The following is a 55,923-nucleotide window of genomic DNA, read 5'->3' as shown; positions in this document are numbered from 1 at the left end:
TGCCCAGACCGCCGAGGGCCGGGAAACCTGGGCCGTCTATCACCTGATCGGCGACGTGCTGCGCTCTCCCGAGCTGGCCCGCCCTGGAAGCGCCGCCCTGGCCGATCGCGTGATGTCCCGGCTGGCGCAGGAGGAGCGGCCGTCCGCCCAGGTGGCTCTGCCAGACGCTGCGGTTCCTCTGGCTGCTGCCGCGGTCCAGGCCCAGGGCGAGGCGGCGAATGCCGCCGTGTTCCGCTGGAAGATGGTTGCCGGCCTGGCTTCGCTGGCCGCGGTCGGCGTGCTGGGCTGGAGCAGCCTGTCCGGGGGGGCGCCGGCCGGCGACGCAACCCGGCTGGCCGCGGTGCCCTCGCGCATGGAGGCGCCGGCCGCCACGACGCTGGTGTCCGCGACCGATCCTGCGGGCGAGCCGCAGGTGATGCTGCGCGATCCCCGCCTGGACGAACTGCTGGCAGCGCACCGCCAGTACGGGGGGGCTTCGGCGCTCCAGATGCCGGCAGGTTTCCTGCGCAATGCCACCTTCGAGACGCCCCAGCGCTGAGCGCTTGCAGTACCGGAGATCGGGATTGTCAGGCGCGCGCGACACCGAAGGCGGATGGAAGTGGGTCCGGCGAGGCAGCCGGGTGAAGGGAATGGCAGGGCTGGCGGTATGGCTGGCCTGCGCGCCGTGGCTCTGCGCCTGGGCCGGCACCGAAGGCGGCAACGGTAGCCCCGCGGTCCGGGCTGGGTCCGCGGCCGCCTCCGCACCGCTGGTCCGTAACGAGATCGACGATTGGGTGGAGCGCATCCATCGGGCATCGCGCGAGCAGAGCTACCGCGGCAGCTTCGTGGTGTGGTCTTCCGCGGGGGGCATGACCAGTTCGCGCATCTGGCACGCTACGGACGGCAAGGTGCAGATCGAGCGCATCGAGGCCCTGGATGGCCTGCCGCGCATCGTCTTCCGCAGGGACGATCTGGTTCGCACCTTCCTGCCGCGGGCCCAGGTGGTAAAGGAAGAGCGGCGGGACATGCCGGGCCTGTTCCCCCACCTGCCGCAGGCCGAAAGCAGCGCGGTGTTGCGCCATTACCAGGCCCGGTTCCTCGGCAGCGACCGGGTGGCCGGCCAGGACGCCAGCATCCTGTGGCTGGAGCCCCGGGACGGACTGCGCTTCGGCTACCGCATCTGGATGGCGCGGCCGAGCGGCCTGGTGGTCAAGCTGCAGACGCTGGGCCTGCGTGGCCAGGTGCTGGAGCAGGCGGCGTTCTCGCAGATCGATTTCGACACGCCTCCTTCCGTGCCGCAGCTGATGGCGCAGATGGACGATACCCGCGGGTTCCGGTTGCTGGCCCTGCCGCTGGTGAAGACGACGGCGCGGGAGGCTGGGTGGCAGCTGAACAGGCCGGTGGCCGGATTTGTTCCTGGAGATTGCTACAAGCGGGATCCGGCCATGCTGGCCAGGATGCCCATGCCGCCCCTGCAGTGCATTTTCTCGGACGGCCTGGCCACTGTGTCCCTGTTCTTCGAGCCCTACGACGCCGCGCGCCATGCCGGCGAGCCGCGTCGCATGGACATGGGCGCCACCCAGACCCTTGCCCAGCGGGTGGGCGGAGGCTCCACCTGGCTCACTGCCGTAGGCGAGGTGCCGCAGGAGACCTTGCTGCAACTGGTGGAGCAGATCGAGCCCGTGCGTTGAGCCGCACGTCGCCGGCTGAACGCCGGCCTCAACGCAGGGAACCAAACACGGCCTTGTCCTTCACACCTTCGCATGCGTTCCTGCACAACATCAGCGATTTGCCCAGAAAAGGAAGAAAGGTCTTTCATGTTCACCATGCCGTGTAACCCATCGCGTTTCCGGACACTCGTCCGCTCCCTCGCTGCCGCCGGAGCCGTCGCCCTGGTCCCCGCTGGTGCGCTGCACGCCCAGGCCGCCACCGCCAGCCCGCCGCCGGTGGTCCAGGGGTTGCCGGACTTCACCGACCTGGTGGACCAGGTCGGCCCGGCGGTGGTGAACATCCGGACCATCGAGAAGGCACCCGACCGTTCCTCCACCAATGGCATGGACGAGGAGATGCTGGAGTTCTTCAAGCGCTTCGGCCTGCCCATGCCGGGCGCTCCGCGCCAGCAGCGTCCCCAGCGCCCCGACGAAGAGCAGCCGCGCGGCGTGGGCTCCGGCTTCATCCTCACCTCCGACGGCTACGTGATGACCAACGCCCACGTGGTGGAGGGTGCGCAGGAAGTGCTGGTCACCCTGACCGACAAGCGTGAGTTCAAGGCCAAGATCGTGGGCTCGGACAAGCGCACGGACGTCGCCGTGGTCAAGATCGACGCCACCGGCCTGCCGGCGGTGAAGGTCGGCGACGTGAGCCGCCTGCGCGTCGGCGAGTGGGTGATGGCCATCGGCTCGCCGTTCGGCCTGGAAAACACGGTCACCGCAGGCATCGTGAGCGCCAAGCAGCGCGACACGGGCGACTACCTGCCGTTCATCCAGACGGACGTGGCCATCAATCCCGGCAATTCGGGCGGCCCGCTCATCAACATGCGCGGCGAGGTGGTGGGCATCAACAGCCAGATCTACTCGCGCTCCGGCGGATTCATGGGCATCTCCTTCGCCATCCCGATCGACGAGGCCATCCGCGTGAGCGACCAATTGCGGGCCACGGGGCGCGTGACCCGCGGGCGCATCGGCGTGCAGATCGGCCAGGTCACGAAGGACGTGGCGGAATCGATCGGCCTGGGCAAGACGCAGGGCGCGCTGGTGACGGGCGTGGAAACCGGCTCGCCGGCCGACAAGGCCGGCGTGGAGGCGGGCGACATCATTACCCGTTTCGATGGCAAGAGCATCGACAAGATTTCCGACCTGCCGCGCCTGGTGGGCAACACCAAGCCTGGTAACAAGAGCACCGTGACGGTGTTCCGGCGCGGTGCCACGAAGGACCTGCCCATCACCGTGGCGGAGGTGGAGCCCGACGACAAGCCGGCCGCCGCGGCCGGCGACCGGAGCGCGAAGCCCAAGGCATCGCCCGCCGCCCTGCAGCTCGGCCTCGCGGCCGCCGACCTGACCGATGCCCAGAAAAAGGAACTGAAGGTCAAGGGAGGGGTGCGCGTGACCGGGGTGACCGATGCGGCGGCAAGGGCAGGCCTGCGGGAGGGCGACGTGATCCTGGGAGTCGCCAACACCGAGGTCTCCAGCATGAAGGACTTCGATGCCGTCCTGGCCAAGGCGGACAAGTCCAAGCCCATCAATGTGCTTTTCCGCCGGGGTGACTGGACCCAGTACGCCGTCATCCGCCCGAGCCGGTAAGACACGGCAATGACAGGCAAAGGCCCCATCCTGGAGTGGGAATTGGGGCCTTTCCACTCCCCAGGGGCGCTCCCTGGGGCAGAGGGCGCAGGCATGCCGGCAGAGGAAAAAAGTTCTATCTATGCATTTGGATAGAATGCTGCACGTTTTCAGCCACCTGTCTGCATATGCAAAGCCGGTAACATCACCATATGGGATCGCCCCTTTCCATGCACAGGTGTTCCACAGATCGCCCACAAGTTGTTCGCATGATGTGCTGGCATATTGTGAATAAGCTGTGCATAAATACTGCGTTGCAGAGTGGCAACGCGCCCTGCGGGTCATGACGCGGGCTTTCCCTGTCGGCCTTTTTGCCTACAATGAAGCTCCAACCATCGCAGTTGCCAAAGATTGTTGGTTCAGGGCGCGTCACCACTTGACGCGCCCTTTTTTCTTGTGCGCGCCGTTCTAATTCAACTACTTGTCGCTTCTCGTTGATGAATCACATCAGAAATTTTTCGATCATTGCGCACATCGATCACGGCAAATCGACGCTCGCCGACCGCCTGATCCAGCGCTGCGGCGGCCTGGAAGAGCGCCAGATGGAAGCACAGGTGCTCGATTCGATGGACATCGAAAAAGAGCGTGGGATAACCATCAAGGCCCAGACGGCCGCGCTGCAATACAAGGCCAAGGATGGCCAGGTCTACAACCTCAACCTGATCGACACGCCCGGCCACGTGGACTTCTCGTACGAGGTTTCGCGCTCGCTGTCCGCCTGCGAGGGCGCGCTGCTCGTGGTCGATGCCTCGCAGGGCGTGGAAGCCCAGACGGTGGCCAATTGCTACACGGCCCTGGACCTCGGCGTGGAAGTGCTGCCCGTGCTCAACAAGATGGATCTGCCGCAGGCCGATCCCGACAACGCCAAGGCCGAGATCGAGGACGTGATCGGCATCGACGCGACCGATGCGATTCCCTGTTCCGCCAAGACCGGCATGGGCATCGACGAGATCCTCGAGCTCATCGTCGCCAAGGTGCCTGCGCCGCGCGGCAATCCCGATGCGCCGCTGCGCGCCATGATCATCGACAGCTGGTTCGATCCGTACGTGGGCGTGGTGATGCTGGTGCGCGTGGTCGATGGCCGGCTGCTCAAGGGCGAGCGCTTCAAGATGATGGCTTCCGGTGCGGCCTATAACGCCGACAACCTGGGCGTCTTCACACCCGCCAACGAGTCGCGCAACGCACTGAATGCGGGCGAGGTGGGCTACATCATCGCCGGCATCAAGGAGCTCAAGGCCGCGAAGGTGGGCGACACCATCACGCTGGAGAAGAAGCTGCCCAACAACCTGGGCCCGGCCGAGCAGGCACTGCCCGGCTTCAAGGAAATCCAGCCGCAGGTGTTCGCAGGGCTGTACCCAACCGAGGCCAGCGAGTACGACCAGCTGCGCGACGCGCTCGAGAAGCTGCAGCTCAACGATGCATCGCTGCACTTCGAGCCCGAGGTGTCGCAGGCGCTGGGCTTCGGCTTTCGCTGCGGTTTCCTGGGCCTGCTGCACATGGAGATCGTGCAGGAGCGCCTGGAGCGCGAGTTCGACCAGGACCTCATCACCACCGCGCCCAGCGTGGTGTATGAAGTGGTCAAGGGCGACGGCGAGGTCATCATGGTGGAGAACCCCTCCAAAATGCCGGACCAGGGCCGCATCCAGGAGGTCCGCGAGCCCATCGTGACCGTGCATCTCTACATGCCGCAGGAATACGTGGGGCCGGTGATGACGCTGGCCAACCAGAAGCGCGGCGTGCAGCTGAACATGGCCTACCACGGCCGCCAGGTGATGCTGACCTACGAGCTGCCGCTGGGCGAGATCGTGCTGGACTTCTTCGACAAGCTGAAATCGGTGTCGCGCGGCTATGCATCCATGGACTATGAGTTCAAGGAGTACCGGGCCTCCGACGTGGTGAAGGTGGATATCCTGCTCAACGGCGAGAAGGTCGATGCGCTGTCCATCATCGTCCACCGCAGCCAGTCGGCGTACCGCGGCCGCGCGGTAGCCGCCAAGATGCGCGAGATCATCAGCCGCCAGATGTTCGATGTGGCGATCCAGGCCGCCATCGGCGCCAACATCATCGCGCGCGAGACCATCAAGGCGCTGCGCAAGAACGTGCTGGCCAAGTGCTACGGCGGCGACATCACCCGCAAGCGCAAGCTGCTGGAGAAGCAGAAGGCGGGCAAGAAACGCATGAAGCAGATCGGTTCTGTCGAAGTGCCGCAGGAGGCGTTCCTCGCCATCCTGCAAGTGGAGGAGTGATACCGATGCAAGCCATGCAATACGTGACCGCCGCGATCCTGGCGGCCTTCGTCGGCTATGTGGGTGCCTGGTACGTGGGCGCCATCGAGGGCAATTTCGCGCTGCTGCTGCTGCTGGCGACGGTGGTGACCGGTGCCTACTGGCTGGCCGAGCGCTTCGTCTTCCTGCCGCGGCGCCGGCGCGCGGCCCAGGCCATCGAGGACGCAGCCGTGCAGCGGCGTGCCGAGCTGGACCGCATGGGCATTGCCAAGGTCGATGGCGACGTGCATGAGGCGAAGGACCGCATCCTGATGCAGCCGTGGTGGCTGGACTGGACGGCGGGGCTCTTCCCGGTGATCGCCATCGTCTTCGTGCTGCGCTCGTTCCTCTTCGAGCCGTTCAAGATCCCTTCCGGTTCGATGATCCCGACCCTGCTGGTGGGCGACCTGATCCTGGTGAACAAGTTCACCTACGGCATCCGGCTGCCGGTGATCAACAAGAAGATCACGCAGGGCACGCCGCCCCAGCGCGGCGACGTGATGGTGTTCCGCTATCCGCCGCAGCCCAGCATGGACTACATCAAGCGCGTGGTCGGCGTGCCGGGCGATGAGATCGCCTACCTGAACAAGCGGCTCATGGTGAACGGCAAGCCGGTCGAGACCACGGCGCTGCCCGATTTCCTCGACGAGGACACGATGCGCTACTTCAAGCAGTACGACGAGCATCTGGGCGCCAAGCCGCACCGCATGATCAACAATCCCGACGTGCCCGCATTCATCCAGGGGGCCAGCGACTACGCCTTCCGCGAGAATTGCCGATACAGCGTGGAGGGGGTGGTGTGCAAGGTGCCCGAAGGCCACTATTTCATGATGGGCGACAACCGTGATAATTCGCTCGATTCACGCTATTGGGGCTTCGTGCCCGACGCGAACATCGTCGGCAAGGCTTTTTTCGTGTGGATGAATTTCAGCAACCTGAAGCGCATCGGCGGCTTCCAGTGAGCGGCACGCCGCGGACCGCGGCGTGCCCCCAAGACATACCAAAGAAGAGGGTCCGGACCATGGGTCTGCATCAGCACCATCTGCCTCGTTCCGCATCGACCGCCCCGCGAACGGTCCGCCGATCCCGTCAGCGCGGCCTGTCCTTCATCGGCCTGGTGTTCCTCGCCTTGTTCGCGGTGGCCGTGTTCGCCATCGGCGGGCAGTCGGTGCCCATCTTCCTGGAGTACCAGGCCATCCGCAAGGCGGCCGCCAAGGCAGCGCGCGAGGCGTCCACGGTGCCGGAAGTGCGGGCCTCCTTCGATCGCGCAGCCGCGATCGACAACATCAGCTCCATCAGCGGCAAGGACCTCGAGGTGACGAAGCGCAACGACAAGATCGTGGTGTCCTTCGGCTACTCGCGCGAGATCGCGCTCGTCGGCCCCGCGTACCTGGTGTACCGCTTCCGTGACCAGACCAACTGACCCTTTTCTTCCTACCTTCTCCGTTTTGGTTTCACCCAGCCTTTCCGCGTTGCAGGACCGCCTGCAGCATGCCTTCTCCGATCCATCCCTGCTGCAGCGGGCCATCACGCACCGCAGCTTCTCGGCCGACCACAATGAACGCCTGGAGTTTCTCGGCGATTCGGTGCTGAACCTGGCCGTCTCGAGCCTGCTCTACCAGCGCCTGAGCGACCTGCCGGAAGGCGATCTCTCCCGGGTGCGGGCCAACCTGGTGCGCCAGGAGGCGCTGCACGGCCTGGCCCTGGGCCTGCAGTTGCCGCAGGTACTGCGGCTGGGCGAAGGCGAGACGAAATCCGGCGGCAAGCAGCGCCCGTCCATCCTGGCCGATGCCCTGGAAGCCCTGATCGGCGCCGTCTACCTGGATGCCGGCTACCAGTGTGCCGAAGCGCTGGTGCATCGGCTCTACCAGGACGTGGAGATCAATCCACGCATGCAGGCGGCCGAGAAGGATGCCAAGACCGCTTTGCAGGAGTGGCTGCAGGGCCGCAAAATGAAGCTGCCGCAGTACCGCGTGGTCGCCACGGTGGGGGCCGCCCACCGGCAGACCTTCGATGTGGAGTGCGACATCCCGGAACTGGGCCTGACCGAGCGCGGCATCGGCGGATCGCGGAGGGCGGGCGAACAGGCTGCTGCCGCCGCCATGCTGGCCACCCTGAAAGCGAAACACCCATGAATTCCTCCGTTCCCCCCGCTTCCGGCCAACCCGGCACCCCTGTCGCTCCCCAGGACGACCTGGAGGCCATGCTGGCCGCGGCACGACCGGGCGCTGCGCCCGCAAAGCCGGGCGGCACTGGCGCTGTCTCGGAGGCCGCCGCCGCACAGGGCCCGCAGCGCTGCGGCCTCATCGCCATCGTGGGCAAGCCGAACGTCGGCAAGTCCACGCTCATGAACGCGCTGGTCGGGCAGAAGATCAGCATCACCTCGCGCAAGGCGCAGACCACGCGCCACCGCATTACCGGCATCCGCACGCGCGAAGGCACGCAGTTCGTCTTCGTCGATACGCCGGGCTTCCAGACACGGCACAGCACGGCACTCAACAAGTCGCTCAACAAGACGGTGATGGGCGCGATCGGCGACGTGGACCTGATCCTTTTCGTGGTCGAGGCGGGCAGCTTTACCCTGGCTGACGCCAAGGTGCTGTCACTCTTCAAGCCCGGCATTCCGACGCTGCTGATCGCCAACAAGCTCGACGAGGTGCATCGCCGCGCCGAGATCGCGCCCTGGCTCAAGGGCATGCAGGAACGCCATCCGTTCGCCGAGTTCGTGCCCATGTCGGCCAAGAACAAGGGCGACATCGAGAGGCTGTTCGGCATCTGCGCCAAGTACCTGCCCGAGCAGCCCTGGTTCTACGGTGAAGACGAACTGACGGACCGCAGCGAAAAGTTTCTTGCGAGCGAGACCGTGCGCGAGAAGCTCTTCCGCTTCACCGGCGACGAATTGCCCTATACCTCCACCGTCGTGATCGACAAGATGGAGGAAGAGCCCAGCAAGACGCACAAGCGCTTCATCCGCGTGGCGGCCACCATCGTGGTGGAGCGCGACAGCCACAAGGCCATGGTGATCGGCGACAAGGGCGAACGCCTGAAGCGCATCAGTACCGAGGCGCGCCAGGAAATGGAGCGGCTGATGGACGCGAAGGTGTTCCTGGAAGTATGGGTGAAGGTGCGCTCGGGCTGGGCTGACGACGAGGCCCGGGTGCGTTCGTTCGGGTATGAGTAACTCCCCCCTGAGTCGCCTGCGGCGCCTTCCCCCCAGGGGGACGACGCCAGCGGCCGGGCGAAGCCCGTTCCGCGGCGTCTGCTGGCTTGGCCTGCTCCGCGGCCTTTCGTCCCGTGGCGCCACCCGGGTCGCTGGCGATTGCCAGCCCGCAGCGGGGATGCTGGCGCCTTGATTGCGGGTAAAACGGTTTCCCGCTTTTCTGTGTCCTTCGACGCAAAGCCGCCATTGATTGCATAGCCCTCCATGGCCGCACGCCGCATTTCCGACGAACCCGCCTATGTGCTGCACCGCTACGACTGGAGCGAGTCCAGCCTGATCCTGGACGTGTTCACACGCCACCATGGGCGGGTGGCGCTGGTGGCGAAGGGGGCGAAGAAGCCGACGTCCAATTTCCGGCCCGTGCTGCTGCCGCTGCAACCTCTGCGCGTCACCTATACGCTGAACGGCGAGGGACGGGAGGAGGTGCATGGGCTCAAGGGGGCCGAGTGGGTGGGCGGGCACGTCATGCCCACGGGCGACGCGCTGCTTTCGGGTCTGTACCTCAATGAATTGCTGATGCGGCTTCTGGCGCGCGAGGACACGCATGCCGCGCTGTTCGATGCCTACGCCGGCGTGGTGCGGGTGCTGGCCAGCGAGCATGGCGATGCCCTGGAGCCCGTGCTGCGCAGTTTCGAGTTGCTGCTGCTGCGCGAGATCGGGCTGCTGCCCGCGCTGGATGTGGAAACGTCCACGCTGGCACCGCTGGCGCCGGCAGCCCGCTATGCGCTGGTGCCGGAGGCCGGACTGCGGGCCGCCCTGGCCTCGGACCGTGCCACGCTCGGCGGTGCGCAGTGGCGCCAGCTGGAACGCTCGCTGGGAGAGGCCCAGCCCTATACGGCCACGCTGCGCGCGATCGTGGCGGGACTCGCCGCCAGTGCTTCTCCGGCCGCGGATCTCAAGCCGCAGCTCCGTGCCCTGCTGCAATACCATTGCGGCAGTCCCCTGCTGCGGACGCGGCAGCTCATGATCGATCTCCAATCCCTATGACCCAGCATTCCCTGCGCACCGCGCTGTCGGTGAACGTCAACAAGGTGGCCCTCGTGCGCAACACGCGCCACCTGGGCATTCCCAGCGTGGAGCGTGCCGCGCTGCTGTGCCTGGAGGCAGGCGCGCAGGGCATCACCATCCATCCGCGCCCGGACGGACGCCATATCCGCGCGGACGACGTACCGGCGCTGGCTTCGCTGCTGCGCCAGTGGCCCGACCGCGAGTTCAACATCGAGGGCAATCCGTCGCAGAACCTCATGGAATTCATCCGCGCCGTGCGTCCGCACCAGGCCACCTTCGTGCCGGACGGTGAGGATCAGTTCACCAGCGATCACGGCTGGAGCTTCCCGCAGGACGCCGAGCGCCTGGCGCCGCTCGTGGCCGAATGCCGCGGGCTGGGCGTGCGCGTGAGCCTGTTCATGGATGCGGAGCCGGCGCAGATGGCCGCCGCGCGCGCCGTGGGCGCGGACCGTGTGGAGCTCTACACCGAACCCTATGCCGCGGCCTGGGGCACGCCTGCCCAGGAGGCGCAGCTCCTGCGCTATGCGGTGGCGGCCGGGGCGGCGCTGGAGGCCGGGCTGGGCGTGAACGCAGGGCACGATCTCAACCGGGACAATCTCGCAGCCTTCGTCGCGCGCGTGCCGGGCCTTCTGGAAGTGTCCATCGGGCATGCCTTCGTCGCGGATGCGCTGGAGCTGGGCTACGCCGCCACCGTGCAGGCCTACCAGCGCTGCATCGATGCCGGCATGGCGCAGCGGCGGGCCGGCGCATGATCTACGGCATCGGCACCGATATCTGCGATGTCCGCCGCATCCGGGCGAGCCTGGAGCGCCATGGTGACCGTTTCGCCGAGAAGGTGCTCGCGTCCGGCGAACTGCGCACATGGCGCGAACGCAGCGCACGTTGGCCCGAGCGCGGCGTGCGCTATCTGGCCACGCGCTTCTCCGCCAAGGAAGCCTTCAGCAAGGCCATCGGCATGGGCATGCGCATGCCGATGACCTGGCGGGACTGCGAGGTGGCCAAGCTGCCGAGCGGCCAGCCCGTCATCGTGCTGCATGGGGCGCTCAAGGTCTGGTTCGAGGCCCGGGGGCTGCGCTGCCACCTGAGCGTCACCGACGAGAGCGACTATGCGGCGAGCTTCTGCGTGGTGGAGCGCGGGGAGCCAGGCGAGGGCACCCGCCCGGAGTCTGTGCAGCGCCCTCCGGCCTGAGCCGCACCGCCGCATTCCTCTTTCCCCTTTACGCACGTACGACGTTTCCTGCATGACTGCCGACATCGAACACGCACCCCTCATCCTCGACATCGCCGGCACGGCGCTCACTCCGGCCGACCGCAGGCGCCTGGCCCACCCGCTCACGGGGGGCATCATCCTGTTCGCCCGGAACTGGGAGAACCGCGCGCAGCTGCTGGAGCTCACGGCCTCGATCAAGGCCGTTCGGGACGATCTGCTCATCTGCGTGGACCACGAGGGGGGCCGGGTGCAGCGTTTCCGCACCGACGGCTTTACCCACCTGCCGCCGATGCGGGCCCTGGGCGCGCTGTGGATGGACGACGGCCGCCAGGGCCCTGGCACCGGCGCGATGCGAGCGATGGATGCGGCCAGCGCCGTCGGGTATGTGCTGGCCAGCGAGTTGCGCGCCTGCGGCGTGGATTTTTCGTTCGCACCGGTGCTGGATCTGGACTGGCCATCGGGCGGGGACGGGCCTGCAGGCAGCGCCTCGGCGAGCAGCGTGATTGGCGACCGGGCCTTCCACCGAGACCCGCGGGTGGTCACGATGCTGGCCAAAAGCGTGGCACATGGCCTGCTCAAGGCAGGCATGGCGCATTGCGGCAAGCATTTCCCGGGACATGGCTTCGTCGCGGCCGATTCGCATACCGACGTACCCGTGGACCGGCGCAGCCTGGGCGCGATCCTGGCGGATGACGCCGCGCCCTATGCCTGGCTGTCGAACACGCTCACCAGTGTGATGCCGGCCCATGTCATCTACCCGCGCGTGGACCGCCTGCCGGCGGGATTCTCGCGCCGGTGGCTGCAGGACATCCTGCGCCAGCGCCTGCGTTTCAGCGGCGCGGTGTTCAGCGACGACCTCAGCATGGAAGGTGCCCGTCGCATCGACGGAGCCGTGGTGGACTTTGCGACCGCCACGCTCGCTGCCCTCGATGCAGGCTGCGACCTCGTGCTGCTGTGCAACCAGAGCCTGGTGGGCGAGGGGCGCGAGCAGGGCAGGGCGCTCGACGATGTGCTGCAAGCCCTGGAGCGCGCACGCGGCGAAGGGCGCTGGCGCCCCAGTCCGGACAGCGAGGCCCGCCGGCTCGCCCTGCTTCCGCAGGCAATGCCCCATCCCTGGGATGAACTCATGCTGGAGCCGGATTACCTGCGGGCGCTGGATTGCCTGCCTTGACGGCCGGATTTTTTGTAACTGAATGATTCTCGTGCCGCGCATGGCCTGTTTTTCGCAACAAGCCGGGGCGCATGGGAAAACCGCGCCGGGGATGCGCATTGCGCTGCCGCGGCCGGACACATCGGGCTACACATGGCGTCAACGCCTGCCCAGGCATGGCGTTACGAACAGCAAACAGTGCCCGCGGCCATGAGGGCGGCGCGGCCCTTGCCGGAGGTCATCCCATGGTCCGTGATCCTGCTCTCCCAGCCGTCGCTTCCCCTGCCGCACCCCGCCGCGTTCTGCTGGGCACGGCCATCACCTGCATCGCCGCGGCATGCGCCCTTGCCGGTTGCGAGCGCGTCACGACGCCCGCTCCCCAGGCGGCTGCCAGCGTGCCCGCTCCGGAGCCCGCGGCGTCCGCTGCGGCATCCACGGCTGCCGCGGTACCGGTGGGCTACACGCCGCCTTCCGCGGACGTCCTCTACCAGATGGTGGCCCCGATCGCTCTCTACCCCGACAAGCTCGTGGCCCAGGTGCTTGCCGGCGCCACCTACCCGGACCAGGTGTCTGCCGCTGAAGCCTGGCTTGCCCAGAACCCCGGCCTGAAGGGCACGGCACTGACGGGCGCGGTGGACTCCCAACCCTGGGACCCGAGCGTGAAGTCGCTGACGGCGTTTCCCAACGTGCTGGAACAGATGGCCTCCAACCTGCCCTGGACGACGGCGCTGGGCAAGGCCTACTACCACGATCCTGCCGACGTGATGAATGCCATCCAGGCCATGCGCGCGCGCGCTGCCCATGCCGGTACGCTCAAGAGTTCGCCGCGCCTGCGCGTGGCGACGGTGGAGGCCCGCTCCCTGCCGCCGCCGCTGCCGCCCTCCCAGGCCCCCGTGGCGCTGTACCAGGGGCCGGCGGTGGTGGCGCCGCCGCCCACCGCCATCACCATCGAGCCCGCCGAGGTGCAGACGGTCTATGTACCGCGCTATGACCCGGCCGTGGTGTACGGCACACCGGTGCCCGTGTATCCCAGCTACCGCTGGGCCGTGCCGGTGGTGCAGCCTGCACCGGTGGCGGTCGTCGCGGGCCCGGACCCTGTTGCCGTGGGTGCGCTGGCCTTCGGCGCCGGCGTCCTGGTGGGAGCGCTGGCCAGCAGCCACCACCATGGCTGGGGATGGAACGACTGGAACCTTCACTGGGGCCCACCGCCTCCGCCGCCGATCGCCTGGGGCCCTGCGCCGCCGCCGCCCGCCTGGGGACCTGCGGTCGTGTACCGCGGCGCCACCTATGTGTCGAACTCGCCCACGGTGATCGAGAACATCCACAACCGCATCACGGTGAACAACCGCAATGTCTATGTGAACGCGCCGGGCCAGCCGCCGGGCCTGCCTGCGCCGGGTGCGCCCGCCATGGGATTCGCCGGCGGGCCCGCCGCACCCGTGCGCGCTGCCATGGTGCCGCCGAACGGGCCGCACGGCCAGTCGCTGGCCGCGGCGCTGCAGGACAGCCATGCTGCTGCGGGGCAGCGTCCCATGCCGTTCGAGCAGCGCCACGTGCAGGCCCTGCCACCGGCAGGCGATCGCAACGGTGCTCGCCAGCCGGAGGCCCTCATGCAGGGCCCGGGCAGGGCCCTGATGCCGGTCGCGCCGGGCCAGCCCGCCGCGGCGCAGGCTTTCGCCCAGCCGGGCGCCGCAGCCTCTCCGGGAGCGCCGCACTCCTTGTCCGCAGCCTTCCAGGACAGCCGTGCCGGCCATGGCAATCGCCCCATGGAACTGCAGCGCCCAGCCGGGCCGCAGCATTCCGCCGAAAACCGCAACAGCCCGGCGGCAACGCCGATGGCAGCCGCCATGGGGCCCAACATGGCGAGGCCTGCACTGGCTCCGGCAGAACTGCAGCCGCGACAGGAGCACGGACGCACCAGCCTGGCCATGCCCGAGAACCGGAATCCGCATGCCGCCTTTGCGGCTCCTGCTGTCCCCATGCCGGCTCCGTCGCAGCGTCCGCAGATGCCGATGGACACGTCGATGGCACGCGCCCTGCAGGCGCCTCACCAGACGCCGGCACCTTCTCCGCACATGCAGCAGCAGCCCGTCCGCATGCCGCAGCCGGTGCAGCAACAGCCCATGCATGCGGAGCCGCGCAGCATGCCGGTCGCCGCCATGCATGCACCGCAGCAGCCCGCGCCGCGCCCGGCCATGCACGAGGCCATGCGTGAATCCCGGCCCGCGCCACAGCAGCAGCACGGCGGTGGTCACAGGCCACGGGAAGGCGGCTGAGATCCTGGCGGGGGCGGCGGGTCGCGGCCCCGGCCCCTGTCAGGACGATGGCAGCGAGGAGGCCGGCTGTGCCAGCGGCTCGGTCGGTGCAGGCTGCTGCGGCTCCGCCGCGTCCACCGGCCGGGGCGGCGCGCTGGTCCAGCGCCGCACCACGCGCTGGAAGATGAGTGCGTTGGGGATCTGCAGCAGCACGGGCGCATCGGGCGTGCCGTGGAAATCCTCGAGCGTGGTGTAGAGCAGGTTGATGTCCACGACGCGGCCTTTGGCGCCCGGCTTTTCCGCGGTGTCCAGCACCTCGATGTAGTCGCCCAGCCGGAAGGGCCCGACGGTGAAGATCAGCAAAGCGCAGAACAGGTTGGAGAGCACGCTCCACGCCGCGAAGAAAGCGACCGCGCCCACTGCCGCGAAGCCCGTGAATGCCGTCCACAGCACGGTGGCTGAAACCCCCAGCCGTTCCAGCACCAGCAGCACGGCGCTGCCCATGATGATCCAGCGCACCAGGCCGTTGATGGGCACCATCAGTTCGATGGGCCACTGGTAGTGGCGGCCCGCGCGTTCGAGCAGACGGCGCAGCGTCCGCTGCAGCAGCACGGCCAGCATCAGGATGAGCAAGATCTGGACGCCCGGCACGATGATGTCGAGCCACTCCTGCATCCAGTCGGGAAGGTAGGTGCGAAGCCGGGTCATGGACAGGGGATGCAAGGCGGTCAGCGTCTGGGAGAAAGTACGGGAAATAACGGAAGGATTGCTCACCGACAGAGGGAGCATCCCTGCAGGCAAGGGTTCCGCGGAGCCGTCCCCGCCGCTTGGGCGGGAGCCGTGCGCAGCGTCGAGGTCAGCCGCGCAATTGCTCGATGGTATCCATCTGCATCTCGAAGCTGAAGAAGCGCGCGCGGCCCTGGGCCTTGGCGGCGTAGAGGGCTTCGTCGGCACGCATCAGCATGGCTTCGGCGCTGGTGCTGTCGTCCGGCACGCAGGTGGTGATGCCTCCCGAGACCGTGAGGCTCGCGCCCAGTGGCGAGTCGGGGTGCGCGATGGCGCGCTGGCTCACGAGCTTGCCGAGCGCACGCGCGAAGGTCATCGCCCCGGAGCGTGGCGTGTTGGGCAGGATGAGCGCGAACTCCTCTCCGCCGTACCGTGCCGCTACGTCGCGCGTACGCACGCACACCTCCTTGAGCAGACGACCCACTTCGCGCAGGCAGGTGTCGCCCTGGACATGCCCCACGGCATCGTTGAAGCGCTTGAAGTGGTCGAGGTCGCACAGCATCAGCGTGAGCGGCATGCCGTCGCGGCGCGCAGCGAGGATCTCGCTGTGCAGGATGCGGTCGAAGCCGCGCCGGTTGACGAGGCCGGTGAGGGGATCCACCTCCACCATCTCGTTCAGGCGCTGGTTCGCCAGGTGCAGTTCCTCGGACATGGTCACGAGCCTGCGGCGCATGTCCAGCAGGCGCCGCATGGCGCGCAGCTTGGCCACCAGCACGATGGGTTTCACGGGCTTGACGAGGTAGTCGTCCCCGCCGGCCTCGATACCGCGCCAGACGTCCAGGTCGCTGTCCAGCCCCGAGAGGAAGATGATCGGCGTCCAGCCGCCGGCCTCGGCCTCGCGCATCTGCTGGGCGACCCAGTAGCCATCGTTCCCGTCCGAGAGCCGGATATCCAGCAGCACCAGGTCGGGGCGGCGCAGCTTGAAGAGTTGCAGTGCCACCTCGCTGGAGGCGGCTTCCATCACGTCGGCAACCCCCGCATGCCTGAGCTCGGCCACGAGGGCGGCGCGCACGGAGGCCTGGTCTTCGACGACCATGACGGAGAAGGGGCCCGCCGAGGGGAGGGGGTCGCCATGCCGCCCTGGGGCGGCGGGAGAAATGGGGGGCATGGCGGTCATCGGCCTTCCTCTCTACGGACCGGGCGGTCGGTGCATGGCCGCGGTTTTCATCAGTGCTCCCGGCGCAGGGCGGGGAACAGGATCACGTCGCGGATGCTGGGGCTGTCGGTCAGCAGCATCATAAGCCGGTCGATGCCGATACCGCAGCCGCCGGTGGGCGGCATGCCGTATTCCAGCGCGCGGACGAAGTCGTGGTCGAAATACATGGCCTCGTCGTCTCCGCTGTCCTTGGCTTCCACCTGGGACTGGAACCGTGCGGCCTGGTCCTCCGCATCGTTGAGCTCGGAGAAACCGTTGCCGAATTCGCGGCCCGTGATGTAGAGCTCGAACCGCTCCGTCACCTCGGGGCGCGTGTCGTTGGCGCGCGCCAGGGGGCTGATCTCGGTGGGGTGCTCCATGATGAAGGTGGGCTGCCAGAGCTTGTCTTCCACCGTTTCCTCGAAGTAGAGCACCTGCAGGCCCGCGAGCGAACGGGTGGACAGGCGGTTCTTCTCCTCGGAGAGGCCGAGCTTGCGGAGGGCACCGACCAGCCATGCCGCATCGTCCACGCCGTCGCCGGCCTCGGTATGGCGCAGGATGGCCTCGCGGATGGTCAGGCGCTCGAAGGGCTGCGAGAGGTCCACTGCGCGGCCCTGGTAGGTGAGCTGCAGGCTGTCCGCGGCCTTCGTGGCCGCATCGCGCACGAGCTGTTCCGTGAAGTCCATGAGGTCGCGGTAGTTCCAGTAGGCCGCGTAGAACTCCATCATCGTGAACTCGGGGTTGTGGCGCACCGAGATGCCTTCGTTGCGGAAGTTGCGGTTGATCTCGAACACCCGCTCGAAGCCGCCCACCACCAGGCGCTTGAGGTAGAGCTCGGGCGCGATGCGCAGGTACATCTCCTGCTCCAGCGCGTTGTGGTGGGTCACGAACGGCTTGGCATTGGCGCCGCCGGGAATGGGGTGGAGCATGGGCGTCTCCACCTCCAGGAAGCCGTGCTGCACCATGAATTCGCGGATGCCGCTGACGGCCTTGCTGCGCGCGACGAAGCGCTTGCGGGCGGCCTCGTCGGTCATCAGGTCCACGTAGCGCTGGCGGTACTTGACCTCCTGGTCGGCCACGCCGTGGAACTTGTCGGGCATCGGCCGCAGGCTCTTGGTGAGCAGCCGCAGCGCGGTCACCTTGACCGACAGCTCGCCGGTCTTGGTCTTCATCAGCGTGCCCTCGGCACCCACGATGTCGCCCAGGTCCCAGTGCTTGAAGGCCGCGTAGGCCTCTTCGCCGATCGCATCGCGCGTGACGTAGAGCTGGATACGGCCATGGGTCGTGCCGAGCGAGCCGTCCTGCACGGTGGCGAAGCTGGCCTTGCCCATGACGCGCTTGAGCATCATGCGGCCGGCCACGCTCACCGGCACGGGATTGGCCTCGAGCGTCTCGGCGTCGGACTCGGCGTACTGCGCCTGCAGGTCGGCGGCATGGTACGCCGGCTTGAAATCGTTCGGGAAGGCCACGCCCTTGCCCTGTGCCTGGGCCTCCCGGAGGGACTTGAGCTTTTCGCGGCGCTCGGCGATGAGCTGGTTGTCGTCGGAGGGGGCGGCGGTGGGCGCGGAGGAATTCTGGGGGGGAAGCATAGAAACGAGCGTGTGCAGCCGTGGTAGCGGCTAGTGGACTGGCTGGAACGGGCTATTTTAGTTTTTTGCCCGTCAGCCAGCGCACCATGACCAGCAGAATGGCTGCAGATGTTCCCGCCAGGGTCCACATGTGCACCACGGGATCGATGCCGGGCCATGCGAGCGGAAGACACAGGATGGCAATTTGCAGTCCGTTGAACCCGATGGCGGCCCTTGAGAAGGGACGCGCCAGGCCGCGCTGGAACGGCAAATGGCCGTACGCGGCGAAAAGGCAGGCGCATCCCTGCCAGATCACGAGCGGTGCCAGATAGCCCTCCAGGCCTTGCCAGGCGGACGGAATCCACCGTGCATGGAGCGCCCAGGCAGCGGCCAGGCCCGCCAGCAGGGTGCAGGCCGCGCCCGACAGGCCGATCCGCCGCGACAGCGCGGAATGTTCGCGCCCCTGTGAAAGCAGCACCTGGGGCCAGGCGGCGTGCACCACGGCAGGCAGCAGCCCCAGCAGCCGCAGCAGCACGGCCAGATAGCTCGCCTCCGCGGCCCCATGGAACCGCTGCCACATGACGAGAACCGCCATGCCTGCCGCGGCATCGGCTGCGGTGTGTGCGATGCGCAGGAGCGGACCCCGGTCGTCCTGCTGCAACGGGCGCGCTTCTCCTGGCGTGTGATGGTCGTCCTCCGGCGGTGTGCGTGCATCGCGCGCGGGGCGCAGCAGCCAGAGCGCGCCGATCGCGTAGCTGCCCGCCGCCGCTGCGAAGAGCACCGTGGCACCGGTGCCCGGCAGGAGCATTCCTGCACTGCCGGCCGCCGCGAGCGCGGCGAGCGGCGGGACCGACCGGGCCAGCGCGGCCGACTGCGCGGATGCCGTGCGCAGGGCCCATGGCTGTGCCATGTACCAGCCGAGCTGCAGCAGTGCCAGGAGGGCGGCCCAGGCCAGGCATGCGCCGGGGCGGCCCAGGTCCGCAATCCACACGGCCGCTGCCGCTATCGGAAGCAGAAAGGTCCAGCGCAACAAGCTGGCGCGCATTGCTTGCCGCAGTGCCAGGCCAGGAGGGTGGTGGATGTTGGCCAGGAAGCGCAACTGGCTCTGGGCGAGCGCCAGCGTCATCCAGAAGAAGCCGATCTGGCTCACCACCGTGAAACGTCCTACCTCCTGGGGCTGGAAAAGCCGCAGCATGAGCAGGCCGAAGAGCCCCTGGGCTCCCAGCGAGACGGCGCTTGCGGCCGCGATATGCGTCGTGGTGCCGAGCAGTTTCATGCACGCTCCTGCCACCGGCGCCATATGTGCATGCGGGACAGCAGCGCATTCCAGGTATGCGCTTCCATCGGCGGAACGGTGCAGGGCTGCCCGTTGAGGCCGGGCCCCAGCAGGTCCGCGTAACGCGCCACCGTCGCGTGGGCGGGAAGGTAGATGAACCGTGCGCCCGCCGTGCGCTCGAACTCCCGCACCCAGCGGTAGTCGGTGGAGATGGCGGGCAGCCCGACTGCGCAGTATTCGAGCAGCTTGGTGGAGGTCTGCCGGTCGTAGGGGGGGCGTACCGGCACCAGGTTCAGGCCGTAGCGAGCCTGCGCGAGCAGGGCCGGGACGTCGCCCTGCGGCACGCGTCCCGCCATCGACACGTTGGGCAGGCGGCCCAGTGCGGCCCGCAGGTCATCGGGCGGCTCCCCTATGAGCAGCAGCGTGCGTCCGGCCGGTGCCAGGGCTTGCAGCAGCGGCGCGAAACCGCGCAGCCGGTGCATGTCTCCGAGGTAGGCGAAATCGAAACGTGCGCTGCGCTGTGTGCCCGAGCGCGGCAGGAAGGCTTCTGGAACGCCCATGTCGCGGTATTCGAACGGAATTCCGTCGCTGAACCCGAGCCGTCGGCGCACCCAGGCATTCTGGAAGATCCGGTAATCCGGAGTGGGCTGCCGCCAGGACTTGATCCTGTCCTTGAGCCAGGCGCAGGGCGGCACCGAGGCCGACGCGTACTCATGCACCTGGAACGCACCGGGGTGGCGCCGGGCACTTGCCGGGGGCACGAGTCCGCAGATCCACCACAGTACCTCGGCATCGCCGGGCACCGTGCCCGGATGGCTGTGCAGCACGGCCTGGTGACCGGATTGCCGCAGGAACGCGGAGTAGGCTGCCAGTTCCGGCAGGTAGGCTTGCCCGGAGTGTATGAAGTGGATCAGCATCGCCCCGCTGCCTCCCGAAGCACCGATTGCCAGCCTGCGAGGAAGTCCGCACGCCGGTACCGCTCCAGAACGCGGTGCAAATCCGCCTGCACGAGCCCGGCTGGCATGCGCAGCGTTGCGAGCACGGCATCGGCCATCGCCTGCGCAGAGTTTTCCTGCGCGAGCAGGTAAGGCGCAACATCGTGCAGCATCTCCTGCAGGGCCGGTATGGGCACGCCGACGCAGGGCACACCCACCGACAGCGATTCCAGGGCGGCCATGGGGCAGCCTTCATAGCGCGATGTGAGCAGGGTCAGATCCTGCCCGCGGCAGAACCCTGCGCTGTCTTGGATATGCCCCAGGAATCGCAGCCGTCCTGCCTGCTGGAGATCCTGCGATGCAGCTTCCAGCGTGCCGCGCAGCGGCCCGTCCCCTGCCAGGGAGAGATGGAATTCGGGCGGAAGCCTGCGCAGGGTCTCCACGAGCAGCAGCGGGTTTTTCTCGACGGACAGGCGTCCCATGTAACCCATGCGCACCGGGCCCGGCCTGTTCATCTCCATTGCCTGTCGTGCACGGGCGGACGACGGCGGGGCGGGATTGCGCACGACGCGCAATGCGGGCGACTTCCGGCCGCCGCCCCGCATGAACCGCAGGAACGCCGCTTGCGATGACCCGGAGACGAACACGCAATGCGAGACGCGCCCGTAGAGCCAGCGCAGCCACGCCTGTTTTCCGGCGCCGGCGCGGGCCTGTTCCAGCACCGTATCCACCGGTCCGTGCACCCACACCACGGAGCGCCTGCGCGTCGCGAGGCCCAGGGCCCAGGCTGCGTAGGCAGGCCGGAAATTGTGCGCGGCGAGCAGCACGTCGCTGCGCCGGGCCGCTGCGAGCAGGGCCGGCCCCCTCTGCGGCGCGGCATGCTGGATGTCCACCGGCCAGCCTGCTTCGCGCAGTCCGTCCACCAGCGTCCGTGTGACCGTTGCCACGCCTCCGGCTCCCGGTGCATCGTGCAGCAGGCAGATACGCGGAGGTGTGCCAGTGCCTGGGGATAATCGGGACATGGATGCAATCTCCAGATACTTATCGGGCGAGGACTTCGATGACGACTATCGCTACCAGCCCCGGATGGCCTTTGCTCCATTGGCGCGCGGCGACCTGCTCGAACAATGGTGCACGGGGCGATCGGTGCTGCACGTGGGGTTTGCCGACCACCAGCCGCTGATCGCCGCACGGGTGGCCGATGGCGGCTGGCTGCATGCGCGCCTGAGCCGCAGCGCGCGGCAATGCCATGGCATCGACATCAACCAGCAGGCGGTGGAGGCTGCCCGGCAGCTCGGATTCCAGCACGTGCATGCGCTGGATATCCACGCCGCGGATTCCGAAGTCTTCCTGCGGGGACTCGGTGTGGAAATCGTCATGGTTCCCGACGTACTGGAACATTTGGGAGATCCTGCGGCGTTCATGGCGCGGCTCGCGCAGATCTTTCCCGCCGCAGATTTCGTGGTGTCTGTGCCGAACGGACTCGCGCTGCGCAACGCGGTGAACATGCTGTGCGGCGTCGAGCGCGTCAATACCGATCACCGGGCCTGGTTCTCGCCCTACACCCTGTGCAAGGTGCTGGCCGATGCCGGCCTGCGTGTCGAGGAGTTGCGCGGCTGCATGGTCAGCCCGGCAGGCAGCCTCAAGGGGCGTCTGCTCCGGGGCCTCGTGCGCCGGCGGCCGCTGGGGGCGGACGTGCTGGTCGCGCGCGCGCGGGTGGGGATGTCCTGACGCCATGCTGCTACCGGGAACCGAATCCGCTGGCCACGATGCGCAGCGTCTTCCAGGCGATCAGCAGATCCAGTGCCACGGAATAGTGCGCGACGTAGTAGAGGTCGTAGCTGAGCTTGACGGCGGTCTGTTCCTCGCTGTCCGCGTAGCCCTGCTGTACCTGCGCCCAGCCGGTCAGGCCGGGGCGCACCAGGTGGCGGTAGGGATAGGCGGGAATGCGTTCCGCGAAGCTGCGCACGAATTCCGCCTGTTCGGGCCGTGGTCCGATCAGGCCCATGTCGCCCCGCAGGACATTCCACAACTGTGGAAGTTCGTCGAGGCGGGTGCGTCGTATGAAGCGGCCCACCGGCGTGATGCGGTCGTCGTTGGGCTGCGCGAAGCGTGCGCCTTGCTCTGAGGGCGCATGGCGCATGCTGCGCAGCTTCCAGATGCAGAACTCGCGCCCGTTGCGGCCCACGCGCAGTTGTGAGAAGAGCATGGGGCCGGGAGAGTCCAGTTTCACCGCCAGGCCGGCGACCAGGCACAGGGGAAGCCAAAGCGGCAGCGTCGCCAGGGTGGCGGCCAGGTCCACCATGCGCTTGACCGTGTCGTAGGCCGGATTGCCGTCCAGCGCCCACAGATCCTGCGCGTGGTTGTCGGGAAGCACCATGCGGCCACTCAGCAGTGCGGCCACTGCTTCGACGCTGTAGAGGCGCACGTGCTGCAGCCGCAATCCGCTGATCCTCCGGTCGCGCGCCGCATGGGAAGGGGCATGCCGGTCCAGCACCACGCCGGCCCAGCCCGAAGCGGCGGCATCATCCAGGCCATGCTCCGGCCAGGGCACGAGCGTGATGTCCTTTCTGCGTGCCTCGTCCGCGCCTGCACCCAGGAGCGCCTGCAGGCGCCGCGGGACGGTATCGTCCAGATAGGTCAGGCACAGTCCGTGCCGGTTCAGGTCGCGCCAGTGGCCGATCAGGAACCACGCCAGCGACAGCAGGTACGACAGCAACACGGCCCCCCGTGAATAGGGGCGCTGCAGCAGTGCGAAACCGAGCGGGGCCGTCAGGTACGGCACGGCGGTCGCCACGAAAAGAAAGCTTCTGCCTTCGAAGCGCGGCAGGTGCGCACCGCTGTACAGCCAGTAGGCCGCGATGGCGTAGGGGATGGCGCACCACAGGACGGTCGCGGGGAACTGGTAGGTCACCCAACCGCGGCGCTGCAGCTCCAGCCCGATGAGGTAGGCCGCGAGCAATGTCACCGTCCCCGCCAGCGACCAGCGCAGCACGGCGCCTTGCCGGTGCGCCGTGGAGGAGCCGAGTTCGCGTTGGGGAATGCTGTTCATGCAATTGAGGAGCGGGAATGCCGGAGGGCAGCGGCATAGATGCCGCGCACTGCAGAGCCCATGCGCTCGGCGGTGTAGTGCCTTTCGTAGCGTTGCCGGGCGGCAGCCCCGAGCCGGGCGCGCAACACGGGGGACTCTGCCAATTGTCGCAGTGCCGCAGCGAGCGCTTCCGGGTCCGCGGGCACGAGCAGTGCGTGCTCGGGGCCGGGCAGCAGTTCGCGCACGCCAGGCAGGTCGCTGGCCACGATCGCCATGCCTGCACGCATTGCCTCGATGAGCGAAATGGGCAGTCCTTCATGGTCCGACATGAGCACGAAGATGCCGTGGCGTGCGAGCCGGGCGGGTACGTCGGCCACGTCCCCCGTGAAATGGACCGACGACTGCAGGCCCAGCCGGGCTGCCAGCGCTTCGTGGGCCGGCCGCTCGGGGCCGTCTCCCAGGAGGCTGACGGAGCAGTCCCGTCCGGCCGTGTCCCTCAGTCTGGCCAGGGCCTGCAGCAGCAGGTCGTGCCGCTTCGGCGGGGCCATGCGGGCAACCATCGCGATCGCAGTGCTTTCACGCTTCCAGGCCATGGCATCGGAGGGCGCGGCGATGTCGTCCACGCCATTCACGACAGTGTGCAGGCGCCTGCGCGGCAAGGGCAGGCTGCCCGCCAGTGCGCGTTCGTGCTCCGAGACGCACACCATGCGACGGGTCAGCGGGGCCAGCAGTGCCTCGGTGGTCCAGGCCACCGTCCGGCGCGGCCAGGAGTTGCCGGCCTTGAATGCGAAACCATGCACGGTATAGACCACGGGAACACCCGACAACGCTCCCGCCAGACGGGCCGCCACGCCGGCCATGGCGCTGTGGGCGTGCAGCAGGTCCGGGGACTCCGTTCGTACGATGCGGAGCAGATCGCGCGTGGCCTGCAGGAAGCGTAACGGCCGCAAACCGTTGTCCAGCAAGGGAATGCCATGCACATGCAGGCCCAGGGCTTCCAGATCCCTGCCCAGCGGGGAGGTCGGGCCGGCTCCGCCAATGGCGGCCTGCACGGCCACACCCTGCCTGCCGAGAGCGGCGCACAACGTGCGCACGTGGCTCTGTGCTCCCCCTGTTTCGCCTTTGGTGATGACCTGCAGGACTTTCACGGCGCAAACACACCGGGCGCGGTCCGAATGGCGCGGAGGCTGCTCATGGCGCAATGCCGGTGCGGTCCAGCACGTCGTCCACGAGCTCCAGCCGCAGCAGCGGGCTGTCGAGCTGCATGAGCTGCTGTTTCAGGTCGATGGGCACCGGCAGCAGTTCGCACCAGCGGTTCGCCACCCAGCCGCAGTCGTCCAGCTGGGCGGCACTGGGCAGGGGCAGGCTGGCGTCGTCGGGACTGCGGTCGCGCAGGCGCGCCAGCACCTGTTCCAGGGCCGCCGCGGCCTTGCGCAGGTCCGGCGGCACGGGCACGGCCACGTCCGGCGGCAGTTGCTCGATGTCGGCGATCCAGAGGCCGTGCGGCAACAGCTGGCGTCGCACGATGCGGAAGCGATCCGCCCCCTGGGCCCGCAGGGCGATGAGACCGGGGTGGGAATCGTCGAGTTCCGAAATGGTCGCGAGCGTGCCCACGTCGTGGAATTTCTCGGGCGCCGCGCCGGCATGGCGCACCTCATGGCCGTCCGTGAGGGCCACCACGCCGAACGGTGCACCGGCCTGGCGGCACTTGCGCACCATGTCCAGGTAGCGCACTTCGAACACCCGCAGGGCCAGCAGGCCGCCCGGGAACAGCACCGTGCCCAGGGGGAACAGCGGCAGCGAACTGAGCGTGAGCGGCGCCGGGGGCGCAGGCTCGTGGGGAGGTGGGGCGAAGGTCATGGGCGGGGCCTGTACGGCCCGCTATCATCCCACGGCGAACGGGCCCGCGACGGGCCTGCCTACGACGAGGTCCCATGCTCTTCCAGATTGCTTCTTTCCTGCTGGACGTGATCGGCGGCCTGCTCACCGGCGCCTGCCTGCTGCGCCTGTACATGCAGGCGCAGCGCGTTCCCTTCTCCAACCCGGTCGGCAGACTGGTCTTCGCCCTCAGCGACTGGCTGGTGATGCCGCTGCGCCGCATCATTCCCCCCACGGGCCGCTGGGACTGGTCCAGCTTCGTGGCGGGGCTGCTGATCCAGCTGGCGCAGTACCTGCTGCTGTGGCTGCTGCTGGGCGGCCTGCTGGGCCTGGCCTGGCTGCCCTGGATGGCCCTGTTCGGACTGGCGCGGGCGGCGGTCTCCGGGATGATGGGGCTGCTCATCGTCGGCGCGATACTGTCGTGGGTGCAGACGCGTTCGCCGATCGCGGATGTCATCGGGCGCCTATGCGACCCCATCCTGCGTCCCCTGCGCCGCGTGATTCCCCTGCTGGGCGGAGTGGATCTTTCCCCCCTCGTGGCCATCGTGCTGCTGCAGGTGGTAATGATCGTGCTGGGTCACCTGCAGGGTGCCGTGATGCGGTAGGGCGTAAAAAAGCCGCCATACCCCCGTGAGGGGCGGCGGCTTTTTCTTGCTGGCAGTGGCTCAGGCGACCGAGTCGGCCGGCAGGCGCTGGAGCATGGCCAGGCTCTTGGCGACGGTGTTGCGCAGTTCGCGGCGATCGCAGATGAAATCCACTGCGCCCTTGGTCTGCAGGAACTCGGCCCGCTGGAAGCCCTCCGGCAGCGTCACGCGCACCGTGGATTCGATCACGCGGGGGCCTGCGAAACCGATGAGTGCCTTGGGCTCGGCGATCACGATGTCGCCCACGAAAGCGAAGCCCGCGGAAACGCCGCCCATGGTCGGGTCGGTGAGGACGCTGATGTACGGCAGGCCCTTCTTGGCAAGCCGTGTGAGCGCAGCGTTCGTCTTGGCCATCTGCATGAGCGACAGCAGGCCCTCCTGCATGCGGGCGCCGCCGGTGGCGGTGAAGCAGATGAACGGCACCTTCTGCTCGATGGCGGTTTCCACGCCACGCACGAAGCGCTCGCCCACCACGCTGCCCATGGAGCCGCCCATGAAGTCGAACTCGAAACAGGCAGCGACGACGTTGATGCTCTTGACCGAGCCGCCCATCACGATCAGCGCGTCGGTCTCGCCGGTGTTCTCCAGCGCTTCCTTCAGGCGCTCGGTGTACTTGCGGCTGTCCTTGAACTTGAGCGCGTCCACCGGCAGCACTTCCTGGCCGATCTCGTAGCGGCCTTCCGCGTCCAGGAAGGCGTCGAGGCGCGGGCGGGCATTGATGCGGTGGTGGTGGCTGCAATGCGGGCAGACGTTCTGGTTGTGCTCCAGGTCGGTCTTGTAGAGCACCGTCTCGCAGCTCGGGCACTTGATCCACAGCCCCTCGGGCACCTGGCGGCGCTCCGTCGGGTCGGACTGCTGGATCTTGGAGGGCAGAAGTTTTTCGAGCCAGGACATGGGTGTATTCCTCAAAATGAATGGCAGACCGCAGCGCCACAACCTTCAAAACCGGCGCGGCCCAGCCCAGCGGACGCCACGGAACCGGCTCCGCCGGGCCGTAGGCGTCGTCCCCCTTCCCGCGCGAAGCGCGAGAGAAGGGGGAAGCGGCAAAGCCGCTCAGGGGGATGGTCTCTAATTCTACGTGTCGAGCGCCTTGCGCACCCCTCGCAGGAAGTCGATGGCCAGGGGCACGACCCGCTCGTGGGGCTGGTCGTCCAGCAACTGGATGATGCGGCTGCCGATCACCACGGCATCCGCGACGCGGCCGATGGCCTGCGCGGTGGCCGCGTCGCGGATGCCGAAGCCCACGCCGACGGGGATGTGCACATGGCGGCGGATCACCGGCAGCATGGCTTCCACGGCCGAGGTATCGAGCGCCCCGGAACCGGTCACGCCCTTGAGCGAGACGTAGTACACATAGCCGCTCGCGACGCGGGCCACCTGCTGCATGCGATCTTCGGTGCTGGTGGGGGCCAGCAGGAAGATCAGGTCCATGCCATGCGCACGCAGCCGGGCCGCGAAGTCCTCGCATTCCTCGGGAGGGTAGTCCACGATCAGCACGCCGTCCACGCCGGCCTCGGCGGCGTCGCGCACGAAGGCGTCCTCGCCGTGGCGCTGGTCGTAGCGCTCCACCGGATTGGCGTAGCCCATGAGCACTACCGGGGTCTTCGCGTTGCGCTGGCGGAATTCGCGCACATATCCCAGCACCTGGGCCATGCCCACGCCCAGCGAAAGTGCCTTTTCCCCGGCCTTCTGGATCACCGGGCCGTCGGCCATGGGGTCGGAGAACGGCACGCCGAGTTCGATCACGTCGGCGCCGGCCTCCACCATGCCGTGCATCAGCGCAGGCGTGATGTCAGCGAACGGGAAGCCGGCGGTCACGTAGGGAATGAGTGCCTTGCGGCCGCGGGCCTGCAGGTCGGCAAACGTCGCCCCGATGCGTCCCTGGGCGGGCTCGGTGGCTGCCCTGGGCGCAGTGGGGGAAGTCGTCACGTCGGCGCTCATGCTGCCGGCCCTCCCTTGACGGCATGGCCCCGCATGGACGGGCGGTCGTAGAAATCCACGCCCGAGAGATCCGCCACGGTGCCGATGTCCTTGTCGCCCCGGCCCGAGAGGTTCACGAGGATGGACTGGTCAGTGCGCAGGGTGCTGGCGAGCTGCATGGCGTAGGCCACGGCATGGCTGGACTCCAGCGCCGGGATGATGCCCTCGGTGCGGCAGAGGTAGTGGAAGGCGTCGAGCGCTTCCTTGTCGGTGATGCCCACGTACTCGGCGCGGCCGATCTCCTGCAGCCAGGCATGCTCGGGCCCGACGCCGGGGTAGTCCAGGCCGGCGCTGATGCTGTGGGTCTCGGTGATCTGGCCGTTCTCGTCCTGCAGGATGAACGTACGGTTGCCGTGCAGCACGCCCGCGCTGCCGCGCTGCAGCGATGCCGAATGCTTGCCGCTGTCCAGCCCCTCGCCGGCAGCTTCCACGCCGATGAGGCGCGTCCTCTCGTGCGGGATGTAGGGATGGAAGATGCCCATGGCATTGCTGCCGCCGCCCACGCAGGCGATCACCGCGTCCGGGTGCTCGGCGCCGATGCGCTGCTCTGCCAGCATTTCAGGCATCTGCGCGAGGCATTCGGTGCCAATCACGCTCTGGAAGTCGCGCACCATCATCGGGTAGGGGTGCGGGCCCGCCACCGTGCCGATGATGTAGAAGGTATTGTCCACGTTCGCCACCCAGTCGCGCATGGCCTCGTTGAGCGCGTCCTTGAGCGTGCGGCTGCCCGACTCCACGGGCACCACGGTGGCGCCCAGCAGCTTCATGCGGTACACGTTCGGGCTCTGGCGCTTCACGTCCTCGGCACCCATGTACACCACGCACTCCAGGCCGTAGCGGGCGCAGATGGTGGCCGTGGCCACGCCGTGCTGGCCTGCGCCGGTCTCGGCGATCACGCGCGGCTTGCCCATGCGGCGGGCCAGCATGGCCTGGCCGATCACATTGTTGATCTTGTGCGCGCCCGTGTGGTTGAGGTCTTCCCGTTTCAGGAAGATCTGCGCGCCACCCATTTCGCGGCTCATGCGCGCTGCATGGTAGACGGGCGACGGCCGGCCCACGAAGTGCGCGAGTTCGCCGTGGAATTCCTTCAGGAACTCCGGGTCGTTCTGGTAGCGCGCATAGGCCTCGCGCAATTCGGTGAGGGCATGCGTGAGCGTCTCGCTCGCGAAACTGCCGCCATAGCGGCCGAAGTGGCCCGAAGCATCGGGCTGTTGGTAGGAAAGCATCAATCGTTCTTCGCAAAATGCCCATCGGCCGCGCGCACGGCGGCGATGAAGCGTTGGATCTTGCCGGCGTCCTTGATGCCCCGCAGCGGACGGCCGTCGGGGCCTTCGGCTTCCACGCCGGAACTGACGTCAACCGCGAGCGAAAGGCCGCGCGGCCGCACCTGCAAGATGCCATCGGTCACGTTTGCAGGCGTGAGTCCACCAGACAAAACGAGGTGAGAGCCGACGCTTGGTGGAAGGAGTGACCAATTGAATGCCTTGCCGCCGCCGCCATAGCCGTCGACGTGGGCGTCGAGCAGGATGGCCTGGGCGCGTGAGTATTGCTCGGCGAATTGTACGAGGTCGAACGCCGGGGCGTGAGCGTCCAGGGGAATGCGGGCCGCGCGCACGAAGGGCCGACCCCCGCCAGCCGCTGCCTGGCAGGCCTCGGGGCTTTCGTCACCGTGGAACTGCAGGGTGGCGCCCGGGATCTCGTCGCAGGCGGCCGCCACCTCCGCGGCTTCGGCATTCACGAACAGGAGCACGGGCGTGACAAAGGGGGGCAGGCGGCGCGCGAGCGCGGCGGCCCGCTGCACGGTGACCGCGCGGGGGCTCTTCGGGTACAGCACGAACCCCACCGCATCGGTGCCGGCCTGGACGGCCGCGTCCAGGTCCTGCTCGCGGGTGATGCCGCAGATCTTGATGCGCGTGCGGGGGGCCGGGGCATCGCCGCGCCGGCTGTCCGGCAGGGGCGTGTCAGGGGCGGATGAAGGCATGGGCGAAGACATGAAGGTATGCGGATGGGCTGCCGCAGGCGCGTACAGGGTCCGCCGGGCACCGGGCAATGCAACGGCTCAGCCGCGGGGCCTGCCGTCAGGCCAGCCAATCATACGCAGCGGTGCGATCGGGCAGTCCCCAGACCGGATCGTAGAGCGGACCGAGAAAGTACAGGCCGTCCGGGGAGAAGGTGGGCGCCGCCGCGTCCCGCGAGCGCGCCTGCAGCACGGCGTGCATCCAGTCCGCCGGGTGCTGCCCCTGGCCGACCGCCACGAGGCACCCCATGATGTTGCGCACCATATGGTGCAGGAAGGCATTGCCCTCGAACTCGAACCGCCAGTAGCAGGTGGGTACGTCGCTGCGGTCGCCCGAGGGCTGGCCCGCCGGCATCCCACCCGTGCCGCGTTGCGTGATCTCGATGCGGCGCAGTGTCTTGACGGGTGACCTCGCCTGGCATGCGGAGGCACGGAAGGAGGTGAAGTCGTGCTCGCCGAGCAGATGCCGTGCCGCCGCGCGCATGGCGTTCACGTCCAGGGCGTGGAAGACCCAGCCCACCCGTCCCGACTCCACGCTCGGGCGCACTGGCGATTGCAGCAGCACGTAGGCATACCGGCGGGCCATGGCGCTGGCGCGCGAATGGAATGCCTCCGGCACGGGGCGGGCCCACTGCACGGCGATGTCCGGAGGCAGGAACGTGTTGGTGCCGCGCACCCAGGAGAACGGCGTGCGCTCCAGCGGCGTATCGAAATGCACCACCTGCATGAGGCCGTGCACTCCCGCATCCGTGCGCCCGGCGCAGATCGTGGAGACCTCGTGCGTGGCGAAGCGCGCGAGGGCCGCCTCCAGCCGGTCCTGCACGGTCACTCCCCCGGGCTGGCTCTGCCAGCCGCGGTAGGCCGAGCCGTTGTAGCTGACGCCCAGCGCCACCCTCATGGCCGTCCGCCCGTACGCCGGGCCCGCCCGGTCGCGGACTGTCCGGCCATCAGCCCAGTTCGGCCAGCAGGCGCTGTGCCCGGGCCTTGAGTGCGCCCGAGGATTCCGCGATGACTTCCTCCACCAGCGTGCGCGCGCCTTCCGCGTCCCCGATGGCGTTGAACTCTTCGGCCAGCGCCAGCTTGGTGGCCAGCGGATCGTCCGGCAGCCCGGCTGCGTCGCCGGTTGCCTCGCCAGGCTCCGTGGCGGCGGGGGTGGGTTCCGCTCCAGCGGTGGACGGCTCGGCACGGCCGGCGGTGGGCGCATCCAGGTCCAGCGACAGGTCGCCCAGATCGAACTCGAGGGGAACGGGGGCCGAAGCGGGTGCGGCTCCCGGCTCCAGCGAAGCGTGGGCCGAGTCCGCCAGCGACAGGTCATCGGGAAAGTCCAGCTCCGGGGCGGGGGTGGCCTGTGGGGCAGCGCTGCCGGCCATCGGAAGCGGCGTGGTGGGCGACGGGTCGAACTCGAGTACGGGCTCCACGGCCTCTGCGGGTGCCGGTGCGGCGCTGGCCGGAGATGCCGTCGCGGCCGCAGCCGTCGCCGCTGCGAAGGCGCCGGGCGCCGCGGGAGGCAGGGCAGGTGCCTCGGTCAGCGCATCGTCCGGTAGGTCGAGATCCAGGTCCAGGTCGAGGTCGGGCGGCATCGCTGCTGCGGTGGCTGCCGCTGCCCCGGCTGCCGCTCCGACGGCCGCGATGCCGGCGGCCGTGCGGCCGTCGGTCAGGGTGCTCTGGAATCCTTCGGCGGGCAGGTGGCGCGCGGCGTCGTCGCCCAGCACCGGGGGGTGGCCTCCCGGCTGGTACAGCGGATTTTCCGGATCGATGCTGCGGCCGAGGTCCGCGACGCGGTTCCAGTCCACGCCGTGCCCGTCGGTCAGACGGAACACGTCCTGGGCCACGGCGTCGAGCGCCTTGCGGTCCTGCCGCTTGGCGTAGATCTCGGCCAGTTTCACATGCACCGCGGTACGGTCGGGGCTGTGGCGCAGGGCCTCCTTGAGGATCTCTTCCGCCTGCAGGTCACGGCCGTAGGCCAGATAGACGTCGGCCTCGGCCACGGGATCCACGTCGCCGCCCGCGTCGAGCTGGCTGGGCGAGTACGCCATGGACGACGCGCCCGTCGTGAGCTGGCTGCTGGCGGTATCCACCCGCTGCCCGCCGCTCGCGCCGAAGAAGGAGTCTGGCTGCAGCTTGCTTTCGAGGAAGGAACTGTCCACCGCGTGGCGGTTGCGCCGGTTCTGCACCGTCCGATACACGCCGTAGCCCAGCAGCAGTGCCAGCAGGCCGCCTCCGGCCAGCGGCAGCATCGGGTTCTCCAGCAGGGAGTCCAGGAATCCAGGCTCTTCCGGCGGCGCGGCCGGGGGAGGCGTTTGCGGGCGCACGGCCGGAGCCGGCGCTGCCGCGGCAGAGGCTCCGGACGCAGGGGCGCTGGCCGCCGCTGGTGCAGAGGCTGCCGTTTCCTGTGTCGGAGACGGCGCTGGCGCAGATGCCGTTGCCGAGGCCGCAGCCGGCGCAGCGGAGGGAGCGCTGGCCGCCGGCGCTGGCGCAGGGACCGGCGAGGGAGCGGGCGTGGATGCCGCAGGTGCGGGAGCCGAGGCCGGGGGAGCACCGACCGGAACGGCGATGCGGCCGGGTTGTGCGGCTGAGGCGGCCGGCGCGGGTGCGCCCGCCGGGGCGGACGCGGCCCCCAGCTTGTTCAGCTCCGAGATGTTCTTGGACAGCTCGGCCATGCGGGCGGAGTCTGCCCCGGCCTGCTTGTCGCGCGCCAGCTGCTCTTCCGCAGCGCGCTGGCCGCGCATGGCGCCCTTGGAGAGCGTGAGCTTGTCAGGCGCTGCGGTGGCGGCCTTGCGGTCCTCGACCTGCGTCTGCACGCGGCCGCTGGCCGAGCGCTCGGCCGCAGCCACCTCGGCGGAAGGGGCTGCGCCCGCGAGCCGGCGGCGGAATTCGTTGAAGTCGCGGCTCTGCGCGGCGATGATCTGCCGCGCCTCCGCGGGCGGGGTGGCGCGGGCCTGCGCCTCGCTCGGGATATCCAGCACGGCGCCGGACTTCATGCGGTTCACGTTGCCGCGGATGAAGGCGTCCGGGTTGGCGCGCATCATGGCCACCAGCATCTGGTCCAGGGAAACGCCGGCAGGCCGGTAGGTGCCGGCCAGCCGGCCGGCCGTGTCGCCGGGGCGCACCACCACGCTTTCGGGGGTTCCCGAGGGTGCGGCAGGGGCTGGCGCCGGCGCGGCGGCAGGGCGTTGCGGGCGGGCCGCTGGCGGAGAGGCCGGCGCCGGCACTGCGGCGGGAGGCTGGGCTGGCGCTTCGGCGCGCGCCTGCTGCGCGGGCGCTGCCGTGCGGGGCGGGGACTGCGGCACGGGCGAGGGGGCCGCACCCGCCTGGGCGGTGGCGGTGGGGGCCGGAGTCTCGCGGCGGCTGGCAGGCGGGTCGAGCAGCAGGGTGTAGCTGCGCACGAGCTGGCCCGCGTTCCAGCTGGTATCCAGCACCAGGTCCACGAAGGGGTCGTTGACGGGGCGGCTGGTCGTCAGGCGCAGGACCATGGACCCGTCGGCCTTGCGTTGCAGCCGTACCTGCAGGTCGTTGAGGGTGGGGGAGACCTCCAGACCCTGTGCGCGATAGGCCTGCGGGGAGGCTGGTGCGGCGCGCAGGGATTCCGCTTCCGCGGCCGTGATCTGGGGCAGGTCGATCTCGGCCCGCAGCGGCTCGCCCAGGGCCGACTGGACCGACAGGCGCCCGAGGGAGAGGGCACTGGCATCGGAGGTGTAGAAGCCGGTCGAGACGAGGGCCGCCGCGGCCAGAGCAGATAGTTTCCAACGATGCATGTGTGCCATCAGCCGATCAAGTTTTGAGCCTCCGCGAAAAGCGCGGAAGCGGGGCGCACCCGGTTCCGCGCTCACGCGTGAAAATATGTAAAAAGCACCATAGCATCAATGTTTTGCAGTGACAAGCGAGGTGCCGGGCCCCGCGCGACCACCTCCACGGGTGGGGCACGAGAGGCCTTTTTTGCATGTTGTCGTAGGACAACGACTCGTAACAAAGCGTGCATGAGTCTGGTATCCCGGTTACGCCCGGCCATACCGGAGCAGGCCGCGTTCAGGCCGGAGCAGGCCGCGTTCAGGCGTCCAGCAGGATGCGCAGCATGCGGCGCAGCGGCTCGGCGGCGCCCCACAGCAACTGGTCGCCGATGGTGAAGGCGCCGATATAGTCCGGGCCCATGGCGAGCTGGCGGATGCGGCCGACCGGGATGGTCATGGTGCCGGTCACGGCGACGGGCGTCAGGTCGCGGAGCGTGGCTTCGCGCGTGTTCGGCACCACCTTCACCCACTCGTTGTCGGCGGCGATCATGGCCTCGATGTCTGCCACGGGCACGTGCTTCTTCAGCTTGAACGTCAGGGCCTGGCTGTGGCAGCGCATGGCACCCACGCGCACGCAGAAGCCATCCACCGGCACGGCCTGGGTGCCGAAGCCTTCGCCCTGGCCGAGGATCTTGTTGGTCTCGGCCATGCCCTTCCACTCTTCCTTCGACATGCCATTGCCCAGGTCCTTGTCGATCCAGGGAATCAGGCTGCCGCCCAGCGGCACGCCGAAGTTGGCCGTCTCGGCCTCGGAGAGGCTGCGCTGCCTGGCGATGACCTTGCGGTCGATCTCCAGGATGGCGCTCTTCGGATCGTCCAGCAGCGAGCGCACTTCGGCATTCAACGTGCCGTACTGCGTGAGCAGTTCGCGCATGTGCTGCGCGCCGCCGCCGCTGGCCGCCTGGTAGGTCTGCGTGCTCATCCATTCGACGAGGCCGGCCTTGTACAGCGCACCCACGCCCATGAGCATGCAGCTGACCGTGCAGTTGCCGCCGATCCAGTTGTTGCCGCCCCTGGCGAGCGAATCCTTGATGACGGGCATGTTGACCGGATCGAGCACGATCACGGCGTCGTCCTTCATCCGCAGCGTGGAGGCCGCGTCGATCCAGTGGCCCTTCCAGCCTGCTTCGCGCAGCTTGGGGAAGACTTCCGTAGTGTAGTCGCCGCCCTGGGCGGTGAGGATGATGTCGCAGCGCTTGAGGGCGTTGATGTCGAATGCATCCTGCAGCGTGGTTTCGTTCTTCGCCTCGGCGGGTGCCTTGCCGCCCGCGTTCGAGGTGGAGAAGAACAGCGGCTCGATGAGGCCGAAATCGCCCTCGGCCGCCATGCGTTCCATCAGGACCGAGCCGACCATGCCGCGCCAGCCGACCAACCCTACCAACTTGCTCATTTCAACGCCCTTTCGGTTTAAGAAAACAGTGCCCGACCGGGACTGCTCGCCTGGCTCGTCAGGGCCAGGAAGGGCGCACGACGAACCAGGCTGGATCAGCCCTTAATGGTGGTCGTGGTTTTGGTGGTGATTGCGCGCGTGGCCACGCCTGCCAGGGCGGCAGAGGCGGTGTTCGGGGCGAACGGGCGGGCGGCAAACATGAGCGGCGATTTTAGCGGATACCCGGACACACGGCGTACGCGGAGATACGCATGCAGGCAGCGGCACCCCGTCCGCGTCGCGGCCGCACCACACGTGGCAGCGCTTTCACCCGCGCAGGACGGTACGCCCCCGTCCACCAGCATCGCGGTGCCTGTGACGAAAGACGATGCGTCCGAAGCCAGGTAGAGCGCCGCCTGCGCGATTTCCTCGGGGCGTGCCAGCCGCCGCAGGGCGTGCAGCGGGGCCACCTGGGCCAGGGCCTCGGGGCTGCCGTTCATCTCGCGTGCCATGGGCGTATCGGTGCCGCCGGGCAGCAGCGCATTCACGCGTATTCCTTCGGCGCCGTATTCGGCTGCCAGGGCCTGTGGCCGGGATCTGCTGCCGCGCGCCGAGGAATGCGCTGCCGAGATTGGTGTCCAGCGTGCGGCGCCAGTCGTCCGGATGGATGTCGATCGTGGGGTAGAGGGGCCCGAGCGTGCCGGCGTTATTGAAGGCGATGTCCAGGCCGCCGAACCGCCCGACCGCGCATCCGGACCCATGATGCGCGGGGCTGCAGACGAAAAAAGCGGCCCTGGGGGCCGCCTGGTCGAAAGGGGAAAAGGCGGGTATCAGCGCGCCAGGGCCTTCACCACCGCATCGCCCATCTGCGCCGTGCCGACCTTGGTCGTGCCTTCGCTCCAGATGTCGGGCGTGCGCAGACCCTGGGCCAGCACCTTCTGCACGGCGGCCTCGATGCGCTGGGCGGCGGCTTCCTGGTTCAGGCTGAAGCGCAGCATCATGGCCGCCGACAGGATGGTGGCCAGCGGGTTGGCTACGCCCTGGCCGGCGATGTCGGGCGCGCTGCCGTGGCTGGGCTCGTACAGGCCCTGGTTCCTGCTGTTCAGGCTGGCCGAGGGCAGCATGCCGATGGAGCCGGTGAGCATGGAGGCCTCGTCCGAGAGGATGTCGCCGAACATGTTGCCCGTCACCACCACGTCGAAGGCCTTGGGCTTCTTCACCAGTTGCATGGCGGCGTTGTCCACGTACATGTGCTCCAGCTCCACGTCGGGGTATTCCTTGTGCACGTCGGTGACCACGTCCTTCCAGAACTGGAAGGTCTCCAGCACGTTGGCCTTGTCCACGCTCGTGACCTTCCTGCTGCGCCTGCGCGCGGCCTGGAAGGCGACGTGCGCGATGCGCTCGACCTCCGGACGGCTGTAGCGCATGGTGTCGAAGGCCTCCTCGGCGCCGGGGAAGTGCCCGTCGGTGGCCGTGCGGCGGCCGCGCGGCTGGCCGAAGTAGATGTCGCCCGTCAGCTCGCGGATGATGAGGATGTCCAGGCCCGCGACGAGTTCGGGCTTGAGGCTGGAAGCGTGCGTGAGCTGTTCGTAGCAGATGGCCGGGCGGAAGTTGGCGAACAGGCCCAGGTTCTTGCGCAGGCCCAGGATGGCCTGCTCGGGGCGCAGCGGGCGGTCGAGCTTGTCGTACTTCCAGTCGCCAACGGCACCGAACAGCACTGCGTCGGCCTCCTGGGACAGCTTGAGCGTGGCCTCGGGCAGGGGGTGGCCGTGCGCCTCGTAGGCGGCGCCGCCGACCAGGGCGGACTCCATCTCGAAGGGAAGGTCGAGCATTTCGAGCACCCTCACGGCCTCGGCCACGATTTCGGGGCCGATGCCGTCGCCGGGCAGTACTGCGATTTTCATTGGTAGTTCTCTTGGGTGCGGTTGCGAAGAAGGTCTCGGGGCATCAGGCCGGCATGGTGTGGGCGAGCCAGGGCTTGGTGGCCAGCCGCTCCGCCTCGAAGGCGCGGATCTTGTCGGCCTGGCGCAGCGTGAGGCCGATGTCGTCGAAGCCGTTGAGCAGGCAGTACTTGCGGAAGGCGTTCACCTCGAACGGGATCTCCTCGCCCTGGTTGTGCACGATGACCTGGCGCTCCAGATCGACGGTCAGCTCGTAGCCCGGGAAGGCATGTACCTCGTCGAACAGGCGGGAGACCGTGGCCTCGGGCAGCACGATGGGCAGCAGGCCGTTCTTGAAGCTGTTGTTGAAGAAGATGTCGGCGAAGCTGGGCGCGATGATCGCGCGGAAGCCGTACTGGTCCAGCGCCCAGGGGGCGTGCTCGCGGCTCGATCCGCAGCCGAAGTTCCTGCGGGCCAGCAAGATGGAAGCGCCCGCGTAGCGCGGCTGGTTCAGCACGAAGTCGGGATTGGGCTTGCGGGCCGATTCCGGAACGCCGGGCTGGCCCGGCTGGTCCAGGTAGCGCCATTCATCGAACAGGTTGGGGCCGAAGCCGGTCTTCTTGATCGACTTCAGGAACTGCTTGGGGATGATGGCGTCGGTATCGACGTTCTCGCGGTCCATGGGGGCCACGAGGCCTTTGTGGAGGGTGAATTTCTGCATGGCAGGTGTCCGTTGCGTTTCGGTTCGGATCGGATTACTTGGCGGCGCGCTCGATGGCGCTGCCGGCGCGCTGCACGTCCTGGCCCATGCCCTTGACGGTGTTGCAGCCGGCCAGCAGCAGGCCCAGGGCCAGCGCGGACAGGGCGGTGAGGGTTTTCATGGTCAGGCGAACCTGCGGATGTCCACGAAGTGCCCGTGCACCGCGGCGGCGGCGGCCATGGCGGGGCTGACCAGGTGGGTGCGCCCGCCCGCGCCCTGGCGGCCTTCGAAGTTGCGGTTGCTGGTGGAGGCACAGCGCTCGCCCGGCTCCAGGCGGTCGGCGTTCATGGCCAGGCACATGGAGCAGCCAGGCTCACGCCACTCGAAGCCCGCGGCCTTGAAGACCTGGTCCAGGCCCTCGCGCTCGGCCTGCTCCTTCACCAGGCCCGAGCCGGGCACCACCATGGCCACCTTGATGTTCCCTGCCACCTTGCGGCCCAGCTTCTTCACCACGGCAGCGGCTTCGCGCATATCCTCGATGCGGCTGTTGGTGCAACTGCCGATGAACACCTTGTCCACGAAGATGTCGTTCAGCGGCTTGCCGGGCTCCAGCGCCATGTAGGTCAGCGCGCGCTCCATGGCGCTGCGCTTGTTCGGGTCCTTTTCCCTGTCGGGATCGGGCACGCTGGCGTCCACGCCCAGCACCATCTCGGGCGAGGTGCCCCAGGTGACCTGCGGAACGATGTCGGCACCGTTGAGCGTGACCACGGTGTCGAAGTGCGCATCGGCATCCGAGTGCAGCGTCTTCCAGTAGGCGACGGCCTGGTCCCATTCGACGCCGGTGGGGGAGAGCGGCCGGTTCTTCACGTACTCGATGGTCTTGTCGTCCACCGCCACCAGGCCCGCACGGGCGCCGGCCTCGATGGCCATGTTGCACACGGTCATGCGGCCTTCCATGCTGAGTGCGCGGATGGCGGGGCCCGCGAACTCGATGGTGTAGCCCGTGCCGCCGGCCGTGCCGATCCTGCCGATGATGGCCAGCACGATGTCCTTGGCCGTCACGCCGGGGGCGACCTGGCCCTCCACGCGGATCAGCATGTTCTTCGCCTTCTTGGCCAGCAGGGTCTGCGTGGCCATGACGTGCTCGACCTCGCTGGTGCCGATGCCGTGCGCCAGGGCGCCAAACGCGCCGTGCGTGCTGGTGTGGCTGTCGCCGCAGACCACGGTCATGCCGGGCAGGGTCGCACCGTTCTCGGGGCCGATGACGTGCACGATGCCCTGCCGCTTGCTCATGAACGGGAAGAAGGCGGCGGCGCCCACTTCGGCGATGTTCTTGTCCAGCGTGGTGATCTGCTCCTTGCTGATCGGATCCTCGATGCCGTCGTAGCCGCGCTCCCAGCCGTTGGTGGGCGTGTTGTGGTCGGCCGTGGCGACGATGGAGCTGACGCGCCAGACTTTGCGTCCGGCCTGGCGGATGCCCTCGAACGCCTGCGGGCTGGTCACTTCGTGCACGAGGTGGCGGTCGATGTAGAGGATGGCCGTGCCGTCATCTTCGGTATGGACGACGTGCTCGTCCCAGATCTTGTCGTAGAGGGTGCGTCCCATGGTGTGTTCTCTCGTGGGCTGGTTCAGGGTGGGGATGGGTGGATTCTAGGAAGAGGTCCTGCGTTCCGGCGGCGCCAGATGGTCGGCCAGCAGCCGCGCCGTCACGGGCAGGCTGCCGAAGTCGCGCGCGACGAGACGGAGCGAGCGCTCCGCCCAGGGTTCGTCCAGCAGGACCGGCTGCAGCCGTCCCACGCCGCGCATCAGCGCGAAGGCCCGGTCGGGAAGCAGCCCGATGCCCAGGCCGTTGTCGATCATTCGGCACATGGCGTCCAGGCCCGTGACCTGGATGCGCTGGCGCAGGGGGCGCCCGGCACGCGCGGCGCCGCGGCGCATGGCCAGGCTGATGCTGCTGTTGGCCTGCAGGCCGACGATGTCCCAGTCGAGCACATCCTCGAACCGGACCGCAGGCCGCCCGGCCAGCGGATGCCCCTCGGGCACCACGAGCGCCAGCCGGTCGCTGCGGTAGGGGCGGCTCTGCAGTTCCTGCGGCTCGGAACCGTCGCCGGTGTGGCACAGGCCCAGGTCGGCCGCGCCTTCGCGCACGGCATGCAGGACGTCGGGGCTCAGATGCTCCTGCAGATCGATCTTGACCTGGGCATGCTCCCTGGCAAAGGCCCCGAGGTCCTCGGGCAGGAACTGCACGATGGCGGAAATGTTCGCGTGCACCCGCACGTGGCCGCGCACGCCATCGGCGTATTCGCTCAGTTCGCCCTGCATGCGCTCCAGCCCGAAGAGCACGGTGCGCGCGTGGTGCAGCAGGCTTTCGCCGGCGGGCGTCAGTGTCACGCCCCGGCTGTGCCGGTACAGCAGCGCGGAGCCCACGGCCGCTTCGAGATCCGAGAGGCGCTTGCTGACCGCGGACGCGGCGATGAATTCGCGCTCTGCGGCCCGCCCGATGCTGCCCAGTTCGCAGACGGCCACGAACAGCTGCAGCGAGGTCAGGTCGATGCGGCGCGCGAAGTGGCGGTCGGGGTTTTTCATGGGTAGGGCATATGGCTTCTTCGAAAGAGAAGCCTTGAAGGGATTGTCCTCTGGATGCTTGTGCCCAGTCATCGCGAAACGCGACGTCGCACATCGCGATGGGGGACACCGGGGCGCAAAAAAAGCCGCCCGGCGCGGTGCGCGGGGCGGCCTGCAGTGGATAGGGCAGCGATCAGGTGAAGAGGTTCTTCAGCCGGTCGGTCCAGCTCTCGCCGCTGGGCGAGTGCTTCGCTCCCCCCTTCTTGAGGGATTCGTCCAGCTCGCGCAGCAGCTTGCGCTGGTGTTCCGTCAGCTTGACCGGCGTCTCGACCACGATGTGGCAGTACAGGTCGCCGGGGTAGCTGGAGCGCACGCCCTTGATCCCCTTGCCGCGCAGCCGGAACTGCTTGCCGGCCTGGGTGCCTTCCGGGATGTCGATGGCCGCCTTGCCCTGCAGCGTGGGTACTTCGATCTCGCCGCCCAGGGCTGCGGTGATGAAGCTCACAGGCACCTGGCAGTGCAGGTCGTCGCCGTCGCGCTCGAAGATCTCGTGCTTCTTCAGGCGGATCTCGATGTAGAGGTCGCCCGGAGGCCCGCCGTTGGTGCCCGGCTCGCCGTTGCCGACGCTGCGGATGCGCATGCCGTCGTCGATGCCGGCGGGAATCTTCACTTCCAGCGTCTTCTGCTTCTTGACCTTGCCCTGGCCGTGGCAGGTAACGCATGGCTCGGGAATGATCTTGCCCGTGCCGCGGCAGTGCGGGCAGGTCTGCTGCACGCTGAAGAAGCCCTGGCGCATCTGCACCGTACCCGTGCCGGAGCAGGTCGTGCAGGTCTTGGCACTGGTGCCGGGCTTGGCGCCGCTGCCGTGGCAGGTCTCGCAGTTCTCCCAGGTGGGAATGCGGATCTGCGCTTCCTTGCCCTTGGCGGCTTCCTCCAGCGTGATGTCCATCGCGTAGCTGAGGTCGTTGCCGCGATAGACCTGCCGCCCGCCGCCGGCGCCCCGCCGGCCGCCGAACATGTCGCCGAAGATGTCGCCGAACGCTTCCGCGAAACCGCCGAAGCCTTCCGCGCCCGCGCCGCCGGGGCCGCGCATGTTGGGATCCACGCCGGCGTGCCCGAACTGGTCGTAGGCCGCGCGCTTCTGCGGATCGGAGAGCATCTCGTAGGCCTCCTTGGCCTCCTTGAACTTCTCCTCGGCCGGCTTGGCGGCATCACCCTGGTTGCGGTCGGGGTGGTGCTTCATCGCCAGCTTGCGATAGGCCTTCTTGATCTCTTCGTCCGAGGCGTTCTTCGGAACGCCCAGGACTTCGTAAAAGTCTCGTTTGGACATGGTGTTTCCGGGTCCTTTGGGAACACGAACGCCGCGCAGGCCCTTGGGGGAAAGGGCCCGGCGCGGCGGCTAGGGAAGGCACGCGCCCGGTGGGTGCGCGCGGCGTCGTCAGCCCTTCTTGACTTCCTTCACTTCGGCGTCCACCACGTTGTCGTCGTGCGGTGCCGAGGACGACGTGCCACCTGCGGAAGATGCTGCCTGGCCTGCGGCCGGGCCGGCTTCCGCGCCGGCACCCGCCGCGGCGGCGGCTGCCTGCGCATCGGCGTACATCTTCTCGCCGAGCTTCTGGCTCGCGGACATCAGGGCATTCGTCTTTTCCTCGATCGCGGCCTTGTCCTCGCCCTTGAGAGCAGCCTCGAGGTCCTTCACCGCGGCCTCGATCTTTTCCTTCTCGCCGGCCTCGAGCTTGTCGCCGTGTTCGGACAGGCTCTTGGTCACGCTGTGGACCGCGGCCTCGCCCTGGTTGCGGGCCTGCACCAGCTCGAGCTTCTTCTTGTCGTCGGCGGCGTTGAGCTCGGCGTCCTTCACCATCTTCTGGATCTCGTCCTCGGACAGGCCCGAGTTTGCCTTGATCGTGATCTTGTTCTCCTTGCCCGTGCCCTTGTCCTTGGCGCTCACGTGCAGGATGCCGTTGGCATCGATATCGAAGGTCACTTCGATCTGCGGCACGCCGCGGCCGGCCGGCGGAATGCCTTCCAGGTTGAACTCGCCCAGCAGCTTGTTGGCGCTGGCGATCTCGCGCTCGCCCTGGAACACCTTGATCGTCACCGCCGGCTGGTTGTCGTCGGCCGTGGAGAAGGTCTGCGCGAACTTCGTCGGGATCGTGGTGTTCTTCGTGATCATCTTGGTCATCACGCCGCCCAGGGTCTCGATGCCCAGCGACAGCGGGGTGACGTCCAGCAGCAGCACGTCCTTGCGGTCGCCCGAGAGCACCTGGCCCTGGATGGCGGCCCCGACGGCCACGGCCTCGTCGGGGTTCACGTCCTTGCGCGGCTCCTTGCCGAAGAATTCCTTGACCTTCTCCTGCACCTTGGGCATGCGGCTCATGCCGCCGACCAGGATCACGTCGTGGATGTCGGACACGCTGATGCCGGCATCCTTGATGGCCGTGCGGCAGGGGGCGATGGTGCGCTCGATCAGCTCTTCCACCAGGCTTTCCAGCTTGGCGCGGGTCAGCTTGATGTTCAGGTGCTTCGGACCCGATGCATCAGCCGTGATGTAGGGCAGGTTGATGTCGGTCGCAGCGGAGGAGGACAGCTCGATCTTGGCCTTCTCGGCGGCTTCCTTCAGGCGCTGCAGGGCCAGCACGTCCTTGGACAGGTCCACGCCTTGCTCTTTCTTGAACTCGGCAATGATGTAGTCGATGATGCGCTGGTCGAAGTCCTCGCCGCCCAGGAAGGTGTCGCCGTTGGTGGACAGCACTTCGAACTGCTTCTCACCATCGACATCGGCGATCTCGATGATGGAGACGTCGAACGTGCCGCCGCCCAGGTCATAGACGGCGATCTTGCGGTCGCCCTTTTCCTGCTTGTCGAGGCCGAAGGCCAGGGCTGCGGCCGTGGGCTCGTTGATGATGCGCTTGACGTCCAGGCCCGCAATGCGGCCGGCGTCCTTGGTGGCCTGGCGCTGGGCGTCGTTGAAGTACGCCGGCACCGTGATCACGGCCTCGGTGACGGGCTCGCCCAGGTAGTCCTCGGCAGTCTTCTTCATCTTGCGCAGCACTTCGGCGCTGATCTGCGGCGGGGCCAGCTTGTTGCCGCGCACTTCCACCCAGGCGTCGCCGTTGTCGGCCTTGGCGATCGTGTAGGGCATGAGGTCGATGTCCTTCTGGACTTCTTTTTCCTCGAACTTGCGGCCGATCAGGCGCTTGGCGGCGTAGATGGTGTTCTTGGGGTTCGTCACGGCCTGGCGCTTGGCCGAGGCGCCAACGAGGATCTCGCCGTCTTCCTGGTAGGCGATGATGGACGGGGTGGTGCGGGCACCTTCGCTGTTCTCGATCACGCGGGTGGTATTGCCCTCCATGATGGCGACGCAGCTGTTCGTGGTGCCGAGGTCGATGCCGATGATTTTTCCCATGTTTTTCTCCGCGATTCTTGAAGGATTTGGATAGCCAGTAACTTGTGGATAACTTGTCCGGCTTCAAGCCGTCGGCCCGGGGAATTTGTTTCCGCGGCGTGCCGGGGGGCGAGGGCCGGAAGAGGGCGTCACTTCGGTGCCGCCACCGTGACGAGGGCCGGGCGCAGCACGCGGTCGGAGATGACGTAGCCGCGCTGCAGCACGGCCACGATGGTGTTGGGTTCCTGCTCGGCGGGCACCATGCTGATGGCCTGGTGCTGGTGGGGGTCGAACTTCTCGCCGGCGCCCGGATGGATCGCCAGCACCTTGTTGCGCTCGAGGGCGGAGGTGAGCTGGCGAAGCGTGGCGTCGGTGCCCTCGCGCAACTGCTCGATCGTGGCGTCCTTGATGGCGAGCGCCGCCGTCAGGCTGTCGGCCACCGGCAGCAGGCTTTCGGCGAAGCTCTCGATGCCGAACTTGCGGGCCTTGGAGACTTCCTCGTCCGCGCGGCGGCGGGCGTTCTCGGCCTCGGCCTTGGCGCGCAGGAACTGGTCGGCGAGCTCGGCGCTCTTGGCTTTGAGCTCGGCCAGCTCGTTCTGCAGGCGGCCCAGCTCGTCCGCCGCATGCGCGGCCATGGCCGCCTCCACGGCTTCGGGGCTGTCGGACGGGGACGCCGGCGCTGCGGCGTTCTGGGGGGCTGAATGCTGTTGATCGGACATGTCGGTTGTTCTGGTGTAGGTGAATGAACGATGACGCACGGCACCTGGGTGCAAAGAGAGGGATTTCAAGCGAAGTCCCGCCAAATTCCGGCATCTGCCTCCCGGACCGGGGGCGGAGCGCACATGCTGGCGCCAGGAGTGTACAAGCCGGCGAGGGTGGCGCTATAATCGCCGGCTTTGCCTTGCCACACTGCTTCACCTGACGCGGCGGGTGGCTCATCCCAGAAGGAGAAATGCATGCGTCACTACGAAATCATCTTGCTGATCCACCCGGATCAAAGCGAACAGGTCCCAGCCATGCTGGAGCGCTACAAGGGCATGATCACCGCCGGCGGCGGCAAGATCCACCGCGTGGAAGACTGGGGCCGCCGCCAGCTGGCCTACATGATCAACAAGCTCGCCAAGGCCCACTACCTGTGCGTGAACATCGAGGCCGACCAGGCCGTGATGGCTGAACTGGAGCATGCCTTCAAGTTCAACGACGCCGTGCTGCGCCATCTGACCGTCGTGAAGAAGAAGGCCGAGACCGGCGCTTCCTCGATGATGAAGACTGTCGAGCGCGAAGAGGCCCGCAAGGCCAGCCAGGCCGAGTTCGCCGCTGCCAACGAGCGCTGATCCGACCGCTTCCCCGGGAGCTGTGGAACCCCGCAACAGCGTGACGCTGACGGCCTGCATCGCGGAGACCAAACCTCTGCGGTACACACCGGCCGGCCTGCCCGCCCTGGACCTGAAGCTCGAGCACGGCTCGAAGCAGTCCGAGGCAGGCGTGCAGCGTGATGTCGCGGCAGTTGTGAAAGCGGTGGCTTTCGGCGCATTGGCCGAACGCCTCGCCCGGCAGGCACTGGGCAGCCTCTGGACCTTCCAGGGCTTCCTCGCCACGCCGCGCAACGCCAAGGGTCTGGTGTTCCACGTCCAGGACATTCAACAAGATTAATTTTCAAGAGGCTTCCCAAATGGCCACGTTCAAGAAGTTCAACAAGGACAAGCGTCCGAAGCGCAACACCCAGTCGCTGCTGTTCAAGCGCAAGCGTTTCTGCCGCTTCACGGTCGCCGGCGTCGAAGAGATCGACTACAAGGATGTCGACACGCTGCGTGACTTCATCGCCGAAAACGGCAAGATCATCCCCGCGCGCCTGACCGGCACGCGCGCCATCTACCAGCGTCAGCTGAACACCGCCATCAAGCGTGCGCGCTTCCTGGCCCTGGTGCCCTACAGCGACCAGCACAAGATCTGAGGAGCAAGAGCCATGCAAATCATCCTGCTCGACAAAGTCGTCAACCTCGGCAACCTCGGCGAAATCGTCAAGGTCAAGGACGGCTACGCACGCAACTTCCTGATCCCCTCGGGCCGCGCACGCCGCGCCACCGAAGCCAACAAGGCCGAGTTCGAAGCCAAGCGCGCCGAACTCGAAAAGGCTGCAGCCGCCAAGCTGGCGGAAGCCCAGGGCCAGGGCGAGAAGCTCGGCGGCACGAACGTCAAGCTGACGCAGAAGGCCGGCGTGGACGGCCGCCTGTTCGGTTCCGTCACCAACCATGACATCGCCGAAGAGCTGAACAAGCAAGGCTACCAGGTCGCCAAGTCACAGGTCCGCCTGCCCAACGGCCCGATCAAGACCGTGGGCGACTCCACGGTGAGCGTGGCCCTGCACACCGACGTGGTGGTGGAAGTCACCGTGTCCGTGTACGGCGAAACCGCCTGACGCGACGCAGCGCGCAAGGGTTTGTCTCCTGCCGCCGGCGCAAGCTGGCAAAGGCCGCCTTCCGGGCGGCTTTTGCGTTTCTGGCGCGGCATTCCATGCACCGCCCGTCCACCGGCTGTGAACGGCTTGTCCACAGACTTGTCCCCTGACCGATAGCCTTCCCGTGCGTTGCGGCGCGTGGGCTGCCCCAAGGATCGATTGCCATGAGTTCCGACTTCCCCCCCATCCTTGAGTCCGATTTCGCACCCGCGGCCCCGGTCGACCAGGAGGTGGCCCGGCTGCGCGTGCCGCCGCATTCCCTGGAAGCCGAATCCAGCGTGCTCGGCGGCCTGCTGCTCGACAACATGGCCTGGGACCGGGTAGGTGACCTGCTGGTGGATGGCGACTTCTACCGGCACGAGCACCAGCTGATCTATTCGGCCATCGGCAAGCTCGTCAATGCGAGCAAGCCGGCGGACGTGATCACGGTCTTCGGGGAACTGCAGACCCTGGGCAAGGCCGAGGAGGTGGGCGGGCTGGCCTATCTCAACAACCTGGCGCAATACGTTCCCAGCGCCACCAACATCCGGCGCTACGCGGAGATCGTGCGCGAGCGCTCCATCCTGCGCAAGCTGGTCACGGCGAGCGACGAGATTTCCACGACGGCCTTCAACCCCAAGGGAAAGACGGTCGAAAAGATCCTGGACGAGGCCGAATCCAAGATCTTCGCCATCGGGGAGGAGGGCTCGCGCAACAAGCAGGGCTTCCAGTCGCTGGACACCCTCGTGGTGGACCTGCTGGACCAGGTGCAGGAGATGGCGGACAACCCGATGGACGTGACCGGCGTGCCGACGGGCTTCGCCGACCTGGACCGCATGACCTCGGGCCTGCAGGCGGGCGACATGATCGTGCTGGCTGCCCGCCCTTCCATGGGCAAGACCTCGTTCGCCGTGAACATTGCCGAGCACGTGGCGCTGAACGAAGGGCTTCCCGTGGCCATCTTCTCGATGGAAATGGGCGCCGCCCAGCTGGCCGTGCGTATCGTGGGCTCGATCGGCCGCGTGAACCAGGGCAACCTGCGGACCGGCAAGCTGACCGACGAGGAATGGCCGCGCCTGACCGAGGCCATCGAGCGCCTGCGCACCGTGTCGCTGCACATCGACGAAACGCCGGGCCTCACCCCGGGGGAATTGCGGGCCAATGCCCGCCGCCTGGCCCGCCAGTGCGGCAAGCTCGGCCTGATCGTGGTGGACTACCTGCAGCTCATGAGCGGCTCCGGTTCCGCCAGCGCCGACAACCGGGCGACGGAGCTGGGCGAGATCTCGCGGGGGCTCAAGATGCTGGCCAAGGAACTGCAGTGCCCGGTGATCGCGCTCTCGCAGCTCAACCGATCGGTGGAGCAGCGTACCGACAAGCGCCCCATGATGTCCGACCTGCGCGAATCCGGCGCCATCGAGCAGGATGCGGACATCATCATGTTCATCTACCGCGACGACTACTACAACAAGGACTCCAAGGAGCCCAACGTGGCCGAGGTCATCATCGGCAAGCAGCGGAACGGCCCCACCGGCACGGTGAAACTGTTCTTCCAGAAGAACCAGACGCGGTTCGAGAACCTCGCCATGGGGGCGGGCGACGATTTCTGACGCCGGCCCGGGCCGGGCCGCCCCGCCCTACGCCCTGGCGACGGTATAGACCAACGTCCCCAGCAGCACCACGCCCAGCACCCCGCAGGCCACCGCCAGCCGCTGCGCGCCGGTGCGCAGCGCGCTCACAGTGGCGACGAGCTGGGCGTTCTGCTGGGCCAGTTGCTCGATGACCTCCAGGGCCTGGCGCTGCGACTGCTCCAGCGCCTGCACCTGGTCCTCCAGGGCGCCGATGCGCTGCAGGGCCAGTTCCTGTGGCGACGGGGCGCCGGATGCCGCCAGGCGTGCGGCTTCCTCGTCCGCCTGTGCCTGTTCGGCCTCCCGGGCTCCCCTGCTGCGCAGCAGCCCCTTCGCCGCCTTGATGAGCTGCGGGGAGGCCTCGATCACCTTGTCCCACGGGACGAGCTGCAGGGCGGTGATCCAGCTGATGGCCATGCGTCAGAGCACCTCGCTGGCGAAGTCCGCAAGGCGCGAGCGCTCGCCGCGTGCCAGGGTGATGTGCCCGCTGTGCGGCCAGCCCTTGAAGCGGTCCACCGCGTAGGTAAGGCCGGAGGAGCCTTCGGTCAGGTAGGGCGTGTCGATCTGCGCGAGGTTGCCCATGCAGATGATCTTGGTGCCCGGGCCCGCGCGTGTAATCAGGGTCTTCATCTGCTTGGGCGTCAGGTTCTGTGCCTCGTCGATGATGACGTACTTGTTCAGGAAGGTGCGGCCGCGCATGAAGTTCATGCTCTTGATCTTGATGCGGCTGCGGATGAGCTCGTTGGTGGCGGCGCGGCCCCATTCGCCGGCGTTGCCGCCGTCGCCCTTGGCCAGGAATTCGAGGTTGTCGTCAAGGGCGCCCATCCAGGGGCCCATCTTCTCCTCCTCGGTGCCGGGCAGGAAGCCGATGTCCTCGCCCACGCTCACGGTGGCGCGGGTCATGATGATCTCGGTGTAGCGGCGCTCGTCCAGCACCTGCGTGAGGCCCGCGGCGAGGGCCATCAGGGTCTTGCCCGTGCCGGCCGTGCCGGTGAGCGTGACGAAATCGACCTCCGGGTCCATCAGCAGGTTCATCGCGAAGTTCTGCTCGCGGTTGCGCGTGTTCACGCCCCAGACGGTGTTCTTTGCCGAGCCGTAGTCCTTGAGGGTCTGCAGCACGGCGGTCTTGTCGCGGATCTCGGTCACCCGCGCGAACAGGCTGGGCTCGCCCGGGGCCTCGAAATAGACGAACTGGTTGATCATGAGCTGCGGCACGATGGGCCCGCCGATGCGGTAGTACGTGTGCGCTCCGTTTTGCCAGCTCTCGACGTTCTTGCCGGTCTTCGTCCAGAAATCGGTCGGCAGCGCCAGAACGCCGGAGTACAGCAGGTCGCCGTCTTCCAGTGCCTTGTCGTTCTGGTAATCCTCGGCGGTGAGGCCGAGTGCGCGCGCCTTGACGCGCATGTTGATGTCCTTGGACACCAGCACGACCTCGCGCGGCGCGTATTTGTTGCGCAGGGCTTCCACCACGCCCAGTATCTGGTTGTCGGCCTTGCCGGGCGGCAGGCTCGTGGGCAGCCGATAGTCCAGCGGCTCGGTCTGGAAGTACAGGTTGCCGCCGGCGGCACGCTGGCCCGTGGCGTCGAGCTTCAGGCCGCGCGCGATGTCCGCGCCCTGGGTGGCGGCAAGCTGGTCGAGCGTGCGGCTTGCCTGCCGACCGTTGCGGGCGACCTCGGTCATGCCCTTCTTGTGGCCGTCGAGCTCCTCCAGCACGATCATGGGCAGGAAGATGTCGTGCTCTTCGAAGCGGAAGAGGCTGGTCGGATCGTGCAGCAGGACGTTGGTGTCCAGCACGAACATCTTCGTGGGGCCGGTGCCCCGGCCCTTGCGCGGCCGGGCAGCCGCCTCGGGTGCCGGAGCGACGGCGCGTGCAGGGGCCGTCTCGCGCAGCGTCTGTGGCACGGGTGGCTGGACGGGGGGCGCCGCCGTGGCTGGAGCGGGGCGCTTTGCGCCTCGGCGGGAGGTGCTGTCCGTTGCGGCGGGCGCGGGGGCTACGGGTGCCGGGGCCGGTTCCGCGGCGGGAGTGGATGCGGAACGCTTGCGGCCGGTACTGCCGGCAGCGTCGCGGGCGGTGCTCCTGGCGGTCTTGCGCGGTGTGGGGACGCCATCGGCCGGCAGCGCTGTCAGGCTGGCTTCCTCGAGGGGGTCCTCGGTCTGCGGGTCTTCCATGCGGGATTTGGCGGTGGCGCGAAAGGCATCCGGAGATAGCAGGGCGGCGCGTTTCGTCGGTGCGGGGGGCAGGGGCATGGTGCGGGCCTCGGGAAGACGGGACAGGGGTCAGAAAGCAAAAAGCCGCCTGGAGACCGAGGCGGCTTTGTAGGGGTGTGGGAGCGTTGCGTCGTGCAGCAGCATTGAAACCATTATGCACGGTTGCCGTGGCACTCCCGGCATGCCGCGCGCGACGCGGCTGTAGGCGCTTATGCCGCCTTCTTGAGGGCCTTGATGGATTTCACGGCCTTGAGCACCTCGTCCACGTGGCCGGGCACCTTGAGGCCGCGCCATTCCTGGACCAGTACGCCATCGGGACCGATCAGGAAGGTGCTGCGCTCGATGCCCTTGACCTTCTTGCCGTACATGATCTTGTTCTTGACCACGCCGAACATGTGGCACATCTTCTCTTCGGTGTCGGCGATGAGTTCGAAGGGCAGTTCCAGCTTTTCCTTGAAGTCGTCGTGGGACTTCATGTTGTCGCGCGACACGCCGAACACGGCAGCGCCGGCCTGGGCGAAATCCTCGTACTTGTCGCGGAACTGCATGGCCTCGGTGGTGCAGCCGGGGGTATTGTCCTTGGGGTAGAAGTACAGGATCAGAATCTGGCCGAGGTGCGATGTGTTGGAGACCTTGATGCCACCGGTCGCGTTGGCTTCGAATTCGGGAAGGGGTTTGTTGACAACGATCGCCATGGCACTTCAATCTTTGATGTAGTCGTTGAAAAGCCGGAGGAGTTGTGTTTTATTGCTCTTGGAAGGCCCCCGACCGCAACCCGTAATTTTACCTTGAAACGGACTCTTTCGCGAATCGCAGGTCTGTAACCAAGATCCACGCGCGTTTCACGCCTTGGATTCCAGCAGCAGCGCGGCGACCACGTGGCGGCCTTCACCGGCCAGGATGTTGTAGGTGCGGCAGGCCGCCTGGGTGTCCATGGTCTCCAGGCCGATGCGCCGGGCCATGAGGGGCCGCAGCCAGGCCGGCGGCGGGAACCGGTTGCGCTGTCCGCTGCCGAAGATGATCACTTCGGCGTCGAGCTCCGCGAGCAGCGCGAAATGCTCGGCCGTGAGGTCCTCGAAGCGGTTGCAATGCCATTCCCGCCGTTCGCCCCGTGAGCCGATCACCACGCTGCCGGTGAGCTTTTCCCCATCGACCGCGACCCAGTCCGGGCCATAGGCGCTGATGGTCTGGGTTTCGGAGCGGTCGGGCTGGAATTTCATGGGGAGGAGCGCCTTCGGGAATGCGGTGTGGGCCGATACGGCGCCCGGCGGAACAGGGCGGGGATCCACCGTGGAACTGTGGTCAAATTATAGGTTTCGCCAGAGGCTGCGCCGCCTGGCGGGGTATCGGGGAGCGTTCCCCGGCGCCTTCCCGTTCACTCTTCCTGGTCCCGGGTGTGCGCCCGGGGCCTTTCGCATGATGAAGACGATCCACAAGTCCGCGAAGCTGAATAACGTTCTCTACGATGTGCGGGGCCCGATCGTGGATGCGGCCAAGCAGATGGAGGACGAGGGCCAGAAGATCATCAAGCTCAACATCGGCAACCTCGCGCCGTTCGGCTTCGATGCCCCCGAAGAGATCCAGCAGGACATGATCCGCAACCTGCCCAATTCCGCAGGCTATTCGGACAGCAAGGGCATCTTTGCCGCGCGCAAGGCCGTGATGCACTACAGCCAGCAGCAGGGCGTGAAGGGCGTCACGCTCGACGACATCTACCTGGGCAACGGCGCGAGCGACCTGATCACCATGGCCACCAACGCGCTGCTCGACGACGGCGACGAGCTGCTGGTGCCCGCGCCCGACTATCCGCTGTGGACCGCGGCGGCGAGCCTGTCCGGGGGGCGGCCGGTGCACTACCTCTGCGACGAGGCGAACGGCTGGATGCCGAACCTCGAGGACATCCGCGCCAAGATCACGCCGCGTACCAAGGGCCTGGTGGTCATCAACCCGAACAATCCCACGGGCGCGCTCTATTCCGACGAGCTGCTGCGCGAGCTCGTGCAGATCGCGCGCGACCATGGCCTCGTGCTGCTGGCCGACGAGGTGTACGACAAGGTGCTCTACGATGGCGAGCGCCATACCGCGATGGCGAGCCTATCGACCGACGTGCTCACGCTCACCTTCAATTCGCTCTCCAAGGCCTACCGCTCCTGCGGCTACCGCGCCGGATGGATGGTGGTCTCGGGCAACAAGGCCGTGGCCCGCGACTACATCGAGGGCATCAACATGCTCGCCAACATCAAGCTGGGCTCCAACGTGCCCGGGCAGTGGGCGATCCAGACCGCCCTGGGCGGCTACCAGAGCATCAACGACCTGGTCCGCGAAGGTGGGCGCCTGTGCCGGCAGCGCGACCTGGCCTACGAACTGATCTCGGCGATTCCGGGCGTGAGCTGCGTGAAGCCCAAGGCGGCGCTGTACATGTTCCCGCGCCTCGACCCGGCCATGTACCCCATCGCCGACGACCGCCAGTTCTTCATGGAAGTGCTGCGCGCCACCCGCGTGATGCTAGTGCAGGGCTCGGGCTTCAACTATCCCGACCAGCAGCATTTCCGCATCGTGTTCCTCCCGCACGAGGACGACCTGCGCGAGGCCGTCGGCCGCCTGGCGGATTTCCTGGCGCTCTACCGCCAGAAGCACGCGGCCGCGTGATGCGCAGCGGCGCCCCGTCCCTACCGAGTTCCAACCATCGCCGGCAGCGCACCACATCCCCGCGTTGCGGCACCTTCTGACTGAGATTTTCGACCATGAAACCGATCCAAGTGGGCCTGCTGGGCATTGGCACCGTCGGCAGCGGCGTGTTCAACGTGCTGCGACGCAACCAGGAGGAGATCCGCCGCCGTGCGGGCCGCGGCATCGAGATCGCCATGGTGGCGGACCTCGATGTGGAGCGCGCCCGCGCCGTCGCCGGCAGCAGCGTGCAGGTGGTGGACGACGCGCGCGCCGTGATCGCCAATCCGGACATCGACATCGTCGTGGAGCTGATTGGCGGCTACGGCGTGGCCAAGGCGCTCGTGATGGAAGCCATTGCGGCCGGCAAGCACGTGGTCACGGCCAACAAGGCACTGCTGGCGGTGCATGGCACCGAGATCTTCGCGGCCGCGTCCGCCAAGGGCGTGATGGTGGCCTTCGAGGCCGCGGTGGCCGGCGGCATCCCGATCATCAAGGCGCTGCGCGAGGGCCTGACGGCCAACCGCATCCAGTGGATCGCCGGCATCATCAACGGCACGACGAACTTCATCCTCTCGGAGATGCGCGACAAGGGACTCGACTTCGACGCGGTGCTCAAGGAGGCGCAGCGCCTGGGGTACGCCGAGGCCGACCCGACCTTCGACATCGAAGGCGTGGATGCGGCGCACAAGGCCACGATCATGAGCGCCATCGCGTTCGGCATTCCGGTGCAGTTCGACAAGGCGTACGTGGAAGGCATCACCAAGCTCGCCGCGGCGGACATCCGCTATGCCGAGCAGCTCGGCTACCGCATCAAGCTGCTGGGCATCGCCAAGCGGCGCGAGGGCGGTGTGGAACTGCGCGTGCACCCGAGCCTGGTGCCGTCCAAGCGCCTGATCGCCAACGTGGAGGGCGCGATGAATGCCGTCGTGGTGCAGGCCGATGCGGTGGGCACCACGCTCTACTACGGCAAGGGCGCGGGCAGCGAGCCCACGGCCAGTGCCGTGATCGCCGACCTAGTGGACATCGCCCGCCTGGCTTCCGCCGACCCCGGACACCGCGTGCCGCACCTGGCCTTCCAGCCGAACACGCTCGACGAGGCGCGCGACGCGCTGCCCGTGCTGCCCATGGCCGAGGTGGTCACGAGCTACTACCTGCGCCTGCGCGTGGCCGACGAGGCCGGCGTGCTCGCCAAGGTGACGGGCCTGCTGGCCGGCGCAGGCATCAGCATCGATGCCGTGCTGCAGCGCGAGGCCGACGAGGTGGGCGGCGAGGGCGCCACGCACACCGACCTGATCATCCTCACGCACGACACGCGCGAGGGTACGATGAACGAAGCGATCGCGCAGATGCAGGCCCTGCCCACGGTGCTGGGGTCGATCGTGCGTGTCCGCAAGGAGGAGCTGAACTGATGCGATACCTCTCCACCCGCGGCCACGCGGACCGCAAGAGCTTCTGCGAGATCCTGCTCGAAGGCCTCGCGCCCGACGGCGGGCTGTACCTGCCCGAGCACTATCCGCAGATCGACGGCGCGGCGCTCACGCGGCTGCGCGCGGCCTACCACGAGCAGGGCTATGCGGAGCTGGCGTTCCAGATCCTGTCGCTGTACATCGACGACATCCCGGCGGCCGACCTGAAGCGCCTGTGCGAGAAGACGTACACGGCCGAGGTGTTCGGCACGGGCGAAATCGTGCCGCTGCGCCACCTGGAGAACAGCCTGTGGCTGGAGGCGCTGTCCAACGGCCCCACGCTGGCGTTCAAGGATATGGCGATGCAACTGCTGGGCAACCTGTTCGAGTACGAACTGGGCCGGCGCGGCGAGGAGCTGAACATCCTGGGCGCGACCAGCGGCGACACCGGCAGCGCGGCCGAGTACGCGATGCGCGGCAAGCGCGGCATCCGCGTGTTCATGACGAGCCCCCACGGCCGCATGAGCGCATTCCAGCAGGCGCAGATGTTCAGCCTGCAGGATGCGAACATCTTCAACATCGCCATCGAGGGCGTGTTCGACGACTGCCAGGATATCGTCAAGGCCGTGAGCAACGACCTGGAGTTCAAGCGCCGTTTCAAGATCGGCACGGTGAACTCGATCAATTGGGCGCGGCTGCTCGCCCAGGTGGTGTACTACTTCGCGGGCTACTTCCAGGCCACCGAGAACATGGCCCCCACGCTCGGCACTGGCGTGTCCTCGCTGCCCCCCGAGGGGGCTGGTTCACCTGGGGACGGCCCGGCGGCGAACCGCAACGACCAGAAGGTCAGCTTCACGGTGCCCTCGGGCAATTTCGGCAACGTTTGCGCGGGCCACGTGGCGCGCATGATGGGCCTGCCCATCGACAGGCTCGTGGTGGCGACCAACGAGAACGACGTGCTCGACGAGTTCTTCCGCACCGGCATCTACCGCGTGCGCGGCAGCGCCGATACGCACGAGACGTCCAGCCCGTCGATGGACATCAGCAAGGCCAGCAATTTCGAGCGCTTCGTGTTCGATCTGCTGGGCCGCGACGCGGAGGCCACGCGCCGGCTGTTCGGCGAGGCCGTGGTGCGCGAAGGCCGTTTCGACCTGAGCAGTGATCCGCGCTTCGCCGAGGCCGCATCGCGCTACGGCTTCGTGAGCGGGCGCAGCACGCATGCGGACCGCATCGCGACCATCCGCGACACCTTCCAGCGCTTCGGCATCACGATCGACACGCACACCGCCGACGGCGTGAAGGTGGCGCGCGAGCACACCGAGCCGGGCGTGCCGATGCTGGTGCTGGAAACCGCCCTGCCGATCAAGTTCGCCGAGACGATCCAGGAGGCGCTGGGCCATGCCCCCGAGCGCCCCGCGAAGTTCGACGGCATCGAGCGCCTGCCCAAGCGCGTGCAGGTGATGCCGGCCGACGTCGATCTGGTCAAAGCCTACATCACGCGCCATTGCGACGGGACGGCCGCGGCGGCCTGACGCCCGGGCCCGGCCCGCGGCACATCCACGAAGGGCTTGCATGAAAGTCGTCGGTTTCGCCGGTTTCTCCAACAGTGGCAAGACCACGCTCGTGGAGCGGCTCATTCCGCTCATGCGCGCGCACGGGCTGCGGGTGTCGGTGGCCAAGCATGCCCACCACCGGTTCGACATCGACCGGCCTGGCAAGGACACGTGGCGGCACCGCACGGCGGGCGCCTACGAGGTGGTGGCCTCGTCCGACCTGCGCATGGCGCTCATGCGTGAATACGAACAGCCGGCGGAGCCGGTGGTGCACGACCTGATCGCCCGCCTGGATGCCTCCGTGGACTGGGTGTTCGTCGAAGGCTTCAAGGAGAGCGACCTGCCCAAGATCGAAGTGTGGCGTTCGCCGTCCGGCGACTATCCTGACCAGCCCCTGCGGTTCCCCCACGATCCCCGCATCGTGGCCGTGGCGGCCGATGTGCCGGGCGAGCGCTTGCCGCTGCCGCCCGGTGCGCTTCCGGTTTTCGATGTGCACGCGCCGGCTGTGCTGGCCGACTGGCTGTGCGCCAGCGGCGAGCTCTGGGCGTATTGCGGCCCGGAGGCCCGGGCATGAACGCCGCGGCCACACCCTCCCGGCCGCCGCTCAAGCCGCTGGAGGATGCGCTGGCGGAACTGCTCGCCCAGGCCAGCCCGCTTGAAGGC

53 protein-coding genes and 1 pseudogene (2 of these 54 running past the window's edge) are annotated in these 55,923 nt (G+C 67.8%); 25 read left to right on the top strand and 29 right to left on the bottom strand.

The annotated features are described in order from the left end of the window. The 13 genes from BLR05_RS01055 to BLR05_RS00995 form a co-directional block, all read left to right on the top strand. Nucleotides 1–538: the 3' portion of a sigma-E factor negative regulatory protein gene (locus tag BLR05_RS01055; protein ID WP_092831846.1), read on the top strand. Its footprint begins 89 nt before the window's first position; only the last 538 of its 627 coding nucleotides appear in the window; the start codon falls outside the window, past its left edge; the stop codon is at nt 536–538. A gap of 91 nt (nt 539–629) precedes the next feature. Beyond that, nucleotides 630–1,670: a MucB/RseB C-terminal domain-containing protein gene (locus BLR05_RS01050; protein ID WP_092831845.1), complete on the top strand. Its 1,041-nt coding sequence runs from the start codon at nt 630–632 to the stop codon at nt 1,668–1,670. Nucleotides 1,671–1,796: 126 nt separating this feature from the next. After that, complete coding sequence (locus BLR05_RS01045; RefSeq protein WP_092831844.1) at nt 1,797–3,278, top strand: DegQ family serine endoprotease; 1,482 nt, start codon at nt 1,797–1,799, stop codon at nt 3,276–3,278. A 476-nt stretch (nt 3,279–3,754) separates the two neighbouring features. Beyond that, the gene (gene lepA, locus BLR05_RS01040) at nt 3,755–5,563 is read left to right on the top strand and encodes a translation elongation factor 4 (protein WP_092831843.1); all 1,809 of its coding nucleotides are present in this window, start codon (nt 3,755–3,757) and stop codon (nt 5,561–5,563) included. Between the two features lie 5 nt (nt 5,564–5,568). Next, complete coding sequence (gene lepB / locus BLR05_RS01035; protein ID WP_092831842.1) at nt 5,569–6,543, top strand: signal peptidase I; 975 nt, start codon at nt 5,569–5,571, stop codon at nt 6,541–6,543. A gap of 59 nt (nt 6,544–6,602) precedes the next feature. Further along, the gene (locus tag BLR05_RS01030) at nt 6,603–7,004 is read left to right on the top strand and encodes a DUF4845 domain-containing protein (protein ID WP_092831841.1); all 402 of its coding nucleotides are present in this window, start codon (nt 6,603–6,605) and stop codon (nt 7,002–7,004) included. Between the two features lie 25 nt (nt 7,005–7,029). Further along, the gene (rnc, locus tag BLR05_RS01025; protein ID WP_092831840.1) at nt 7,030–7,716 is read left to right on the top strand and encodes a ribonuclease III; all 687 of its coding nucleotides are present in this window, start codon (nt 7,030–7,032) and stop codon (nt 7,714–7,716) included. Then, a complete protein-coding gene (gene era / locus BLR05_RS01020; protein ID WP_092831839.1) occupies nt 7,713–8,762 on the top strand; it encodes a GTPase Era in 1,050 nt (349 codons plus the stop codon). Before rnc ends, era begins: the two co-directional genes overlap by 4 nt. Before the next feature lie 243 nt (nt 8,763–9,005). Then, nucleotides 9,006–9,788: a DNA repair protein RecO gene (recO, locus tag BLR05_RS01015; RefSeq protein WP_092831838.1), complete on the top strand. Its 783-nt coding sequence runs from the start codon at nt 9,006–9,008 to the stop codon at nt 9,786–9,788. Then, complete coding sequence (locus BLR05_RS01010) at nt 9,785–10,561, top strand: pyridoxine 5'-phosphate synthase (protein ID WP_092831837.1); 777 nt, start codon at nt 9,785–9,787, stop codon at nt 10,559–10,561. The genes recO and BLR05_RS01010 overlap by 4 nt, the downstream gene beginning before the upstream one ends. Then, nucleotides 10,558–10,998 (top strand): holo-ACP synthase, encoded by a 441-nt coding sequence (gene acpS, locus BLR05_RS01005; protein ID WP_092831836.1) that lies wholly within the window; start codon nt 10,558–10,560, stop codon nt 10,996–10,998. The genes BLR05_RS01010 and acpS overlap by 4 nt, the downstream gene beginning before the upstream one ends. Nucleotides 10,999–11,050: 52 nt before the next feature. Next, nucleotides 11,051–12,190: a beta-N-acetylhexosaminidase gene (nagZ, locus tag BLR05_RS01000; RefSeq protein ID WP_092831835.1), complete on the top strand. Its 1,140-nt coding sequence runs from the start codon at nt 11,051–11,053 to the stop codon at nt 12,188–12,190. Between the two features lie 224 nt (nt 12,191–12,414). Continuing rightward, nucleotides 12,415–14,445 (top strand): DUF3300 domain-containing protein, encoded by a 2,031-nt coding sequence (locus BLR05_RS00995; RefSeq protein ID WP_092831834.1) that lies wholly within the window; start codon nt 12,415–12,417, stop codon nt 14,443–14,445. Between the two features lie 39 nt (nt 14,446–14,484). On the opposite strand, the gene BLR05_RS00990 is transcribed toward BLR05_RS00995, so the two are convergent. From BLR05_RS00990 to BLR05_RS00965, 6 genes are all read right to left on the bottom strand, one after another. Then, complete coding sequence (locus BLR05_RS00990; protein WP_225979162.1) at nt 14,485–15,132, bottom strand: mechanosensitive ion channel family protein; 648 nt, start codon at nt 15,130–15,132, stop codon at nt 14,485–14,487. 148 nt (nt 15,133–15,280) lie between these two features. Then, nucleotides 15,281–16,318 (bottom strand): GGDEF domain-containing response regulator, encoded by a 1,038-nt coding sequence (locus BLR05_RS00985; RefSeq protein WP_092831953.1) that lies wholly within the window; start codon nt 16,316–16,318, stop codon nt 15,281–15,283. A gap of 59 nt (nt 16,319–16,377) precedes the next feature. Continuing rightward, nucleotides 16,378–17,934: a lysine--tRNA ligase gene (gene lysS, locus BLR05_RS00980; protein WP_092831832.1), complete on the bottom strand. Its 1,557-nt coding sequence runs from the start codon at nt 17,932–17,934 to the stop codon at nt 16,378–16,380. A 52-nt stretch (nt 17,935–17,986) separates the two neighbouring features. Beyond that, nucleotides 17,987–19,189 (bottom strand): hypothetical protein, encoded by a 1,203-nt coding sequence (locus BLR05_RS00975; RefSeq protein WP_092831831.1) that lies wholly within the window; start codon nt 19,187–19,189, stop codon nt 17,987–17,989. Continuing rightward, nucleotides 19,186–20,106 carry a glycosyltransferase gene (locus tag BLR05_RS00970; protein WP_092831830.1) on the bottom strand — a complete coding sequence of 307 codons (921 nt, stop codon included), beginning with the start codon at nt 20,104–20,106 and terminating at the stop codon, nt 19,186–19,188. Before BLR05_RS00970 ends, BLR05_RS00975 begins: the two co-directional genes overlap by 4 nt. After that, complete coding sequence (locus tag BLR05_RS00965) at nt 20,100–20,951, bottom strand: glycosyltransferase (protein ID WP_225979163.1); 852 nt, start codon at nt 20,949–20,951, stop codon at nt 20,100–20,102. The genes BLR05_RS00970 and BLR05_RS00965 overlap by 7 nt, the downstream gene beginning before the upstream one ends. A 193-nt stretch (nt 20,952–21,144) precedes the next feature. On the opposite strand from BLR05_RS00965, the gene BLR05_RS00960 reads away from it, so the two are divergent. Then, a complete protein-coding gene (locus tag BLR05_RS00960) occupies nt 21,145–21,855 on the top strand; it encodes a class I SAM-dependent methyltransferase (protein WP_092831828.1) in 711 nt (236 codons plus the stop codon). Between the two features lie 10 nt (nt 21,856–21,865). Here BLR05_RS00960 and BLR05_RS00955 read toward each other — a convergent pair whose 3' ends face one another. The 3 genes from BLR05_RS00955 to BLR05_RS00945 are packed head-to-tail and all read right to left on the bottom strand — an operon-like array spanning nt 21,866 to nt 25,015. Further along, nucleotides 21,866–23,176 (bottom strand): sugar transferase, encoded by a 1,311-nt coding sequence (locus tag BLR05_RS00955; RefSeq protein ID WP_092831827.1) that lies wholly within the window; start codon nt 23,174–23,176, stop codon nt 21,866–21,868. Next, on the bottom strand, nt 23,173–24,303 hold the full coding sequence (locus BLR05_RS00950) for a glycosyltransferase (protein ID WP_092831826.1): 1,131 nt from the start codon (nt 24,301–24,303) through the stop codon (nt 23,173–23,175). The genes BLR05_RS00955 and BLR05_RS00950 overlap by 4 nt, the downstream gene beginning before the upstream one ends. A gap of 43 nt (nt 24,304–24,346) precedes the next feature. Next, a complete protein-coding gene (locus tag BLR05_RS00945; protein ID WP_092831825.1) occupies nt 24,347–25,015 on the bottom strand; it encodes an LON peptidase substrate-binding domain-containing protein in 669 nt (222 codons plus the stop codon). 74 nt (nt 25,016–25,089) lie between these two features. Between BLR05_RS00945 and BLR05_RS00940 the strand changes: the two genes are divergently transcribed. After that, the gene (locus tag BLR05_RS00940) at nt 25,090–25,638 is read left to right on the top strand and encodes a YggT family protein (RefSeq protein WP_092831824.1); all 549 of its coding nucleotides are present in this window, start codon (nt 25,090–25,092) and stop codon (nt 25,636–25,638) included. Between the two features lie 60 nt (nt 25,639–25,698). On the opposite strand, the gene accD is transcribed toward BLR05_RS00940, so the two are convergent. The 16 genes and pseudogenes from accD to grpE form a co-directional block, all read right to left on the bottom strand. Next, complete coding sequence (gene accD / locus BLR05_RS00935; RefSeq protein ID WP_092831823.1) at nt 25,699–26,571, bottom strand: acetyl-CoA carboxylase, carboxyltransferase subunit beta; 873 nt, start codon at nt 26,569–26,571, stop codon at nt 25,699–25,701. Nucleotides 26,572–26,751: 180 nt separating this feature from the next. Then, a complete protein-coding gene (gene trpA / locus BLR05_RS00930; RefSeq protein WP_244160023.1) occupies nt 26,752–27,618 on the bottom strand; it encodes a tryptophan synthase subunit alpha in 867 nt (288 codons plus the stop codon). Continuing rightward, entirely contained in the window at nt 27,615–28,883 is a 1,269-nt protein-coding gene (trpB, locus tag BLR05_RS00925) for a tryptophan synthase subunit beta (protein ID WP_092831822.1), read from the bottom strand. The genes trpA and trpB overlap by 4 nt, the downstream gene beginning before the upstream one ends. Continuing rightward, nucleotides 28,883–29,638, bottom strand: a complete 756-nt coding sequence (locus tag BLR05_RS00920; RefSeq protein WP_092831821.1) for a phosphoribosylanthranilate isomerase — start codon at nt 29,636–29,638, stop codon at nt 28,883–28,885. Before BLR05_RS00920 ends, trpB begins: the two co-directional genes overlap by 1 nt. A gap of 97 nt (nt 29,639–29,735) precedes the next feature. Beyond that, nucleotides 29,736–30,572 carry a tRNA pseudouridine(38-40) synthase TruA gene (gene truA, locus BLR05_RS00915; RefSeq protein ID WP_092831820.1) on the bottom strand — a complete coding sequence of 279 codons (837 nt, stop codon included), beginning with the start codon at nt 30,570–30,572 and terminating at the stop codon, nt 29,736–29,738. Between the two features lie 49 nt (nt 30,573–30,621). Further along, complete coding sequence (locus tag BLR05_RS00910) at nt 30,622–33,429, bottom strand: motility hub landmark protein FimV (protein WP_167361169.1); 2,808 nt, start codon at nt 33,427–33,429, stop codon at nt 30,622–30,624. A gap of 292 nt (nt 33,430–33,721) precedes the next feature. Continuing rightward, nucleotides 33,722–34,852, bottom strand: coding sequence for an aspartate-semialdehyde dehydrogenase (gene asd, locus BLR05_RS00905; protein ID WP_092831818.1), 1,131 nt, complete (start codon nt 34,850–34,852; stop codon nt 33,722–33,724). A gap of 323 nt (nt 34,853–35,175) precedes the next feature. Then, a pseudogene (locus BLR05_RS00900) lies at nt 35,176–35,578 on the bottom strand (SDR family oxidoreductase); the annotation flags it as partial. Between the two features lie 83 nt (nt 35,579–35,661). Beyond that, nucleotides 35,662–36,735 (bottom strand): 3-isopropylmalate dehydrogenase, encoded by a 1,074-nt coding sequence (gene leuB, locus BLR05_RS00895; protein ID WP_092831817.1) that lies wholly within the window; start codon nt 36,733–36,735, stop codon nt 35,662–35,664. A gap of 43 nt (nt 36,736–36,778) precedes the next feature. Beyond that, a complete protein-coding gene (leuD, locus tag BLR05_RS00890) occupies nt 36,779–37,432 on the bottom strand; it encodes a 3-isopropylmalate dehydratase small subunit (protein WP_092831816.1) in 654 nt (217 codons plus the stop codon). Between the two features lie 34 nt (nt 37,433–37,466). Then, nucleotides 37,467–37,592 carry an entericidin A/B family lipoprotein gene (locus BLR05_RS00885; protein ID WP_092831815.1) on the bottom strand — a complete coding sequence of 42 codons (126 nt, stop codon included), beginning with the start codon at nt 37,590–37,592 and terminating at the stop codon, nt 37,467–37,469. 2 nt (nt 37,593–37,594) lie between these two features. Continuing rightward, nucleotides 37,595–39,016, bottom strand: coding sequence for a 3-isopropylmalate dehydratase large subunit (gene leuC, locus BLR05_RS00880; RefSeq protein WP_092831814.1), 1,422 nt, complete (start codon nt 39,014–39,016; stop codon nt 37,595–37,597). A 45-nt stretch (nt 39,017–39,061) separates the two neighbouring features. After that, nucleotides 39,062–39,997 (bottom strand): LysR family transcriptional regulator, encoded by a 936-nt coding sequence (locus BLR05_RS00875; protein WP_092831813.1) that lies wholly within the window; start codon nt 39,995–39,997, stop codon nt 39,062–39,064. Between the two features lie 172 nt (nt 39,998–40,169). Continuing rightward, the gene (dnaJ, locus tag BLR05_RS00870) at nt 40,170–41,306 is read right to left on the bottom strand and encodes a molecular chaperone DnaJ (protein ID WP_013593699.1); all 1,137 of its coding nucleotides are present in this window, start codon (nt 41,304–41,306) and stop codon (nt 40,170–40,172) included. A gap of 108 nt (nt 41,307–41,414) precedes the next feature. After that, nucleotides 41,415–43,382 (bottom strand): molecular chaperone DnaK, encoded by a 1,968-nt coding sequence (gene dnaK / locus BLR05_RS00865; RefSeq protein WP_092831812.1) that lies wholly within the window; start codon nt 43,380–43,382, stop codon nt 41,415–41,417. A 128-nt stretch (nt 43,383–43,510) separates the two neighbouring features. Then, a complete protein-coding gene (grpE, locus tag BLR05_RS00860) occupies nt 43,511–44,080 on the bottom strand; it encodes a nucleotide exchange factor GrpE (RefSeq protein WP_092831811.1) in 570 nt (189 codons plus the stop codon). A 237-nt stretch (nt 44,081–44,317) separates the two neighbouring features. Here grpE and rpsF point away from each other — a divergent pair, with 237 nt between their 5' ends. The 5 genes from rpsF to dnaB all read left to right on the top strand — a co-directional run bounded on the left by rpsF (nt 44,318) and on the right by dnaB (nt 47,405). Beyond that, the gene (gene rpsF / locus BLR05_RS00855; RefSeq protein WP_011794371.1) at nt 44,318–44,695 is read left to right on the top strand and encodes a 30S ribosomal protein S6; all 378 of its coding nucleotides are present in this window, start codon (nt 44,318–44,320) and stop codon (nt 44,693–44,695) included. A gap of 22 nt (nt 44,696–44,717) precedes the next feature. Continuing rightward, a complete protein-coding gene (gene priB, locus BLR05_RS00850; RefSeq protein ID WP_092831810.1) occupies nt 44,718–45,014 on the top strand; it encodes a primosomal replication protein N in 297 nt (98 codons plus the stop codon). A 19-nt stretch (nt 45,015–45,033) separates the two neighbouring features. Then, the gene (gene rpsR, locus BLR05_RS00845) at nt 45,034–45,315 is read left to right on the top strand and encodes a 30S ribosomal protein S18 (protein ID WP_011794373.1); all 282 of its coding nucleotides are present in this window, start codon (nt 45,034–45,036) and stop codon (nt 45,313–45,315) included. 12 nt (nt 45,316–45,327) lie between these two features. Next, on the top strand, nt 45,328–45,780 hold the full coding sequence (rplI, locus tag BLR05_RS00840) for a 50S ribosomal protein L9 (protein ID WP_092831809.1): 453 nt from the start codon (nt 45,328–45,330) through the stop codon (nt 45,778–45,780). A 203-nt stretch (nt 45,781–45,983) separates the two neighbouring features. After that, on the top strand, nt 45,984–47,405 hold the full coding sequence (gene dnaB / locus BLR05_RS00835) for a replicative DNA helicase (protein ID WP_092831808.1): 1,422 nt from the start codon (nt 45,984–45,986) through the stop codon (nt 47,403–47,405). 27 nt (nt 47,406–47,432) lie between these two features. Here dnaB and BLR05_RS00830 read toward each other — a convergent pair whose 3' ends face one another. The 4 genes from BLR05_RS00830 to BLR05_RS00815 all read right to left on the bottom strand — a co-directional run bounded on the left by BLR05_RS00830 (nt 47,433) and on the right by BLR05_RS00815 (nt 50,851). Then, nucleotides 47,433–47,840: a hypothetical protein gene (locus BLR05_RS00830; protein WP_092831807.1), complete on the bottom strand. Its 408-nt coding sequence runs from the start codon at nt 47,838–47,840 to the stop codon at nt 47,433–47,435. A gap of 3 nt (nt 47,841–47,843) precedes the next feature. Next, on the bottom strand, nt 47,844–49,670 hold the full coding sequence (locus BLR05_RS00825; RefSeq protein WP_092831806.1) for a PhoH family protein: 1,827 nt from the start codon (nt 49,668–49,670) through the stop codon (nt 47,844–47,846). A gap of 170 nt (nt 49,671–49,840) precedes the next feature. Beyond that, complete coding sequence (locus BLR05_RS00820; protein ID WP_011794378.1) at nt 49,841–50,326, bottom strand: peroxiredoxin; 486 nt, start codon at nt 50,324–50,326, stop codon at nt 49,841–49,843. 147 nt (nt 50,327–50,473) lie between these two features. Beyond that, the gene (locus BLR05_RS00815; protein ID WP_092831805.1) at nt 50,474–50,851 is read right to left on the bottom strand and encodes an Mth938-like domain-containing protein; all 378 of its coding nucleotides are present in this window, start codon (nt 50,849–50,851) and stop codon (nt 50,474–50,476) included. Between the two features lie 199 nt (nt 50,852–51,050). On the opposite strand from BLR05_RS00815, the gene BLR05_RS00810 reads away from it, so the two are divergent. From BLR05_RS00810 to BLR05_RS00790, 5 genes are all read left to right on the top strand, one after another. Continuing rightward, entirely contained in the window at nt 51,051–52,280 is a 1,230-nt protein-coding gene (locus BLR05_RS00810) for a pyridoxal phosphate-dependent aminotransferase (RefSeq protein ID WP_092831951.1), read from the top strand. Nucleotides 52,281–52,375: 95 nt separating this feature from the next. Next, nucleotides 52,376–53,710 (top strand): homoserine dehydrogenase, encoded by a 1,335-nt coding sequence (locus tag BLR05_RS00805; RefSeq protein WP_092831804.1) that lies wholly within the window; start codon nt 52,376–52,378, stop codon nt 53,708–53,710. After that, nucleotides 53,710–55,239, top strand: coding sequence for a threonine synthase (locus tag BLR05_RS00800; RefSeq protein ID WP_092831803.1), 1,530 nt, complete (start codon nt 53,710–53,712; stop codon nt 55,237–55,239). Before BLR05_RS00805 ends, BLR05_RS00800 begins: the two co-directional genes overlap by 1 nt. Nucleotides 55,240–55,279: 40 nt before the next feature. Beyond that, nucleotides 55,280–55,834: a molybdopterin-guanine dinucleotide biosynthesis protein B gene (gene mobB / locus BLR05_RS00795; protein ID WP_092831802.1), complete on the top strand. Its 555-nt coding sequence runs from the start codon at nt 55,280–55,282 to the stop codon at nt 55,832–55,834. Then, nucleotides 55,831–55,923, top strand: the 5' portion of a protein-coding gene (locus tag BLR05_RS00790) for a molybdopterin molybdotransferase MoeA (RefSeq protein ID WP_092831801.1). The gene runs 1,167 nt beyond the window's last position; only the first 93 of its 1,260 coding nucleotides appear in the window; it begins with the start codon at nt 55,831–55,833; its stop codon lies beyond the right edge, outside the window. The genes mobB and BLR05_RS00790 overlap by 4 nt, the downstream gene beginning before the upstream one ends.

The sequence above is a fragment of the Paracidovorax cattleyae genome (genome assembly GCF_900104515.1).
Taxonomy (GTDB): Bacteria; Pseudomonadota; Gammaproteobacteria; order Burkholderiales; family Burkholderiaceae_C; genus Paracidovorax; species Paracidovorax cattleyae.
This window is presented reverse-complemented; position numbering and strand designations above follow the sequence as displayed.

Bases quoted from the DNA above. Each gene is read 5' to 3' on its own strand.
- acpS (WP_092831836.1), top strand. From the start codon at position 10,558: ATGATCTACGGCATCGGCACCGATATCTGCGATGTCCGCCGCATCCGG.
- era (WP_092831839.1), top strand. From the start codon at position 7,713: ATGAATTCCTCCGTTCCCCCCGCTTCCGGCCAACCCGGCACCCCTGTC.
- grpE (WP_092831811.1), bottom strand. From the start codon at position 44,080: ATGTCCGATCAACAGCATTCAGCCCCCCAGAACGCCGCAGCGCCGGCG.
- accD (WP_092831823.1), bottom strand. From the start codon at position 26,571: ATGTCCTGGCTCGAAAAACTTCTGCCCTCCAAGATCCAGCAGTCCGAC.
- BLR05_RS01045 (WP_092831844.1), top strand. From the start codon at position 1,797: ATGTTCACCATGCCGTGTAACCCATCGCGTTTCCGGACACTCGTCCGC.
- trpB (WP_092831822.1), bottom strand. From the start codon at position 28,883: ATGCTTTCCTACCAACAGCCCGATGCTTCGGGCCACTTCGGCCGCTAT.
- dnaK (WP_092831812.1), bottom strand. From the start codon at position 43,382: ATGGGAAAAATCATCGGCATCGACCTCGGCACCACGAACAGCTGCGTC.
- BLR05_RS00800 (WP_092831803.1), top strand. From the start codon at position 53,710: ATGCGATACCTCTCCACCCGCGGCCACGCGGACCGCAAGAGCTTCTGC.
- dnaJ (WP_013593699.1), bottom strand. From the start codon at position 41,306: ATGTCCAAACGAGACTTTTACGAAGTCCTGGGCGTTCCGAAGAACGCC.
- mobB (WP_092831802.1), top strand. From the start codon at position 55,280: ATGAAAGTCGTCGGTTTCGCCGGTTTCTCCAACAGTGGCAAGACCACG.
- BLR05_RS00820 (WP_011794378.1), bottom strand. From the start codon at position 50,326: ATGGCGATCGTTGTCAACAAACCCCTTCCCGAATTCGAAGCCAACGCG.
- rpsR (WP_011794373.1), top strand. From the start codon at position 45,034: ATGGCCACGTTCAAGAAGTTCAACAAGGACAAGCGTCCGAAGCGCAAC.
- rplI (WP_092831809.1), top strand. From the start codon at position 45,328: ATGCAAATCATCCTGCTCGACAAAGTCGTCAACCTCGGCAACCTCGGC.
- trpA (WP_244160023.1), bottom strand. From the start codon at position 27,618: ATGAGCGCCGACGTGACGACTTCCCCCACTGCGCCCAGGGCAGCCACC.
- BLR05_RS00910 (WP_167361169.1), bottom strand. From the start codon at position 33,429: ATGCATCGTTGGAAACTATCTGCTCTGGCCGCGGCGGCCCTCGTCTCG.
- BLR05_RS01010 (WP_092831837.1), top strand. From the start codon at position 9,785: ATGACCCAGCATTCCCTGCGCACCGCGCTGTCGGTGAACGTCAACAAG.
- leuD (WP_092831816.1), bottom strand. From the start codon at position 37,432: ATGCAGAAATTCACCCTCCACAAAGGCCTCGTGGCCCCCATGGACCGC.
- BLR05_RS00995 (WP_092831834.1), top strand. From the start codon at position 12,415: ATGGTCCGTGATCCTGCTCTCCCAGCCGTCGCTTCCCCTGCCGCACCC.
- BLR05_RS00920 (WP_092831821.1), bottom strand. From the start codon at position 29,638: ATGCCTTCATCCGCCCCTGACACGCCCCTGCCGGACAGCCGGCGCGGC.
- BLR05_RS00955 (WP_092831827.1), bottom strand. From the start codon at position 23,176: ATGAACAGCATTCCCCAACGCGAACTCGGCTCCTCCACGGCGCACCGG.
- nagZ (WP_092831835.1), top strand. From the start codon at position 11,051: ATGACTGCCGACATCGAACACGCACCCCTCATCCTCGACATCGCCGGC.
- BLR05_RS00830 (WP_092831807.1), bottom strand. From the start codon at position 47,840: ATGGCCATCAGCTGGATCACCGCCCTGCAGCTCGTCCCGTGGGACAAG.
- BLR05_RS00815 (WP_092831805.1), bottom strand. From the start codon at position 50,851: ATGAAATTCCAGCCCGACCGCTCCGAAACCCAGACCATCAGCGCCTAT.
- BLR05_RS00805 (WP_092831804.1), top strand. From the start codon at position 52,376: ATGAAACCGATCCAAGTGGGCCTGCTGGGCATTGGCACCGTCGGCAGC.
- BLR05_RS00885 (WP_092831815.1), bottom strand. From the start codon at position 37,592: ATGAAAACCCTCACCGCCCTGTCCGCGCTGGCCCTGGGCCTGCTGCTG.
- BLR05_RS00985 (WP_092831953.1), bottom strand. From the start codon at position 16,318: ATGCCCCCCATTTCTCCCGCCGCCCCAGGGCGGCATGGCGACCCCCTC.
- BLR05_RS00990 (WP_225979162.1), bottom strand. From the start codon at position 15,132: ATGACCCGGCTTCGCACCTACCTTCCCGACTGGATGCAGGAGTGGCTC.
- BLR05_RS00875 (WP_092831813.1), bottom strand. From the start codon at position 39,997: ATGAAAAACCCCGACCGCCACTTCGCGCGCCGCATCGACCTGACCTCG.
- BLR05_RS01050 (WP_092831845.1), top strand. From the start codon at position 630: ATGGCAGGGCTGGCGGTATGGCTGGCCTGCGCGCCGTGGCTCTGCGCC.
- BLR05_RS00945 (WP_092831825.1), bottom strand. From the start codon at position 25,015: ATGACCTTCGCCCCACCTCCCCACGAGCCTGCGCCCCCGGCGCCGCTC.
- asd (WP_092831818.1), bottom strand. From the start codon at position 34,852: ATGAGCAAGTTGGTAGGGTTGGTCGGCTGGCGCGGCATGGTCGGCTCG.
- truA (WP_092831820.1), bottom strand. From the start codon at position 30,572: ATGAGGGTGGCGCTGGGCGTCAGCTACAACGGCTCGGCCTACCGCGGC.
- lepA (WP_092831843.1), top strand. From the start codon at position 3,755: ATGAATCACATCAGAAATTTTTCGATCATTGCGCACATCGATCACGGC.
- leuC (WP_092831814.1), bottom strand. From the start codon at position 39,016: ATGGGACGCACCCTCTACGACAAGATCTGGGACGAGCACGTCGTCCAT.
- BLR05_RS00970 (WP_092831830.1), bottom strand. From the start codon at position 20,106: ATGCTGATCCACTTCATACACTCCGGGCAAGCCTACCTGCCGGAACTG.
- recO (WP_092831838.1), top strand. From the start codon at position 9,006: ATGGCCGCACGCCGCATTTCCGACGAACCCGCCTATGTGCTGCACCGC.
- BLR05_RS01030 (WP_092831841.1), top strand. From the start codon at position 6,603: ATGGGTCTGCATCAGCACCATCTGCCTCGTTCCGCATCGACCGCCCCG.
- leuB (WP_092831817.1), bottom strand. From the start codon at position 36,735: ATGAAAATCGCAGTACTGCCCGGCGACGGCATCGGCCCCGAAATCGTG.
- rpsF (WP_011794371.1), top strand. From the start codon at position 44,318: ATGCGTCACTACGAAATCATCTTGCTGATCCACCCGGATCAAAGCGAA.
- BLR05_RS00960 (WP_092831828.1), top strand. From the start codon at position 21,145: ATGGATGCAATCTCCAGATACTTATCGGGCGAGGACTTCGATGACGAC.
- BLR05_RS00940 (WP_092831824.1), top strand. From the start codon at position 25,090: ATGCTCTTCCAGATTGCTTCTTTCCTGCTGGACGTGATCGGCGGCCTG.
- BLR05_RS00810 (WP_092831951.1), top strand. From the start codon at position 51,051: ATGAAGACGATCCACAAGTCCGCGAAGCTGAATAACGTTCTCTACGAT.
- dnaB (WP_092831808.1), top strand. From the start codon at position 45,984: ATGAGTTCCGACTTCCCCCCCATCCTTGAGTCCGATTTCGCACCCGCG.
- lysS (WP_092831832.1), bottom strand. From the start codon at position 17,934: ATGCTTCCCCCCCAGAATTCCTCCGCGCCCACCGCCGCCCCCTCCGAC.
- BLR05_RS00825 (WP_092831806.1), bottom strand. From the start codon at position 49,670: ATGCCCCTGCCCCCCGCACCGACGAAACGCGCCGCCCTGCTATCTCCG.
- BLR05_RS00975 (WP_092831831.1), bottom strand. From the start codon at position 19,189: ATGAAACTGCTCGGCACCACGACGCATATCGCGGCCGCAAGCGCCGTC.
- lepB (WP_092831842.1), top strand. From the start codon at position 5,569: ATGCAAGCCATGCAATACGTGACCGCCGCGATCCTGGCGGCCTTCGTC.